This is a genomic window from Pseudomonas fluorescens (assembly GCF_001902145.1).
GTDB lineage: Bacteria > Pseudomonadota > Gammaproteobacteria > Pseudomonadales > Pseudomonadaceae > Aquipseudomonas > Aquipseudomonas fluorescens_BV.
This window is the reverse complement of sequence record NZ_MRST01000014.1, coordinates 1-57,671: the sequence shown is the minus strand read 5'-3', so window position 1 is coordinate 57,671 and position 57,671 is coordinate 1. Positions and strand designations below refer to the sequence as shown.

The window sequence follows — 57,671 nt, the reverse complement described above, 5'->3', positions numbered from 1 at the left end:
CTTCGGGCACTTCGAAAAAGCCCCGGGCAACCGTTTGAGCCAGGGCTACTTCCGTGCCCTGAATCGCCAGGCGGCTGCGTTTGCCCTGCTGGCCGACCTGAGCATGATGTTGCTGGGTGGCGAGCTCAAGCGCCGCGAACGCCTGTCCGCCCGCCTGGGTGATGTGCTCAGCCACATGTACCTGGCGTCGGCGGCGCTCAAGCGTTATCACGACCTGGACTCGCCGGACCATCTGGAGCCGCTGTTTGCCTGGGCCATGGAAGAAAGCCTGGGCGAATCGGAACGCGCATTGGATGAGCTACTGGGCAACTTCCCGAACAAGGTGCTGGGCTGCCTGCTGCGGGTAATCGTGTTCCCATTCGGGCGTCGTCATACCGGGCCGTCCGACGCTCTGGATGCCGAAGTGGCAGCCGTGATCGGCCGCGCCAAAGGCGACCCGACCCTGGAAGAATTGCTGGCCGGCTGTTATCGCCCACAATCAGCAGAAGATCCCGTGGGCGCCCTGCAACATGCCTACGACCTGCTCGGTGCCAGCCACCCCTTGCAGAAAAAACTCCACAGCGCGCTCAAGAGCGGCCAGGTCAAGCCGGCTGCCGGCGAGCATGCCATCGACGCGGCCCTGCAGGCCGGCGTGCTGCAACCGGCCGAGGCACAAACCTTGCACGATGCCGAGGCTGCGCGACGCAAGGTGATCGACGTGGATGATTTCAGCAAGGAAGAGCTGATGCAGGCAGAAGGTAAAGTCCGCTGAGTCGAGCGGTCATATAAAAACGGGCGCGAGAGGCTTATACTCTCGCGCCCGTTTTTGCTTTAGAGGCCTTATCTCGTGTCCAACGTCGTTGCCGATCATCTCGTCTTGCTCGACCACTTGCGCAGCATCCTGGTTGCCGTCGGCGAAGCCGAACAGGTACCCGAGGAAAGCCACTCGCTGTTCCTGGAGCGTTTCGACGAACTGCGCGCCCTGTTGCCAATCGACCCGATCGAAAGCCAGTACCTGGGCCAGGACCTGATGAGCCAGGTCATCCTGCGCTACCCGCAAATCGCCCACCTGGTGCCCCGCGACCTGCTGTGGTTCTTTGGCGGCGACTGCCTGCACTTCATGCCCGACGAAGAACTGGACCTGTACCAGGCCCTGGAAGAACGTCGCCATGAAGCCGAACAGAACGACGAACCGTTCGACTGGAACCAGGAAAAACAGCTGCTGGCGATGCCTCAGGACCAGAGCAAGCACTGACAGTTCTGAGCGGCACAGGACTCATGTGGGAGCGGGCTTGCTCGCGAATGCAATCTTTCAGTTATAGATAAGTAGACTGATCCACCGCATTCGCGAGCAAGCCCGCTCCCACAGTTTTTACCGTCGGCGCAGCGTGGGCTCCTTGACCATGCATTCCACCAGATAATCGATAAACACCCGCAACTTCGGCGGCAGGTAACGTGTGGGCGAATGCAGCAACCACGCCTCGCCATGGTACGACGCAATAAAATCCCACCCCGGCAACACCTGCACCAACTGCCCCGCCTCCAAGGCGTGCCGTGCGGTGAAATACGGCAAGCTGGCAATCCCGACATGCTGCAACGCCGCTTCCAGTCGCACCCCGGTGTGGTTCGCCGCATACCGGCCGCGTACGCCGACCGTTACCGCCTTGCCAGCCTGGCGAAACTTCCAGCGTGAATCTCCCGGTGTCTCACCCAGATAAATGCAACTGTGCCCGAGCAGATCATGGGGATGGCTCGGTGTACCGTGCTCGGCCAGATACTGCGGCGTCGCGCACAACAAATGTTCGATGGGCAACAGCTGGCGCCCGACCAAGCCTGGCGGTGGGCTGTCGGTGATGCGGATGCTCAAGTCGACGTTGTCGTCGATCAAATCCACATGCCTATCTTCCAGGATCAAGTGCACATCCACCTTGGGATAGCGCCGCAAAAATTCCGGCATATGCGGGTGCACCACAAATCGCCCCACCGCCTTGGGCACACTGACCCGCACCAGCCCCTCGGCTTCATGGGTAAATTGCCCACTGATTTCCATCACCGAGCGCGCCGCATTGACCATCTCCTGGCAACGCTTGAACACCTCCTCGCCGCCCTCGCTCAGGCGCAGCTTGCGGGTGGTGCGTTGCAGCAGGCGCGTGGCCAGGGCCTGCTCCAGGCGCGAGATACTGCGGCTCACCGCCGAAGGTGAAACGCTGAGTTGCCGCGCTGCTTCGGAAAAGCTGCCGGTTTCCACGACCTTGACGAAAATCGCCATTTCACCCAATAACGGCAAAGGAAGATTGATGCTCATGACGCACAGGTCCATTGATAATTGAGCGGATTATCACCCATCTGCGCACTATTTATACTGCCCACAGAACCCTGATGCGGATGTAGATGATGACCGAGCGCCTGTTTTTTACCCACGACCACCTGACGGCCGAGCTGGAAGTGCTCAGTTGCACCCCGTACGAAGAGCAATTCGCCGTGATTGTGCAGTCGACAATTTTCCATCCCCAAGGCGGAGGCCAGCCGTCCGACACCGGCTGGCTCGGCGACAGCCAGGTGCTGCGGGTCATGCAAGAAGCCGAACAGGTGGTGCACTACGTCGACCGACCTCTGGAACCTGGCCTCGTCGTTGCACGAGTCGACGCACAGCGCCGCGCCTTGCATACGCGTCTGCATTCGGCGGGGCACTTGATTGGCAATGCCGGCGAACGCCTGGGCTGGATGCCGATCAAGGCCCACCATTGGCCCGGCGAAGGCAAGATCACCTTTATCCGTGGCCAGACCGCGCAAGACATGGACGCGCAGGCGCTCCAGCAGTGGGTCAACACATGGATCGCCGCCGACTATCCCCGCCATATGACGCTGGAAGACGGCACCCGTGAAGTCGGCTTCGGGGAATTACCGGCGTACGCCTGTGGCGGCACTCATGTTCAAGCGTTGAGCGAACTGGGCCAGGTAACGATCTTGGCGTTGTCGGAGAAAAAAGGCGCGCTCTCGGTGCGCTACAGCCTCGCTGATACCCCGACACTGTAGGAGCGAGCTTGCTCGCGAAGAATGTTAACGATAACGCGGGATACCTGATTCCCATCGGCGCCCTTTCGTTTTTCGCGAGCAAGCTCGCTCCTACAGGGCCACGCTCGGGCGGCCCGACTCGTTGACGAACGACTTCAACGTCGACACCGTCGCCGCCGGGTCACGCGGGTCGCTGATTGCCCGAAAATTTGTCAGCATCCTGTGCGCCGCCAACTCCACCGACACATACCCACGCTGGCGACTGTCGAAAAACTTCACATGGGGGTTGAGCGGCATGATCTTCATGAACGCGTCATAGGGCGGGCCATCTGAGGTGACCGACGAGCCGACAAACTCGGTGGCGACCACCGCCGAGTCTGGCCTGTCGGCGTCGGCATGCAGGTCGGTGGCCCAGAACGAATGAATATCCCCGCCCCAGAACACCGGGTTCTTCACGCGATTGCGCACGATCGACGCCAGCATTCGTGAGCGGTTAGCCATGTAGCCATCCCATCCATCGGTCCAGCGGCCAAGCTTATGGTTGGTTAAGTCACGCTGCATCAGTGGCGCCACCAGCAAATCCTGGGCGATCACATTCCACTGCGCCCTGGACTGGGCAAACCCCTGGTCCAGCCAAGACTCTTGCTGCCAGCCGAGCAACGTGCGGCCAGGGTCACGCAGGTCGCTGCAAGGGGTAGTGACAATATGCCCTTGGTGGCTGCCATTGGCCGCGATGCACGGTTGCTCGGAACGGTACTGGCGACCGTCGAGCACATGAAAACGCGCGAGCCGCCCATAGTCCAGGCGCCGGTAGATGCGCATATCCGGCCCCTTCGGCACGCTGCTGGCACGCAGGGGCATGTGTTCATAAAACGCCTGGTACGCCGCGGCCCGTTGCTTGAGAAACTGCGCCACCGCCACCTTCGGGTCCTGGGACCAGCGGTTGGCGTAGTCATTCTGTACTTCGTGATCGTCCCAGGTTACGACGCTGGGAGCCGCGGCGTGCAGGGCCTGCAGGTCTGGATCAGTCTTGTACAGTGCGTAGCGGTTGCGGTAATCACTCAGGCTTTGCGCATTGCCGCTGCCGTGAGAACGAAACACCTTGCCCGAATCCGCAGCATAGGAACTGTCGTAAATATAATCACCGAGGAAAAACACCAGGTCCGGCTGCTCGGCGGCAAGGTGTCGGTAGGCGCTGAAATAGCCACGTTCCCAGTGCGAGCAGGACACAAACCCCAGCCGGGCCGCGGCCATGGCCTGCAGCGGCGGCATCGTGCGCGACTGGCCCACCGGGCTCTGCGCACCGAGCCCTTCAAACTGGTACCAATACGGCCGATCCGCCGCCAGCCCCGCCACCTCGACATGCACTGCGTGAGCGAAACGCGGCGTCGCCAGTACTTCGCCCTGCTTCACTATGCGCGTCATCGCCGCATCGCTGGCGACCCGCCAACGCACCGGCACCGAGCGACTCAGGCCGCCACGGCCATCCGCGGCGTTGAACAACGGCGCCAGGCGCGTCCAGATCACAAAGCCATCTGGCAACGGGTCGCCGGAAGCCACACCGAGGGTGAACGGATAATCCACCCCGGCACTGCGCGCAAAAGGGCTGAGAATCGAAAACGCGGTAGCGACCGCCAACCCGCCGAGGACCCGGCGTCGGCCGTGATCCACCCCACCGCTCACAGACAGCGCTCCCAGTCGTCGCGCACGGTGGCAAACCCGAGCAAGTCCTCATACACGCCGTTCTTTAGAAACGCCTGGCGCATGCAGCCCTCATAACGCAGGCCGATCTTTTCCATGACCCGCGCCGATTCCTTGTTGCGCGCGAAACACTGGCTGCCCACGCGCTGCAACCCTAGCGCCTCGAACCCGAAGTCCATCACCGCGCTCGCCGCTTCAGCCGCATATCCCTGGTTACGGCAGTGCGCCGCCACCCAGCCACCCAAGTGCCCATAGTGATGGCGAGCGTTGATGCGCAGGCTGACCATGCCGACCAGTTCGTCAGTGCCGAGCACATGCATCCCCAGGTTCAGCAGTTCACCAGTGCGGTACTTGTCGGCGGCCGCGGCAATAAAATCCTGGGCGGTTTCCAGGGTGTAGGGCGATGGAATGTTCGCCGTGTTGTCGGCAATTTTCGGCCCGTTGGCAAGCCTGAAAAGCACCTGCGCCTGGTGCATTTGCAGTGCACGCAACAACAGTCGCGGGGTCGTCAATTGAGGCAGTGCAGTGGGCATGGAGGCCGGCTCTCAAGATAAATTTCTCAAGCATGGATGCCCCGAGTGTCAGTTTCATTACGCCTGAAAACTGACCGGTAAGTTTTCTGAGAGACGCGTCCTAGAGCCTCTAAACGGTCAAGTAAAGTTAACCAATCGGTCATTTTTGGCTGTTAGCGTTTTGCCCCTAATTCAATGACGGGGTAACGGAATGAGAACCTGGGACGAACCCAAGAAACGCAAGGCGCACATCGAGCTGATCCCGATGATCGACGTGATGATGTTCCTCCTGGTGTTTTTCGTACTGGTGAGCCTGAACGTGATTCCCGCGCTCGGCATGAAGACCCAATTGCCCAGCGCCAGCAGTTCGCAGCAGCTCAAGCCGCAAAACAAATTCATCCTCACCCTGGGCCTGGAAGGCCAGTTGCAACTGGACGGCAAGGACCTGACGGTGGAGGCCCTGGTGCCGGCGCTGAAGGCTGCCGAAAAGCCCGATACCAAGTCGACGATCATCGTCAACAGCGACAAAGGCGTGGAGGTTTCGCGCCTGGTGGAAGTGATGGACACCCTGCGCCTGGGTGGCTTCACCTCCGTGTCCATCGCCACGCGTAAGTCCTGATCATGTACGTTCTGTTTCGTGCGCGTCAGCTGCTGGGCAGTGTCCCGGCCCTGATCGCCCTGGTGCTGATTGCACTGGGTATCCAGTCCCAGACATTGAAGGTCGAGCCGGTGTATGACGAGTCGGCGGTCGAATTGGCCTTGGTCGAGCCGGAACCGCAAGTCATACCGGAACCGGTGGTGGAGCAAGAACCGCCACCGCCGGTGATCGAAGAGGAAGAGGCCGAGCCGGCGCCCCCGCCGCCACCGCCCAAGCCGCTGCCAAAACCCGAACCCAAGCCAAAGCCAAAACCTGTGCCCAAGCCTGCGCCCGTAGTCGCCAAGCCTGCGCCGACGCCGCCACCGGTGGCCGCCAAGCCAGCCCCGGCCGCCGTCACTCAAGCGGCACCGACGCCTGCCCCACCGGCGCCACCGAAAGTCGATGGCCAGGCCCTGGAAAGCGGTTACCTCAAAGGCTTGCGCAACGAACTGGACACCTACAAGCAGTACCCCACCGGGCGCCAGGCGTCCCTCGAACGCCCGAGCGGCGAGGTGGTGGTGTGGCTGCTGGTAGACCGTCAGGGCCGCGTCCTCGACTCAGGTTTACAAACCCAGGCCTCGAGCATGTTGCTCAACCGGGCAGCCACCAACAGCTTGCGTCGCATCAAGCAAGTCAAACCGTTCCCCGAGCAAGCCTTCGGGGGGCGCAATGAGCAACGCTTCACCGCCACCTTCAACTACAGCGTGCAATAAGCACCGACACCAGGACGACAGTGATGAAATTCACCCGTATTCATCTGGCACTTGTGGCCGCGACCAGCATGACCCAGGGGATGGTCATGGCAGAGACCAGCGACAGTGACGTCGGCACCATTGGGGTACAGGGCAAGGCGACCGCCGGGGGCGGTTACATGGTGCCGGAGGAGAGCATCAAGGGCCGCTCCACGGTGACCAAGGAAGCACTGGATAAACAGGCGGCCACCGGCAATGCCATCGACAAGCTCAAGTACACCCCGGGCTTGAACATCTCCAGTGAAGACAACACTGGCCTGTCGGGCTTTCGCTTCACCATGCGCGGCATGAACTCCGACCAGGTGGGCATGTCGGTGGACGGCATGCCGATCAATGATTCGGGCAACTACGCGTTGTACTCCAACCTGCTGGGCGACCCGGAAAACATCGACCAGATCTTCGTCACCCAAGGCGCTTCGGAATCCGACGGCCCGCACATTGGTTCCAGCGGCGGCAACATTGGCATCGTGACGATTCGCCCGACCAAGGAAACCGGCGCCTTCGTCAAACAGGTCGTCGGCAGCAATGCCACGCGCAAGACTTTTGCCCGCCTCAATACCGGCGAAATCAACGGCCTGAGCAACTGGCTGTCGGTGTCCCATACCGAAGGTGAGATGTGGCGCGGCTCGGGCGCGGTACGCGCGGACAAGGTGGAATGGAACAGCTTCTTCGACGCCGGCAATGGCAACACCGCCAACCTGATCCTCAAGTACCACGAGCAGGACAACAACAGTTACAGCCAGTTGACCAAGGCGCAGTTCCAGCAATATGGCCGCAAGTACGACCCTTACCCGGCAACACCCAGCGTGGGCAGCAACGGCAAGTACAACAGCTATTACGCCCTGGCGCAGAACCCGTTCCAGACTTTCACCGCCGTGCTCAACACCCAGTTCAAACTGGCCGATAACCTCGCGCTGTCGGTGATCCCGTATTACTACTGGGGCAATGGCAGCGGCGTCGGTTCATCCAGCTATGCCCTCAACCGTGGCTCCAACCAGGGCGGTGTGTTCGACCTCGGCAACCTGCCCACCGCCGCCCAATACAACGCCGACGGCACACCCAACAGCGGCGTGTACTACCGCCCTTCGCGCACGCAGACCTGGCGTCCGGGCATCACCACCAAGCTGACCTGGGATTTGGGCGACCATAGCCTGCAATTCGGCTACTGGTACGAGCGCGCACGCCAGAGCCAGACCCAGCCGTTCATTCCGCTCAAGAGCAACGGCAAGCCAGTGGACACCTGGCCAGATTCCAACAGCGCCATCGTCGATGCCAACGGCAACACCGTGCAGGGGCGCGACCGTTTCACCGTGACGCCAGCGCAAAAGGTCTGGGCCCAGGACACCTGGTACATCAACCCGGACTGGACCTTTATTGCAGGCCTGGCCTACATGAACGTCGAGCGTGAAGGCACCAACCACGGCAGCCTCAACGAACGCCCGGAAAAACGTAACCAGACCTACAACAAACTGCTGCCCAACGCCGGCCTGAAATACCAGCTGGATGAGCGTGACCAGTTGTTCTACAGCGTGTCGCGCAACATGCGGGTGCCGCAGAACTACGTGCTGTACGACAAAGGCGCCGGCTCGATCGACGCCGAACCGGAAACCAGCTGGAACCACGAACTGGGCTGGCGCTACAGCGGCGACGATATGACCCTGGCCGCCACCCTGTTCTACATGGACTTCAAGAACCGCCAGGTTTCGTCCCGGGACATCAACGGTGACTTTGCCGACATCAACGCCGGCTCCGTGGTCAACAAAGGCCTGGAGCTGGAGTGGAGCGGCCAGTTGCCCCACCACTTCAATTACTACACCTCCTACACCTACACCAAGGCCGAGCAACAGGATGACCTGACCGTCTACAACGCCGGCAAACCCATCGTGCTGCCCACCAGCGGCAAGCAGTTCGCCAACGTGCCCAAGAACATGCTGGCGGCAAACATCGGGTATGACGACGGACGCTTCTACGGCACCTTCGGCGGCAAGTACACCAGCAAGCTCTATGGCGACCTGACCAACGACGAGGCGATCTCCGGTCGCACCGTGTTCAACCTCGGCGCCGGTATTTACCTGCCGGTGGACAAGAAAGTGGTCAAGGACGCGACCCTGCGCCTGAACGTCGACAACCTGTTCGACAAGAAGTACCTGGACGGCGTGTACACCACCAAGACCAACGCGGCCAGCTACAGCGGTTTCCTCGATGGCGACCCTGCGTACATCGTCGGCCTGGACCGTACCGTCACGGTATCGCTGGAAGCGAATTTCTAAGACTCCCCCCAAGAGGAACACCATCATGGATATGAACCTGCTCCACGACGTCACCTTCTATGTGATGTACGCGGCGATGGCCATTGCGATCTTCATCGCCATCGAACGCGGTATCTACTTCGCCTACGTGCGCCGCCAGGCTCGCGCGTTGATCGACGCCCTGGGCGCCAACGTGCACAGCGAGCGTGACCTGCCGGAAAACCTGACCCGTCGCGACAGCCTGCCGCTGAACATGATCTTGCCGGTGCTGGCCCAGAAGGCGACCCACGGTTCGCGCAAGGACCTGGACGACGAAATCGACACCCAGTACCTGAAGACCCGCGCCCCGCTGGCCCGCAGCCTGTGGATCATCGAGACCATCACCACCGCCGCCCCACTGCTGGGCCTGCTGGGCACCATTCTCGGTATCATCGACACCTTCAAGGCGCTGGCCACCGCGGGCGTGTCGGACCCAGGGCAGATTTCCGGGGGTATCGGTACGGCCTTGTTCGCCACGGGATTAGGTATCGCCATCGCGCTGTTTTGCGTGGTGTTTCACAACTTTTTTCAGGACAGCCTGGAGCGCATCAACGACCAGTTGAAGATCCTGTTGATCCGCGCCGCCACCGGCGCCCGCGCGCAGGACGAAGTGACCCATCGCGTGCCCACCCCGCTGCACAGCCGCATGGCCTGACCTGCAGGCGGGCGCCTGAGGCGCTCGCCTTTTCCCTCGGTGCGATGAGACGCTTATGTCCCTTTCGATGAAGTTGCGTATCGCCGGCCTGACCGGCTTGCTCCTCAGTCCGCTGGCCCAGGCGGACTTTTCCATTCCAGGTTTTGAATTGGTGCATACCGTGCCTGTGGACACCGCCCTGGGCACCGACGATTTGCGCCAGCCCGGCCCGGTATGGATCGAGCTGTTCGACGGCGCCAAAAGCCACATTGATATCGGCCAGTTCTACGCCGCGGACCACCCTGGCTCGGTGATGAACACGGTGCTTGAACACCTGGAAGCCGCCGGCAAACGCGGCGTGAAGATTCGTTTCCTGCTCGAAGAAAAAGGTATCAAGCTGTCGGACGCCGCCACCCTGGAACGCTTGCGCGCCATTCCCAACCTGACCTTGCGCGTGCTGCCCTACGGGCAACTGAGCGGCGGCATCATCCACGCCAAGTACCTGCTGGTGGATGGCAAGCAGGCGTTTGTCGGCAGTCAGAATTTCGACTGGCGCGCCTTGGAACATATCCACGAAACCGGGCTGCGGATCACTGACAAAACGGTGGTGGGCCAGGTGCAGGCGATCTTCGAGCAAGACTGGCAAGCCCAGGCCGCGCTGGCGGGTAAACAACCGGTGCCGCTACCCGCCAGCGGCCCGACACCCGCACGTACCGGCAACTACCTGGTGGCCAGCCCGCAACGCTACAACCCGCCCGGCGTGGGCGACTCACAACTGGAACTGCCGCGCCTGCTGGGCGAAGCCCAAAAAGAAGTGCGCGTGCAATTGCTCGACTACGCGCCGCTGTCCTACGGACCGGATCGAACCCGACCCTACTACGCAGTGATCGACAACGCCGTGCGCGCCGCCGCTGCCCGTGGCGTGTCGATCAAACTGATGGTGTCCAACTGGAACACCGACCCACTGGAGCTGCCGTATCTCAAGAGCCTGGCGGTGCTGCCCAATGTCGAGATCAAGATCGTCACCCTGCCCGAAGCCAAGCAAGGCTTTATCCCTTATGCGCGGGTGATACACAGCAAAACCATGGAGATCGACGGGCAAGTGGCGTGGGTCGGCACCAGCAATTGGTTGGGCGGTTACCTGGATAATTCGCGCAATCTGGAGGTGGTGATGCGCAGTGAGGCGATGGCCAGTCGTGTAGGCCAGTTGCATGAACAACTGTGGGATGGGCCTTACGCTAGAGCCCTGAGCGTGACGCAAGAGTATCCCGCTCCCCACCCTGGCCAGCATTGACCTTGGGCACCTGAGTAATGGTAGTGTGTGGAAATGTTTCTGACTCTTCCGTCAGAAACCTACCACTCACTACCTGCAAAGGAATGCCTTCAACCATGCACTTTCCACTTAAGCAATTGGCGGTTGCCACCCTGTTCGCCGCCAGCCTTTCGGCCGTCGCCACGCCCGCTTTCGCCAACATCAGCGCAGACCAAAGCACGGCAATCCTGAAGCAGTTCAACGAGACCTCGGTTACCGATTTTCGCGGTTTCCTCGGCACTCTGGCCCAGGCCGAACTGGGCAAAGCGGCTGACACCGGCCCGGCTATCAGCGCGTTTCTGGGCAACAAACCCCTGAGCGCCGAGCAGCAGAACGAGATCAATCGCCTGCTGGGCATTTACACCCGCGTTAAATATGGCAAAGCCGCGCTCGAAACCCTGCGTGAACTGGTGGAAATCCCGACGTTCAACGTAGACGGCCTACCGCAGTACAAAAACCCGGAATTCCTCAAGATCGCCGCCAAGATCGAGGCCCTGGCCAAGTCCTTCAACCTGAACTTCCGTAACGTCGATAACCGCGTGTACGAAATTTCCCTGGAGGGCAGCGGTGATGAAGTCGTGGGTGTGCATGCCCACGCCGATGTGGTGCCCGTGACCCCGGAAAACTGGGTGCTGCAAGACGGTACCAAACTCGACCCGTTCAAGGTCACGCTGATTGGCGACCGCATGTATGGCCGCGGTACCGAGGATGACAAGAACGGCATCGTCGTGGCGATGTACGCCATGAAAGTAATCAAGGAAGAAAAACTGCCACTGGCGCGCACGTTCAAACTGCTGGTGGACACCACTGAAGAAACCGCCGGTGATGCCATTCCTTACTACTTCGAACGCAATCCCGTGCCGCAATACAACCTGGCGCTGGACGGCGGTTACCCGGTGGTGATCGCCGAGAAAGGCTCGGGCACGGTCATGGCCACCTTCCCGGTGCGTAAAGGCGAAGGCAAAGGCGCAGAAATCATCGCGATGACCGGCGGCAAGGCGAACAACCAGATTCCGTCGGCCTCGGTTGCCACGCTGGTCAGTGATACCCCCGCCGAACTGGCCGCCAGCCTGCAACAGGCCGGTGCCGACTATGCCAAGCGCAACGGTGGCAATTTCCAGGTGACGGCCAAGGTCGATGGCAAGGACGTCAAACTCACGGTTAGCGGCGTATCCGCTCACTCTTCCGAGCCCGAAACCGGGGTCAACCCGGTGGCGCGCATGCTGGACCTGATCCACAGCCTCGACGGCAAGGTCGCCCTCCAGCACAACCACATCACCGACGCCGCACGGTATGCCGCCGACAACTGGGGCCTGGATTACCTGGGCGGCAAATTGGGCGTGGGCTACGCGGATGATTTCATGGGGCCGCTGACCACCTCGCTGACCTTTGTCGGGCAGGATGACAAGGCCTTCAAACTGGCCGTGAACCTGCGCGCGCCGAAAGGTAAAACCCCGGAGGCGCTCAAGGCGCAAATCGAGCAGAAGCTGAACGCCTGGGACAAGAACGCCAAGGTCAACGTGAGCTTCACTTACTCGCTGGACACGCCGATGTACCGCAACCCTGAAGGCGAATGGGTAAAAGCCTTGCTGGCAGTGGCCACTGAAAACCTGGGCATGGCGCACAAATTCGGCACCTCGGCCGGCGCAACCTCGGTCCACGACCTGCCCAACGGCGTGCAATTCGGCCTGGCCCGCCCGGAAGAGAAGTACACCGGGCACACCGACAGCGAATTCAAGACCGTCGACCAGTTCCTGCTGGACCTGCAGATCGTCACTGAAATGATGGGCCGCATCGGACAGTTGCCAAAGCTCTGACCGAGCCGCAGCCCAAGCGAGGCTGAGAAGGCGGCGATACAGCCAATATATTTATTGCCTGACCCACCGCTTTCGCAGCCTCGCTAAAGCTCGACAGCTCCCATAGGGGATCGGCTGTGTGTGTGGAATCACGCTTTGCAGGGCCATCGCGACAGGCACAATACTCGACAACAACACAGCCCTCAGCGCATACCCAACGAGAACTCGCTGGAAACCCAGTTGGCCTTCAATTTCCGTGAGCAGAAGATAACGGAGCTATATCGACTTGAATCGGTAATACTCAACCATGAACGCGACAAATGCCCGGACCTTGGCGGGCAAGTTTCGGGCATGGGGATACAGCGCATAGTAATGACGCACGCCCAGCGTGTATTCAGGAAGAATCCGTACCAACCGCCCTGCCAGCAGATCATCCTGCACGGTGGTCAGGGTAAACGCGGCAACGCCTGCGCCCGCCAGGGCACAGGCGTACAACGCAGTGATGGTGTCGGTATGAAAGGTGCCAATAGCGGGCACGGTTATCGGCTCGTTCTTGTCACTCAGCAGCGACCATTGATCAGTCGAGGCAAATGTCAGCAGCCGATGCTCATTGAGCTCAGCGGCACTGCGGGGCAGACCATGTCGGAATACGTAGGCTGACGATGCAACCATGACCATCGGCGACACCGTGAGCAACCGCGCGACCAGACTGCTGTCGGCTAACGGACCACAAATGCGGATAGCCACATCGAAGCCATCGGCCACCAGATCGACGAAAGAGTCCGAACAGGACAGATCGACTTGTACGTCCGGATAACGTTGCTGGAACGCCGGCAACCAATGGGCCAGCTCCAAAGTACCGACGACCAGCGGAGCGCTGATGCGCAACAGCCCGGAAGGTCGATCCTGCTCCAGGGTGACGGCATGTGAGGCGGCATCGACGCGATCCAGGATGTCCACGCATGCCGTGTAATAACGTTCGCCAGCGGCAGTCAGGCTCATGCGCCGGGTATTGCGATTGATCAGACGCACGCCGAGCGTGGACTCCAATTGCTGCAAGTGCCGCGACACCGAGGAGTGAGTGGTATCCAGCCGCTCAGCGGCGGCTGAAAACCCCTGGGCCTCAACGATGCAACGAAAGACACGCATCGCGAGCATCTGATTCATAGGGTCTTATCGCACCGGTAATTCAAGAACTTGGGCAGTGGTCATCACGTCGCCAAAGGTGTCTTCGATTTCAGCCAGGGCGCTCTTGTGCAGCGCGTCCTTATCAACCGTGTCTCCATTGACCCGGGTAATGGCGCGAGTTGCCGATGCATCGGAGGCCACCAGTACGTTATATCCCAGCGGGGCCGCGTCACGGGCGGCACCGGCAACGCAAGCGTGAGTCATCAGGCCCGTGATGATCAGGTTTGTAATACCGGCTTTCTTCAAGCGGCTGTCCAGATCGGTACTGGCGAATACGCTGACGGTCGTCTTCTGTACAACCGTGTCATTGTCGCGAGGCTGCATCTGAGGATGAAACTTCACGGTTTCGCCATCGGTGGCAAATACCGCCGAACCGGCCGGCGCAATGTGTTGGACGTGATAGACCGGCATGTGATGGCGGTCGGCGAATTCGATCAGTTTGCGGGTGTTAGCCAGCGCCTTTGCGCCGTCGGAAATCGGCATGCGGCCAGTAAAATATTCATTCTGGAAATCAATCACCAGCAATGCGGATTTGCCGGCCGGCAACTCGCTGACCGGTTTTGCGCCGGACATGCTCCGAATGGTGGGATGATCATCAGCCATGGCTCCGGCACTGGCGATAACGCCAGAAATTGCACAAGCGGCGAGAAAACGGCGGGTAAAACGCTGCATAGGTATTTCCTTCATCGTTTGATTGCGTGAAAGAATCCTAGGGCTTTACCCCATCATCGAACACACCGCGCACCGAACATAACCTGTGCGAGTTTTGCACAAATAAGCCATCCAAGACCATGAACGACCTGGACATGCGATGACACACTCACCCAGCAGCACCCAGGAACGGCAACGCCAGGTACAACTTGATCACCACCGCGTTAGCGATATCGATGAAGAACGCGCCCACCATCGGCACCACCAGAAACGCGATCTGCGAGGGCCCGAAGCGCTGCGTCACCGCCTGCATATTGGCAATCGCCGTAGGCGTGGCGCCGAGCCCGAAGCCGCAATGGCCTGCCGCCAGCACCGCCGCATCGTAGTTGCGGCCCATCACCCGGAACGTCACGAAAATCGCGAACAGCGCCATCAGCAATGCCTGTGCGGCCAGCAGAATGACAATCGGCAAAGCCAGTGCCGCCAAGTCCCAGAGCTTGAGTGACATCAGCGCCATCGCCAGGAACAATGACAAACTGACATTGCCCAGCACCGAGACTTCGCGCTCGAACACCTGATGCCAGCCGAGCATCGACAGCCCATTGCGCAGCACCACACCGACGAACAATACGCACACGAACGTCGGCAATTCGAAAGCGGTGCCGTGGATGGCGGCATTCAACAAGTTGCCGCCCTGCAGGCTGATCGCCACCAGCGCCAGGGTCTCGATAAACGAAAACGCGGTGATCAGGCGCTCTTCGTTCGGTTGCTCGAACCCCTTGGCCAGGCTCGATTGCGGTTGCCCAATACCTGGAACCTCGACCCGCTTGATCAGAAAACGCGCCACGGGCCCGCCGATCAGGCCACCGAGCACCAGGCCAAAGGTCGCCGAGGCAATCGCCAATTCAGACGCAGACGCCACGCCATACTGCTCACTGAATACCGCGCCCCAGGCCGCACCGGTGCCATGCCCACCGGACAAGGTCACCGAACCCGCGAGCAGGCCCATCAATGGGTCAAGCCCGAGCGCCGAGGCCAGCGCGATACCCATGGCGTTTTGCACCACCAGCAAGCCCGTAACCACCAGCAGAAACACCGCCAGGATCCGCCCGCCTTTCTTCAGGCTGGCAAAATCGGCGTTCAAACCGATAGTGGCAAAGAACGCCAGCATCAACGGGGTTTGCAATGAAGGATCGAAGCGTACTTCGATATCGGCAAACGCGCGCAACGCCAGGAGCAGCATGGCGACCAACAGGCCACCGGCTACCGGTTCCGGAATATTGTAAGTACGCAGAAAGCCGATACGGGCTACAAGCCCGCGCCCCAGCAATAGCACCAGTGAAGCGGCAACGAGGGTTGAATAGAAATCAAGCTGAAGCATCCGGTCAGTTCTCTGAAGTGGACAAGGAGAATGGGTGGCCAGAGTAGAGAGCACAGGGCGAAGAGGCATCTACCCTACAAAAATCACAGACTTTCCCTACAAGCCTCACAATAATAACCTACAACCGCCTGCACCTCTCCCACCCAGAGATACGCACAGTAGACTTATCGACGACGCCTTCGCAGCAGAGGCCAGTTGGAGGCGATCTCCCCCGGCTCAGCGTCACGCCCTGCGATTCGCACCAGGTCTGGAAACTCAAGCAACAGGGCACGATTGCCCCGGCCAATGTGCTCCATCACGGCCAGGGTAATGTTTTCACGCACCATGCCCGTCGAAACGTAATACATGGCCCAGGCTTGCTCTGGCGTACAGAGGCCGATCTGTTCTTCAATCTCTTTGTAGGCCTTGTAGTCGTCCGACTCTAAATAACGCTGATCACCACCCTGGCGCATGCTGTCTCCCTCCCCGACCCCGTCACGTACCGCTTTTGACCTTGGTCCAGACCCGTGTGCGAATGCGCTCCGCCTTCAGCGGCAAGGGCTCAAGCGGAACCAGTGTGGCCATGGTCTTTTTATCGGGATAGATCCAAGGGTTATCCCGCAACTTTTGCTCGACGAACTCAGTGGCATCCTTGTTGGCGTTGGGATAGAGCATGTAGTTGGACGTCTTGGCTATCACCTGCGGCTGCAGCATGTAGTTGATGAACGCCAGAGCGGCCTTTGGGTGGCGAGCATCCTTGAGCAACACCCAGTTTTCAGACCAGACCAAGGCGCCTTCGCGCGGCAGGCTGTAGGCAATCTTGCGGCCGCTGTTGGACTTTTCATTAATCGCCTGAGCGGCCAGCGCACCATTGGCCCAGCCGACGACTGCACAGATATTGCCGTCCGCCAGGTCGGCGTCGATTCTGGACGAGTCGAAATAGAGCACATAGGGACGGATTTTCAACAGCAGCGCCTGGGCCTTCTGGTAATCCTCTGGATCGGTACTGTTACTGGGCAACCCCAAGTAGTGCAAGGCGATCGAAATGATTTCGCTGGGGGAGTCGAGCATGGCTACGCCACAAGACTTGAGCTTGCTGATGTTTTCTTCTTTGAAGATCAGGTCCCAACTGTCCACCGGGGCGTCATCGCCCAGCGCCGCCTTGACTTTATCCACGTCGTAGCCAATGCCAGTGGTACCCCAGACATAGGGCACGGCGTAGCGATTACCAGGGTCATTGACCGCCAGCAGGGAAAGGATGTCAGGGTCGATGTGCGAAAGGTTACTCAACTGCGCGCGATCCAGCGGCTGCAGCACCCCCGCCTTGATCAAGCCGGGTAATACATTGGAGGTGGCCACGACCAAGTCATAGCCGGTGCGCCCAGCCATGACCTTGCTCTGCATGATTTCGGCGCTGTCGAAAGCATCCATATGCAGCTTGATGCCGGTCTCCTGCTGGAATTGCTTAGGCGTCTGCGGTTCAAGAAACCCGAACCAGTTATACAGATACACCGAAGATTCAGCGGTGGCTGCGGGCGTGCTGGTTGCAGCGCCCAGGAGCGAAGCTAAAAAAATAGCTCGCAAGTGTGCTCGACTCATATGACTATCCCTGTCCACACGACACGCCTTCATGGCTATCGTAAGCTCGGGGTGAATATACCGAGCATCAACGAATAGTAAATACCTACAAGTACTTAGCTCTGGCCTGCAAAGCCCTAACCCTAAAGGGGTAGAACATGTCGCTTGACCTTCATAGCCTGGCTTGGCACCGATCGGTTGGAAAACTGATCATGCAGCTCAATCGCCCGGAGTTCTGGAGTTCGTTGATTCGCGTATTGAATGAATATGTGCAGATAGACAATTGGGTGGTGCTGGTGTTTGGCGACCACGCGGTGCGCGTGATCAGCCTGCCCGAAGTAGCAGACAGCGAAGAAATCGACGCCTTTATTCACCGCTATGTGAAAGGCCTGTATCTGCTGGACCCGTTCTATATCGCTGATCGAGAAAACCCACAGAACGGGTTCTTCCATCTGCTCGATATTGCGCCGGAACACTTCCGGGAAACCGAGTACTACCAACAATATTTCGCGCAATACATCTCGGTCGATGAAGCGCAATACAACGTACGGCTCGATGCCGGCACAACGCTGTGCATGTCGTTTGGCAGTAACCTGCGCTTCACCCAGGCGCAGATAACGGTATTGGACATGATCAAGCCGTGGGTGACTGCAATGATGCATCAGCGCATGTGCTTTGAAACTGACCCGGCAAAAAACATCGCCGAACCAGCCCCATGGGCCGAGGCACTTACTCAGTTGGAAACGCAAGTAACGGCACGTGAAAAGGACGTGCTCAAGTTACTGCTCAGTGGGTTCTCCAACAAAGAGATCGCCGGCAAGCTGTCACTGTCGACGGAAACCATCAAGGTTCACCGTCGCAATATCTATAGCAAGCTGAATATCAAATCTCAGTCCGAACTGTTTGCTCGGTTTTTCATGCCACGGCAAGAGATCCCATCGACACGTTGAACCGGCAAGGCAAACTCAGCACACACAAAAACTAAGCGAGTGGATGATCTAGTGGTGAGGCCTGACCTGCAGCGCAGCAGCCTGGGGACCCAGCTATTGAACGCCGTTCGAGAGGAGGCTGTGCGCGGCTGGGTTGCGCTTATTTCGTGCTGGACACCGGGCTGCATAAGCCGTTGGCCCAACGTTTCTATTTTCGTCAGGGGTTGCTGGCCCGTGGCATGCACTTTACGCAAAGCCTTCAAGCAGAGAGTCAGCCGTGAAAAATGTGCTGTTGATCAACGCCAGCCCGAATGGCCAGGTTTCCCATACGAACTAGGTGATGCTTGAGTGGATGCCTCCCTGCGGCACCAGTCCCCCTGGAAGCCATTTGTAGCTATCTTAGCCAGGTGACACTCTTAGTGTCTCAACCGGAACCACAGGTACCCATCAACACCGAGAACCGTTTAGGGCTACTAGCCCTCAGCCGCCAGGTACAACGGCCCTAATCGCGGGTTCACCGCCAAAGAAAATATTGGGGGGCGGTTACCTGCTCACCTGCAACCAACCCGACAGCGCCCCAGCCCCGGCGTACTGCCGCAAGATCGCTTGATAACCGTCAAAACGGTTAGTGATTTCACTCACCCGGTTGCCGTAGTGTTCGCTTTCGGCGGACAGTACATCAAGCAAAGTACGTTTCCCCAGGTGGTACCACTGCTCATAAAACGCGACGCGGATACCGTCGGACTCCACGGTAAGGTCACGATACAGTTCGGCACGCTCCAGAGATGTCTTGGCCTCGTGATTGGCCGTTCGGATCCGGTATTCCAGGTCCAACCGCTGCTGCTCCACTTCCTGCCGACTTGCCTCAGCACGCTGTAGTGCAGCGCGTTCCGAAGCCCGCATCGAGCCACCGCGGAAGGCGCCCCACGTGACGGCGAGATGGGTTTCCCAGGGCTGCTCGCGCCCCAGAGAATCTTCAGCAGTGGACTTGCTGACCACCCAGTTCAACTGGGGCAGAGAAGATGAACGCACTACTTTTGCCTGCGACTCAGCAGATTCGGTCTGTGCCTTGGCCTGGTTGATCACCGGGTGATCCTCGGTCTTCGACAACAGGTAATCAAGGTTTGCCAGGCGGATGTTCCACTCCGTCGTACGTGGAATCATGACCGGCCGGTCTCCCACCAATTTGCGCAGGTTGATTTCCGCGTCCTTGGCGCGGGTATCAGCCGAATCACGAGCAGCCTGAGCCTGCAGAAGACGCGCTTTGGCTTGCGTCAATTCACTGGAGCGGCCTTTATCCACAGCAACGATCCCTGCCAACATTTTCACCAGTTCGTTCATGCGGTCCACATATTGCTGGCTAAGGTCGACAATGATGCGCTGCTTGCCCAGTTCCACCAACGTATTGGTGACTTCAAAGGCGGAATTTTCCAGCTCCGCTTCGATGGCCGCCGTGGCCGCCGTGGAAAGATGACTACGGCTTTCGATAGTGTTGCGGATACGCCCCCAGTCGTATACCGGGGTGACAATATTGAGGGTGATGCCGCTACTGCCGCCCTCATTGTCTTCTGCACCTTTACCGAATGTTTTGGAACCTGCCGTGGTGCCCAGGTCGACCTGGGGATATCGCTGGCCCTTGGCTTCGTCGATATCGGAATCGGCTGCCGCCAACTCAGCGTGAGCACGTTGCACCTTGGGGCTGCGCTCGGCGGCAGCCTGGACGGCGCGTTGGAATATTTGCTTCAGCTCCAACTCCGAAGGTCCAGCTGCGGCGCCTTGGCGGCTTGCCAGTCGCGCCGAGACACCGCTGACAGCCAATGCCGAGACACCTTGAACCGATGTTGGGCGGGCCACGGAAGTTGACGTCGTGATAAGCCTCGGCTTAGCCACTGGGTCACTTGGAATCGAACGGGTGCTCACAGGGGTTTCCCTTGGACGTGCAGGCGCAAAAACCACTGCGGCCGGGTCAGCCACTTTCGTAAACTCCAACGTATTACTTCCCGAGCGCGGCGCCCTGGCAGTTATGGTCACCGGTTGCGACGGTGTGTTGGCCGGTGTCGCAGGTATGAATGCCACCGTTGCAGCAGGGCTGGTCACGGGGGTGCGTAGGGGTTTCTGCGGCGCAGTTTTCGCAAACGCAACGAAGTCCAGTAACTCGTCAGCATTCACACTCGACGAAGCACACACCGACAGGCACAGAAACAGCGCAGCTAAAAGCGGCAAGCGGTTACGCGGGGCAAACAGTTCCTGAGCCCGCAACTCACATTGCAGGTAGTTTGTAGTCGTCATGATTAACGCTCCCGAAACGCTTCGCGCGCCTTCAGCACGGGCTTGAGCAAGTAATCCAGAATGGTCTTTTCACCAGTGCGGATTTCAACGGAAGCGACCATTCCCGGAATGATCGGCAACGACTTTCCGCCTGCCGTCAGCTCACTGCTATCGGTCAACACCAGTACGCGGTAGTAGGTGTCATCGGGGCGTCCAGCCGCCGCTTTCTGGTCATCTTTCAAGGTGTCGGGGCTGATGTGTTCAACCTTGCCTTTCAGGCCGCCATAAATGGCATAGTCATAGGCGGTGATTTTCACGGTCGCTGGCAGGCCAGGCCGCAGGAAGGCTACATCGGAGGGGCGAATCTTGCCCTCAACCAGCAGTTGCTCCTCCAGAGGCACAATCTCCAGAATGTGCTCGCCTGGTTGAATCACGCCGCCGATGGTGCTGACCCGTACGTTTTTAACCGTACCGCGCACCGGGGCGGTGATGGTGGTGCGGTCACGAATGTCAGCGCGGCCGACCAGGTTCTCGCTGACCTGTGAAAGTTCCAGCTCCAGCTTTGCCAATTCAGAACTGGCGTCCGCCTTGAACTTGTTGATGCGCTCAACGATCTGCGACTTGATGTCATTGGCCGAACGCTTGATGCGCAGCAGTTCCACTTCCGACATCAGCCCCTTGGCCGCCAACGGCTCAGCCAGGCGAATCTCGCGAGAAGACAGCGCATAACTGCGCTCCAGGGCGCTGACGCTATCATTCAACGAACGCTTGCGTGACTCATAGGCGCGGACTTCCTGGGCCATGACCACCGGGTCCTGCTTGACCATCTCTTCGAACTCCAGCGGTTGCTGGTAAGCCTCGGAGCGCAAACGGGTAATGGCGGCCTTCAGGCCGATCACTTTTGACAGTGCCTCGCGATAGCTTGATTCGGCACGAGTGGCGTCAATCTTCAACAGCACTTCGCCCTTCTCCACAATCGCGCCTTCGCGCACGTTCATCTCGGAAAGAATCCCGCCTTCCAGGCTTTGAATCACCTGTTCACGGCTCAGTGAAATGATCTTGGCCTCGCCCAACGTAATCTCTTCGACCCGAGCAAAACTGGCCCATACCACACCGATGATCAGCACCACAGCGATCAGGTAAATCACCAGCTTGGAACCTGGGGTGGTTTGTGAAAGCAGGGATTCCTGTACATCATTCATGAACGCGGCATCGCCGGGTTCAAGAGTGCCCTGGGGGTTTTTACCCCAAAATTTACCAATCACAATGCTACCTCCTGCACGGCTGCTGGTGCAGGCGTTGCTAAATGCTGGTCTGAGACCTTGATGCTTTTACCCACCTCGAAGGTCGGAGCCCGTTTCGATTTTGTGGCTGGTTGCGCGGCTGACGTTTCAGGCTTGCCGGACAACTTCGCGAGGATTTCCGCCTTGGGGCCATCGGCGACAACTTTGCCGTCGTCCACCACCACGATACGGTCCACCAGGGCCAGCAACGATGGCCGGTGAGTGACCACCACCAGCGCCTGGCCTTCAGTGGCGCGCTTGAGATGTTCGAGAAACAGCGCTTCGGTTTGTGTGTCCATGGCGCTGGTGGGCTCATCGAGCAGCAGCAGTTTTGGCCGTGCCAAAAGACTGCGCGCGAGGGACACCAACTGGCGTTGCCCACCCGATAAACCTTCGCCGGACTCACCGATCGGCAGGTTGATGCCCTTGGGATGCTTGGCGGCTACGTGATCCAGGCCGGTCAGGCGCAACACGCGCAGAAACTCGTCAGCGGTGGAGTCCGGGCGACCGATCATCACGTTCTCGCGCAGCGAGCCGTAAAACAGACGAGCGTCCTGCCCTACATACCCGACCGCTTTACGCCAATCCGCCGGGTCGATCTGATTGACGTCCAGGCCGTCGGTGAACATTTGCCCCTGGGTCGGCGAATACAGCCGCGCCATCACCCGCAATAAGGTCGACTTGCCACTGCCGATGCGACCCAGAATCGCCACACGCTCTCCAGCGGCCACTGTCAGGCTCACGCCTTGCAGCACGACGGGGTTGGGCTGCATGGGCGGGGCCGGGTACGAAAAACCGAGGTTTTTAAGGGTAATCTGCCCCGACAATGGCGGCTTGGACAGGTACTCGCGGGTTGGGTCCCGGTCCACCGGCATTGCCATCAAACCGTTCAAGGAATTCAGCGCAGCCTTGGCCTGTTGAAAACGCACAGCCAACCCAATCACTTGCCCCAATGGCGCGGTAGCACGCCCTGCCAGCATCACCGTGGCGATCAGTGCGCCCATGGTCAGGTCGCCGGCGTCAATCAGGTACACGCCGATAATGATCAATGCCACGGTTTGCAATTGCTGTAAAAACGCCACCACCCCGGTCGCGATGCTGGACAGCGAACGTGACTTCATCGAAGTCGCTGCCGACAAGGCACTGAAGTTTTCCCAACGACGCTGCATGTAAGACTCGCCGCCGACAGCCTTGAGGGTTTCAAGACCTTCCACCGACTCCACCAACACGCCTTGCTTGAGGGAGGCTTCACGCATGTTTTCTTGCATGGTGCGCGCCAGCGGCCACTGGATGATGATGCTGATGATCAGAATCAGAGGGATCAACAGCATCGGTACCCAGCCCAGCGGGCCGCCAATCACGAAGATCACCCCGACAAACATCAACACGAACGGCAAGTCGGAAATGGTTGCGAGGGTGGCCGAGGTCGCGAAGTCGCGCACCGACTCGAACTCGCGCAATTGATTGGCAAATGAACCAGATGAGGCCGGCTTGTGTTCCATCTGGATCGACAGCGCCTGACGAAACAACATAGTGCCCAATACCAAATCAGCTTTTTTGCCCGCCATATCCAAAAGATGCGCCCGCACATAACGCGACACAGCTTCGAATACCATGGCCAGTGCAACACCTATACCCAGCGACCAAAGCGTGACAAACGCCTGGTTCGGCACCACGCGGTCATACACATTCATGGTGAAAAAAATACTCGCCAGCCCCAGCACGTTGATCAACACCGCAGCAATGGCGGCGCTCCGATAGAAACTACGATAACGCCACAACGTGCTGAGCAACCAATGCCCGGCAGGCTGCGGGGTTTCGTCACCGGCACGCAGGTCGACCTTGGCGCGGGGCTTGACCAGAATTGCATGGCCGGCATACATCGCGTCCAGGGTGGCCTGGTCAAGCTCGACCGGCTCGACGCCCATTTCCGGCAGGATCACCTGATAGCGGAAAGCTTTCTTGCCTTCCTCATCCTTGACCAACAAACGAGAGAGCAAAATGCAGCCGCCCTGCTCCTTGCGCAGCAGCACCATCGGCACCAACTGCTTGGGCAAGGCCTGCACGCCGCGCTTGACCAGGCCGGCCGACAAGTTGGCGGCGGCAAATGCCTCCAACGCCAGCGAAGGCGCAAGCAAGCCGCCCTTGGGCAAGCCGGCAGTCAAGGCTTCGGCGGATTTGCCGACACCGTAGTGATCGCACATCCAGGACACGCTTTGCAGCAGGGTGTCCTGCACAGTCGTTTCGGGCGCGGGCAAAGCCTTGGCCGCAACGCTTGAGCCAGCAGGCACGTCAGTCGTCATCACAAGAATCCTGAATTCGGAGCGCCAAGCGGCGATCACGATGGAATGGGCGGTTCGTGGCAGGCGCTGCCGAGGCGGTGCATGCAGGGGAAACCAGTAGGACAATTCTGACTAACCGACGGACCGTACTGAATGAGATCTGTCCCAAAAGCCACAACGGCTGATGACACGCGAAGGCACGCAATCGCGGCGTTGAAATGTGTGGCGTGAGCCTGAGCCATCTGTCGTGGCTAACCAGGCAATCTCAAGTCGTTACATGCTTATAGCTCCACCGGCTTACCCAGCTCGACCGTCACCACCACTCGCCGATTCGGCGCGTAACAGGCTATTTGCTGCACGCGTTTGCCATAGCAACTGAACACCACTGGCTCACGGTTGCCCGCGCTGGCAGCGTTGATGATTGAATCTGGAATGCCACCTTCGATTAGCAGATTGCGCAGGGTATTGGCGCGGGCTTGCCCCAGTTGCTGGTTCTCCGCTTCGTCACCGATAGGGTCGGTATGGCCGACCACTTGTACCTGGCGAATCTGCGCATCGTCCTGCCGTAGCGCATCGATCAAGGCGCGAACCGCTGCGCGCCCAGCCGCCGGAATGTCTTGCTGGCCAGACTTGCCAAAAGCAAACAGCACATCGCTGGAAAGCTCATAGCGCTTGAACCGCGACTCATCCACCAGGTAGTCGTAATACCGGCACGGCTCCACCGCCGAAGCGCGGGACAGCGTATGGGCCTGGGCGCGGGAGGCTACCAATTGATGCTCGGCCTCTTCGCGCTTGACCGGTTGCGGGAAAGTGTTGCCGTCTTCACGCACCCGCAGGTAATAGGTTTTGCCACCTTGCAAGGTCGCCTGGTACAGGTCACTGCGTTTGCCTTTGTATTCAGGCATGTCGTCCAGGTACGCGCCGAGCGTATGCACACCTGGCGCCAGGCAAAGGCTGGCATGGCCACCGGGCAACAAGGCGGTATGGAACTCTCGGTCCACATACAGGTGCGCAGAACCCTGGCGTTGAACCCCTTCCTTGGCGCGGTAATACACCACTTGCGCCTGGTCTTCGCCAATGGGCGGGACGCTGGTGTACGTGTCATCAAATACTTTGCCGGCTACGGTACCAGCCGGTGCGGCCAGTACGGGAGCGGTGAACAGTACCGCGCTCAAGCACACGGCAGCTTGTAGTCTGTCAGGTAAAAACATGGGCGTGGCTCCGCCATGGGCACCGCAACATCGATGCCAATTATGTCATTCAAAAAAAACCGCAACTGCTCGGCAGCTGCGGCAAAAAGGGAAGCCTCAAAGCGGCTTCCCGGAGAGGACGTTGAACCGAAGGCTTACTGCCCGCTGACGTCCACGCGTACGACTACGCGGCGGTTCGGCGCGTTGCACGCCACCTGCTCGGCCTTGCTGCCGTAGCATTCGTCGGTCACCGGCTCGCTGCTGCCGGCACTACGGGCGCTGACCACGGTGGATGGCAAACCACCATCTACGAGCAAACGACGCACTGTTTGTGCACGTTTAAGGCCCAGGGCCTGGTTGGCCGAATCCGAACCGATCGGGTCGGTGTGGCCGACCACTTCGATACGCTCAAGCTTGGCGTGTTCGCGGTGCAACTGGGCGACCAGTTGGCTCACGGCGGCACGCCCCTTGTGGCTGATGTCCTGGTAACCGGACTTGCCGAACGCGAACAGCACGTCACCGGACAAGGCGTAGTCCTTGAACTGAGCAGCTTGTACCGGTGCCATCGGCAGGTTGTTGCACTGCTGCACTTTCGAAGCACGGGACAGGGCCTGCACCTGGGCACGGCTACCCATCAGCTCGCGTTCGGCTTCTTCGCGGGTCACGGCTTGCGGTGCGCCGTTGCCGTTTTCCTGCACGCGCAGGAAGTAGGTTTTGCCGCCTTCCAGGTTGGCAGAGTAAATATCGACGGTTTTGCCTTTGTAACCCGGCGCATCATTGAGGTAAGCCCCCAGGGTGCGGCTGCCCGGTACTACGCAGAACGTACTGAAGCCTCCCGGCAAAAGCCCGGTATGGAACTCGCTATCCACGTAAACGTGAGCCGCGCCTTTCTGTTGGCCCATGCCGCTGGTGCGGTAGTAGACCACCTGAGCCTGGCCATCGGACACCGGCGCCACAGGGCTGTAGGCAGTACCGAAGACTTGGCCGGCGACCGTGCCGGGCTGCATTTCTTCGGCGGTGGCGAACTGAGCACAGGCCAGGGCCACACTCAGGACGGCAACGTTAAAGACCGTAAGTTGTTTGAACATGATGATGACTCCACTGCGACCACTGACGTGCCCGCAGCTATTGAATGAGATTAAGGCTGGAGCGAACCAACCGATTGGCAGCGGCAGCCGTGAGCAGGCAGAGCCTGCACACGGCGTTCGCGTTTACACCAGGTTGGTGGTGACTCCGTCCTGAATCAGCAACTGGGCGTCGAGGGTCGAGTGCTGGAACACGTTGTAGGTGACGCCGGCTACGGTGGCGGTACCGGCAGTTGCCCAATCACCTGGATCGGTGCCGCCTGGGAGCAGATCGTCGAGGTTGACTACATCGCCGGCGTTGCCCTTGATCATCATCTGGGTGGTGTCGTCGGCGGTGAAGAGTGAGGTTTCGCCTTGCTCCAGTACATCGCCGAGGGACAGGTTTAGGGTGTTGTTACCGGTGCCGGTGAGGTCAATAACCTCCACAGAACTAACCTTTTCACCCAGCTTTGTGAGATCAAGAACCTGGCCTTGGTCAGTGAGCTTCAGCGTGTCAATACCACTTCCGCCTTGGATACTACTGGCAGCATCGTCAAGCAAATCAACGGTGGCAATGGAGAAAACGTTATCGGCATCGCCACCGTAAAAAGCAGCAGACTGAGTGATGTCCTGAAGGGCTTCAGCGTCATGCAGCGTGCCGCCTTGCTCATAACCAGTCGTACCCAGTTTAATATCGTCAATCCAGAAACCATTCACGGCGTCACCGCCTGACTCCAACGTAACACTAGAAAAGCTCAAGCCGTAAGGCAACTCCTGTGTAAGGTCAAAGCGCAGACCTGTTTCTCCCGGAGTAAGTTCAGCTCTATACACTTCGATGTCGTTTTGATCATAGAAAACAGCTTCGATGCTTTCAACGTTGTTGAAATCGCCAACAGTAAGCGAAATGCTATCAAACAGCTGCCCCGGAGCCACTTCCAGTTTGATTTGTGATCCGCCGATCATAACCAAAGCCTGGGATGATGGCCTATCCACCCAACTGTTAGCAAAAGACCCAAAGCCAGTAGCGCCGCTCCAACCTCCGCTAATCTTCTCCGCTGTCAATACGAAGTGACCGAAGTCGACAGTTTCACCCAATGTGAAAGAGCGGGTTACTTCATTGTTGAAACCTTCGGTAATCGGCGTGGTAATACCTTTCACATATTCTATATATTGAGAAACATTACCCGTACCGTCCACAATTGCCGCATCAATACTGTCCGCATTCCCTTGCAAATTAGAGTCCCAAGGCATTGTTACCTTACCGGCATCGATGTCGGTTTGCGTAAGCACGTGCTCGACAGTTATACCGTCAATAATGAGGTGGACGCTGTCTCCCAACGCGACGCCTGCGGGGTCGAAACCTACCTCAATGCTACTACCGTCCCAGGAAATGGATGTTGGCGCATCGATTGCTGTATCCAGTGAGATCTCTTGTGAGGTTTGGTTGGTGTTGCCTGCATCATCCAGCACACGAGTTTGAATTTTCCAGTCGGCGTTGTGGCTTGACTGATCTATAAAACTCCATTTGTCGCCATTTACAATTGCATCGACCCAGGTAGCACCGCCATCGGTCGAAACCTGTACTTTCTCGCCAACGCCCAAAGCAGCTGTCAAAGACCCCTGAATCAAACGCCCAGCACTGCCATCGTTGGTCACGAAATCGCCGCTGTCAGCACCACTGTCCTTGCTCATGCTGTCGACTACCGCCGAAGCAATAGGCGTTGCCGTGTCGACCACAACCGTCCAAGAGTCGGAAGGAACGCTGGCATTACCCGCCGGATCAACAGCCACGACGGTGAATTCGTGGCTGCCATCGTTAAGTGGCGTCGTCGGTGTGTAGGCCCAGGTACCATCAGCTTTTACAATGGCGGTGCCCAGCAGATCGGTGCCGTCATAGACTTCAACAGTGTCACCCGCTTGCAACCCATCACCGCTAAGCGTCGGGGTCGTGTCATCCGTAATACCACCATCAGCAATCGGGTCTTGGTTAATGCCCACATCGTCAGCCACATTACCAATCACCGGAATACCTGGCGCGGTGGTGTCGATGATGGTTTCGAACACCGCCGTTGGCGCGCTTTCGCCACCTGCCGCCGTGGAAACCGTAGCCGTCAGATCATGGCTGCCGGTGCTCAATACCGGCGTGGTAAAGCTCCACTGGCCTGTAGTCGCATCAGCGATCACGGTGCCGAGCAAGTTGGCGCCGTCATAAATACTGACGATGCCGCCTGGCGTGGCTTGCCCATTCAGGGTAGGGGTGGTGTCGTCGGTGGTCTGGCCGCTGGTCAGGTTACCGGTGATGCTGCCTTCGTTATCTGCTACCGAGGTGATAGAAATAACCACGGCCGAGGTATCGACAGTGAATGGAATGGATGGGCCCATCGGGCCGACGTTACCGGCGCTGTCTACAACCTGGGCCGAGAACGAGTGCGGGCCATCAATCAACGCCGTGGCTGGCGTAAAGCTCCAGGCCCCGGTGGTGGGATCGGTAGTAACGCTGCCGATTGGGTTGACACCGTCGTAAATCACCACCACCGAGCCAGGCTCAGCCGTACCGGTAAAGGTCGGGTTGGCGTCGTCGGTGATGTCACCAGCGTTGATCGCGCCGGTCATAGCGCCCACATCATCCGTCAAGCTTTGTGATACGGGTGCGCCAGGCGCTACGGTATCTACGTTGATCGGGTAGTCACCGGTGGTCGGGCTCGAGTTACCGGCCGCATCAGTGGCCTGGGCGGTCAGGTTATTCAGGCCTTCAGCCAGCGGTGTGGTCGGTGTGAAGCTCCATTGGCCGTTGGCATCCACAATGGCAGTGCCCAGCGGCAGGCCGTTGGCGAATACGGTAATCACGTTGCCACTGGCGCCGGTACCGTTGATGGTTGGCTGAGCGTCATCAGTGGATTGGTTCTGCCCTACAGGCCCTTGCGAAGCACCTTGGTCATCCACAACCGTGATGATGGCCGGTGCGGTAGGTGCGCCACCGGCAATAACGTCCAAATCGAAACCAGGTGTCGGCACGCTTTCGTTACCAGCGGTATCCGTCGCAGTAACGGTCAGGGAGTGTGGCCCGTTACTCAAAGGCAAGGTGGGGGTAAATGTCCAGGTACCATCGGTGGCAATTACGCTGCCGATCGGCACGCCGTTATCATAGATGGTAACCAGGCTGCCCGGCTCCGCAGTACCGGACAGGTCCGGACGGGCGTCGTCGGTGATCTGACCCGAGACAAGATTGCCAGTCACAGCGCCCTGGTCATCAACCACGAAATCTAGGGTCGGTGCAATTGGCGCGGTGGTGTCCACGATGATGGTGTGCGGGTCCGACGGCTCGCTTTCGTTACCAGCCGGGTCACGAATCACTACCACAATGTCGTGGCTGCCTTCGGTCAGCTCAGGGTCAGGCGTGAACTCCCATTTACCATCTTCGCCGACCACTGCGGTGCCAATTTCAACACCATTGTCGATGACGGTCACGATATCGCCAGGCTCACCGCCGCTGCCGATCAGGGTCGGGGTGGTGTCGTCGGTGGTATCGCCATCATCGATGCTGCCCTGGTTCGGGCCGACATTGTCTTGTACGTCGTCAATACCACCGGTGCCAGGGCCAGGTTTGCCCGGTGCAGTGATATCCACGATGATGGTGTGCGGATCCGATGGCTCGCTTTCGTTGCCGGCCGGGTCGGTAATCACCACCACGAGCTCGTGAGAGCCTTCGGTCAATTCAGGGTCAGGAGTGAACTCCCATTTACCATCTTCGCCGACCACTGCGGTGCCAATTTCAACACCATTGTCGATGACGGTCACGATATCGCCAGGCTCACCGCCGCTGCCGATCAGGGTCGGGGTGGTGTCGTCGGTGGTATCGCCATCATCGATGCTGCCCTGGTTCGGGCCGACATTGTCTTGTACGTCGTCAATACCACCGGTGCCAGGGCCAGGTTTGCCCGGTGCAGTGATGTCCACGATGATGGTGTGCGGGTCCGATGGCTCGCTTTCGTTGCCGGCCGGGTCGGTAATCACCACCACGAGTTCGTGAGAGCCTTCGGTCAATTCAGGGTCCGGGGTGAACTCCCATTTGCCATCTTCGCCGACCACTGCGGTACCAATTTCAACACCGTTGTCGATGACAGTCACGATATCGCCAGGCTCACCGCCACTGCCGATCAGGGTCGGGGTGGTGTCGTCGGTAGAGTCGCCATCTCCAATGCTGCCCTGGTCCGAGCCCACGTTGTCCAGTGCGTCATCAATACCACCGGTGCCTACACCTGGCTTGCCCGGAGCAGTGGTGTCCACAATAATGGGGAATGGCAACGAAGGCGTACTGATGTTACCCGCCGCGTCTTCAGCGGTGACGGTGAATTCGTGCGGTCCTTCACTGAGTGCCGGATCCGGCGTGAAGCTCCACTTGCCTTCAGCATCGGCCAACGCAGTGCCAATTTCCACGCCATTGTCGTAGATATGGATAATCGAATCGGGTTCGCCGGTACCGCTCAGGGTAGGCGTGGTGTCATTGGTGTGGCCACCGCTGCCAACCTGGCCTTCCTGCGGCGCGACGTCATCGTAGACGCCGTCAATCAACGGCATGGAAGGTGCCACGGTATCGACAATGATTTCATATCCAGGTGATGGCTCGCCTTTGTTGCCGTCCTTGTCGACCGGCACGATAACGATTTCGTGATTACCGTCGTCCAGGCCCGGCACAGGCGGGGTGTACTCCCACTTGCCATCTTCGCCAACAATGGCGGTACCAATGGTCTTGCCGTTGTCGATGATTTCAACGCTGGTTCCCGGACGGCCTTCACCAGTGAAGGTCGGGGTACGGTCGTCTGTGGAGCCGCCATTTTCGATCAGGCCTTGCTTGTCGCCGACGTTGTCGTCAACGCCGCCGATGGAGCCCTTATCGGTATTGCCACTGCTGCCCCCCGGTACATCGTCGTTGCCGCCATCATCACGATTTGCGGCATACACGCCACCCAGTACACCCAAAGCCGCCAGGCCCAACAAAGCAGGCCAAAACCAGCCAATACCGGCAGCCGCCGCCAGGCCGTCGCCGAAACCGGTCAGCGGTTGCGCGCCCAGCACTTGCGGAGCTTCGACGCCTTCAATCAGGAACGCTGCGGAGCGATCCTGTTCAGCATCGGAAGAAATGTATTCATGGTAGGAACCGTCTTCAGCGACGCCGACCAGTTGGCCGCCACTGCCTTCAAAGTCTTCGATAATCAGCTGGGGCTGGTCTGGATCGCTACCTTCCAGCGCGATGTGCAAGTCTTTGCCAACGCGCTTGATGGTGATGTTTTCCGGCGCGATGCCGTTGGCACCCTCAGCCAGAATGTATTTGCCACCCTGTACCGCTTTGATGCGCACAGGCTGGCCGTTTTTGACGGAGGAGAGCTCCACCGTTTGGGTAATGGTCTTGCCGTCTACTACGGCAACGTTGACTACGTTAGCGTTCAAGTTCTTCTGCCTTTAATTAGTCAGGGTGGTCTTTACACCGGCCGGGCCGGCTTGCAGGTTAATCAACCAGGCTGCTCATGTTTGAGGTGGCCTTGGGATGCCGCAATTCTGTAAGGACTGAACATGAGTAAATATAAGAACTGTCTCAAAGCGATTTTATTGCTGAGGGCCTATTTTTATTCACACAAAAAAAAGCCCGCTGAAGGCGGGCATAAATGGATGCTGAATATAGAAAGGAAATTTCTGGAGTCGCTACGCCATTTTACAAACAGCTATATTCAATATAAAAAAGGGAATACCGCTTTCAGCAAACGGCATTCCCGATCAATACATTCACAATAACACAGCAGGCGTCCCTTCCATGGGACAACGTCAATATGTGCTCTTGGCAGGACCATGTCTTTGAGATTTGTCTCAAAACTCAGAATCATAGAATTAAGTACCAGGCACTTCATTAATAATCGAGCTTTGAGACAGATCCCATGTTCGATTGCTTGTTCTCTGGACAACATAGCCTGCATGGGCTCAGCCCGTTTATCCCGACCTTGAATCCACACGATTCTATCGACGAACTCGAGCGCTTATCGATGATTATCCAAAATGCTTTAATGTGCTTGGCACTGAATATTTACCATGAAGGGCGTGGCGAGCCGCTCGACGGCCAGATCGCCATAGCGATGGTGACGATGAACCGTGCCAGCTGGGACACCGCAAGTATTTGCGAGGTGGTCTACGAGAAAAAACAATTCTCTTGGACCCATCGCCTCAAAGACTTCACACCGCAAGAGCCGGCCGCCTGGGCAATAGCTAAGCGCGTGGCCCACAGGGTCATTGAGGGAGAGCACGATGACATCACTGACGGCGCAACGCATTTTCATACGCACGCGGTACGGCCCGTCTGGCGCCACTCACTGAAGAAAGTTAAGACGATCGGGGGGCATGTGTTTTATGTGCAGCGATAGCCCTTAGCGAGCGCTATCGCCACAGGCCGAGCCAAGCAACCTTGAGGTGTTGAAACCGCCGTGAAATACAACCGAATCAAACCTCATACCGCGCCAGCCTCCGAAACAAATCCATATCCCCCCTCAGCCCCAACTTGCGGTAAGCCGACTGCTTCTGGGTACTGACCGTCTTCAAGCTTCGACCGAACAGCTCTGCAATACATGTGACGGTAAGCCCACTGATGCAGAGCCGCAGGACCTCTCGCTCCCGCAGGCTCAATGCGGGTAGAGAAAGCAGCACTGCTTCGACGTCGGCAGTACCGGTTAGAACGGGAGGTGAAACGGAAGGGGCAACGCTCATACCGGGGCAATCGTAATGCCGCCCTGAGGCCAGCAATCGAATGGCCTGCACACAGTCTTCAAGAGGCTGACACTTACAGACGATTCCGTGCACCCCGGCGTCCAGCAGCATAGTCACGGTCGCTGTACAGGGAACAGCCAAGAATACCAACACGCGAAGCTTGGAGTATTGGATATTTAAATACCGGATGAAATCCAAGCTGTCTTGGCACTTGGGCGCATAGTCCATTAACAAAAGATCAATGCCTCCCGCCTCTATGGCATGCAGTACGCCGCTGGACCGAAAGTAGCTTCCTGCTACTGCAATATCAGGCAGACCGGCAAAATAAGCACGCACACCATAATGAACAATTTCCTGTTCATCGAGCACGCCAACTCTGATTCGACTTGACATTAAGTATCCCTCCACTCCATAGAAAACAGCCTGCCTTTGACAAGCGACTCAAGTCGCCAAAACCTAAAAAAATCCAACATGGCTAAGACCACCCGAAGTTTCCGCAGGGTTTGAAGATCAATATAGGCTCTTCAACCAGCGTCTTACGAAACTAGAGAGTCATCGTCTCGAGTGTAAGCGGGACATGGTTAATAGGCTCTGAGATTTGTCTCAATTCTTAAAAATCAACTATCAACGTTATAATTTTTATTGAGACAAGTCTTACATTTTTCATTGGCACTTCGGGCGACCCTTATAAACAGTCACCTCTAATATCTCGGAGCCTAAAATGCCGGCCATTTCCCGCTATGGTTTATCCCACTCGCTGAAGCTCATGTGCTTGATCGGCATCAGTACCCAGCCATTTTCCGCCCAGGCGATCAACCTGACACGCGACAATGGCGCTGCGGTCGGCGATAACCAGAACTCACAAACTGCCGGCGTCGACGGCCCGGTATTACTCCAAGACGTACAGTTGGTCCAGAAGCTCCAGCGTTTCGACCGGGAGCGTATCCCCGAACGCGTGGTGCATGCTCGTGGGGCCGGAGCCCATGGCGTGTTTACCGCCACCAGCAATCTTGGAGATCTGACCAAGGCCAAGGTATTCACCGCTGGCGCCGTTACGCCCGTGTTCGTGCGTTTCTCATCGGTGATCCATGGCAATCAATCGCCGGAGACGCTGCGCGACCCTCGCGGCTTTGCGACCAAGTTCTACACCTCTGAGGGTAACTGGGACCTGGTGGGCAATAACTTCCCGACTTTTTTTATCCGCGATGCAATCAAGTTTCCCGACATGGTCCATGCGTTCAAACCAGACCCGCGCACCAATCTGGATAACGATGCCCGCCGTTTTGACTTCTTTTCTCATGCGCCCGAATCCACACGCACCCTGACTGAGCTGTATTCAAATGCCGGAGTCCCAGCCAGCTACAGGGAAATGAATGGCAACAGCGTGCACGCATACAAATTCATCAATGCTGAAAACCAGACCCATTACGTCAAGTTTCATTGGAAAAGCCTGCAAGGTATTCGAAACCTGCCACCGAAGGATGTCGCTAGGTGGCAAGGTGCCGATTACAACCACATGACCCGGGATTTGGTGACGCATATCGAAAAGGGTAGCTTTCCGAAATGGGATCTCTATGTACAGGTGCTCAAGCCCGAAGACCTGAAGAACTATGACTTCGACCCATTGGACGCTACCAAGGTTTGGCCCGACGTACCGTTTCGTAAAGCCGGGCAAATGGTACTGAACCGTAACCCGGCAAATGTATTCCAGGAAACCGAACAGGTCGCCATGGCGCCCTCCAATCTGGTTCCGGGCATCGAGCCTTCAGAAGATCGCCTATTGCAAGGGCGCCTGTTCTCGTACGCCGATACTCAGATGTATCGGCTGGGTGTCAACGCGTTGCAACTGCCAATCAATGCCCCCAAAAACGCCATCAACAATGCTAATCAAGATGGTGCGATGAACTCAGCCAGCACCACGACAGGTATCAACTACCAGCCGAGCCGGTTGTTTGTGCAGGAAGAGTCGTCCAGTGCTCGCTACAGCACGCTGACCTTATCAGGCAGCACCCAGCAGGCGAAAATCCAGCGCGAGCAAAACTTCAAACAAGCGGGAGACTTATATCGCTCGTTCAGTCGCAAAGAGCGCCAGGATCTGATCGAAAGCTTTGGTAGTTCACTGATTAGCTCTGACGATGTGAGTAAGCACCACATTCTGTCTTTCCTTTACAAAGCAGACCCTGAGTACGGAACAGGCGTCACTAAAGCCGCAAAAGGAGATCTGTCTCGCGTTCAATCGCTGGCCTCCCGCTTGGTTGATTGAGCCGGCTACTCGCTGCGCTAGATGACCACCGCCCCTCCCCCTACAAATGAGATACAGCATCATGCCTAACAAACAGCTCAGGATAATTATTGTCGACTCTGATCTGTCGAGACTGATTCAAGCTGAAAAATCCTTGAGCAGGCTTGGCTACTTCAGAATATTACCTATCCAGTACTTTGATGACTTACACGCACTGGATCACGAGCTAGTTGAGCCGTTTGATGTAATCATCGCAAATAAAGGGTTTGCCTGGAGCACCGAAGACAATTTAAAACTATTCTGGCGTACCACTAGAAAAATCAACTGCGTGTTGCTGTATGAAGATCAGAAAACAATGCTTGATGCTGAGAGTATCAGGAGCATGATGGCAAGGATCGACCCGGCGTCACCATGGGAGTGTTAAAAAAATTTGACATGGGCAAAGTTCAAACATGACGTCAGTCGCAGCTGCTCAAATGAAGTCCTAGATACTTGAGGAATTAAGACCAGAGTTCGCTACCCCGCCGCTTCCTCAATGAAATCGCTTGGCGGTAAAGTAGCTCTTATTCCAATAGGTATTGCTAAGGGAATCGATACGAACATGCTTGCCTGTTCTAGGAGAATGGATAAACTTATTATCACCAATATAAATACCTACATGCTTCATTCGCTGACGGCCATTATGCTTGAAAAACACCACATCACCAGACTTCAGATTTTTTCGATCAACTACTTTAGATGTTGAGCTGAGCATTGAAGAGGTTGTTCGTGGGATATGAATGCCAGCCTCGCTTCGGAACAGATAAACGAGCAGGCCACTACAGTCAAACCCCTTGCTGACCGAGGCGCCCCCCCAGCGGTAGGGTGTTCCAATGAGCTCGTGAGCACGGCTGACCATCTTGCCGGCATGTCTTCTCGCCTTGACGGCTCCGGAATCAAGATTCGTATATGCCGTATTTAGCGAATCAACCTGCTTTGGAGCGGCTAGCAGGGAGCCCGAGAGCAAACAGCACAAAGCAAAAGTAAACTTTATTTTAGACACGGCATCCATCCAATCATGTAAATTTGATGGGATGCATACTATTTAGCGTGTGGCATTCGTCGAATAGGATTTGTCTTAGTTTGTGCCATGGCTATAGCCAGGCCCGACGAATGGACATTCGCCTTATGCGATCCAAGATTTCAGATACCTAATTACGACATCCTTCAAGATTTGTCTCAAAAACAACGACAAGAGTTGCTAAGTTGTGGAGATGCGTCAAAATCTCTTCATTCAATTCTCCCAGCGGTTCAGCCACATGAACAATAGAATCTTAATCGTCGATGACCACCCGGCTGTACGCATGACTGTTCGGCGCCTGTTGGAAAATGAGGGGTGCACTATTGTTGGGGAGGCGGACAATGGCTCAGATGCCCTGCGCCTGACTCACGAACTGCACCCAGACACTCTGGTATTGGACATCGGCTTGCCGGATATTGATGGCCTGTCCATCATCGATCAACTGACCACTCTACGCTTACCCGTTAAAATCGTTGTGCTAACTGCAAAGGAATCTAATCACTTTGCAATTCGCTGCATACAGGCGGGGGCTCATGGATATGTTAATAAACACCAAGACCTATGTGAGCTGATCAATGCCGTTCGTGCCGTCAACGATGGCCTTGGTTACATTGCTCAAAGGGCGCTGCCCTGGACGTGTATCGATCTGCTGCAGCATGGGCAAGAGGCTCTTTTTAAAACCCTCTCCGCTCGCGAACTCGATATATTGCAAAAACTTTCTCAAGGTCTATCCAACAAAGAGATCGCCGAGCGCATGTCATTGAGCAGCAAAACCATCAGTGCCTGTAAAGCCCGGTTATTGATTAAACTCAACGCCAGTATGCTGCCGGAGTAGTATTGGCTGGCTAGGCGTGAATTTATTTTTTCCGTGACTCAAAAACCAATTTGAATAATTCGGAGTCGTTCCGTACATTCAACTTGCGCAACGCTGCCTGTTTCTGGCCACTGATGGTTTTGCGGCTACGCAGGAACTTCTCGGCGATCTCCGACACAGACTGACCCGCCAGGCAACAGCGCAATACTTCACGCTCTTTGGGCGACAAGGCAGGGTTATTGAGCAACACTCCGGCCCCATCCACGCCCGCCTGTTCGTTAGGTGAGGCCGCCGATGTAACCGGTGTCGAATCCAGCTCTGCAGACATGGCCGGCGAAAGATATAAACGGTCCAGAGCCACCATGCGTATCGCTTTCATCAGCTCTTCCGTTTTCTGGGACTTGCCGAAAAAACCGTTGGCTCCCGCGCGAATCGCCATGTTGACCGTGGCCGGTTGCTCTACGGAGGAAAAAATCAGGATACGCAAGTCCGGATAATGGCTGCGCAACAGTTGAATTAACCGCAGTCCGTCCAACTCCCCGTCTGTCAATTGATAGTCGAGTACAAGCAAGTCAGCCTCTTCACTGCGCAAGCCTGCGAGCAACGCCGCGCTGCCGGAGTAAACGCCAACCACGCGAAAATCCGCCTCGTTGTTCAGCCGAACTTTGAGGGCTTCACGAATCAACGCATGATCATCGAGTAACAATATCCGAAGAGGTGATACGACCGACCACTGCATTTTTCAAAACCTCATTACTCTTACGATAGGATCGAACTATTCCTACAGATCTGCGACGCTTCCGCACGATAGCTCAATCGTTGTGGGAAATAAACATAAGGCATCGCGACCTCCGCACACCATTACCGAAAGCGATGGGACAAGCCCTGCCGAACCGGCCTTTGAGACAAATCTCGTTCATTCCCGCTCAGTGCTTTTGTCAGAATCATCCTAGTCGAGCAGTGTAGGACGTGAGGGTATAGGCTTGTTGGAATCGTTTACGGATACCCATTACGACTCCCTCCAGGAACCGCCTGGCCATTAGTGCTCTCAATGGAAATGAACGCCTTGAAAACCCTTCGTTTATTGCTCCTCCGGTCGTTGGGCTTGCTCACGTGTCTCCTGGCAACCACGCTGTATGCTCAGGAACCGGAGCCGACTGAGCTGCAGATTCATGCTCCGGTTACCACGCCCAAGGTCATCTTTGCTCCGCAAACGCGTGCCTGGCTCATTAACCGACCTGAAGTTACTGCAGCGATCTGGAGTGGCGCATGGCCTCCATTGCATATGGGCTTTGAGCAGAATCAGTTCGAAGGCGTGGCAGCGGATTATTTGGGCGTCATACAAGCGGCTACCGGAATCCGCCTGAAGGTCCTACGTTTCGCCACCCGTGCCGAAGCCAGAGAGGCATTACTGCAAGGCCGTGTCGACATGCTGGCGCTGCATGATGTGAGCGAAGGCCAGGAAGGTGCGATCACCCAATCCAGACCCTACTTGCTTAATAACAAGGTTATTGCTCGTCATATTGGTGAAACCCGACAACCATCTCCCGACCTCGCCGGGCAGCGTCTTGCCTTTGTGGGTGACGACACTGTTGGTGCGCTGCTTAAACAGCAATACCCAGAAGCCACATTGGTCCAATACTCCAACCACTTGAACGGCCTGACTTCGTTGATCTATGAACAAGCTGATGCATTCTGGACCGATGCCGTCGTTGCGGAGTATCTGATCCGAGTCTTGTACAACAACGATATTTATATTGCTGGCGACGCGACGACTACCTCAGCCGATATCAATTTTGCCGTGAGTGATAGAAAACCGCAGCTACTAGCAGCGATCAACGACACACTCAATGCGCTTCCTCAAAACGATATGAAGCGAATTACCAGTCGATGGGGTCTGGGTGACCATTTCGTTGCGGATAGATCAGCACTGGAACTGACATCCGAGGAGTTGACGTGGATTGAGAACCACAAAAAAATAAAAGTCGTCCTCGCCGCCTCTTACGCCCCCCTATCGTTTTATGACCAAAACAACAGGCTGCAAGGGTTGACCGCAGACTTGCTTGCCATCCTGGCACAACGCACGGGGCTGGAAATAGACGTCGTACGCAGTGACAGCGTGTCGGACATGTTAAAGCGGCTTGAGGACAATCAAGTCGACTTGATCGCCGCATTGAGTATTGGGGACCTGCGCCTGAACCCATCGCAGTACACCCGACCCTATACCGTCAGCCCTTTCGTCGTCATAACCAAACGCCAGTCCCCCATTCGTGACCTGAACGAACTTAACGGCAAACGCCTGGCCATTCCGGTTGGAAACCCACTTTCGAAATGGCTCCAACAGCAGCATCCGGGAGTCATTCAAGTGCCCGTTGAAACGGCAGCGCGTGGCGTCGAACTCGTGTCCAACGGGGATGCCACCGCCAGCATCCATACCCAGCTGGGCGCCAACTATTTTATCAAGCACCATTTTCGCAACGATCTGATGATTTCCGCCATGGTGGGCCCCAACCCTGCGCGTATCGGCATGGTTGTTTCCATCGAAGACATGCCACTGAAAAGCATCATCAATAAAGTGCTGTTGGAGATCCCCCCCGAAGAGTTCAAAACCCTGAGCGATCGCTGGCGCAACCATGCTGCCCCAGCCGTAGCCAGCTCCTGGAGTACCTACAAGAGCAGCGTCTATAAAGTCATCGGCGTGGCGTTGTTGTTCTCGTTGGCGTTTCTGATTTGGAACTACTACCTGCAAGCTCAAATTAAGAAGCGTAAGAAAGCCGAAACCGCGCTCAGCGACCAGTTATCCTTCAGCAAGACGCTGATCGACGGATCGCCCATTGCTTTGTACGTGCGCGATAAAGTGGGCAAGCTGGTTCATTGCAACCGCGCCTATCTCGAGTTTCTGCAGACAACTCAAGAGGATGTACTAGGCAAGACATTGCCAGACGCTGAGATTCTCCCCTCATCCTTGAGCGGGCAGTATGATCAGATCTATCAGAACAGTGAGCACAATGCCGAGCCCGTCTTCGCCGACCTTGAAATCAACGTGAAAGATCAGCGACACCGTATTTATCACTGGACGCTTCCTTTCCAAAGTAGCGCTGGTGAGTTCTCCGGGATCATTGGCGGCTGGTTGGACATCAGCGAGCGCGAGCAGTTGGTGGAGCAACTGCGTGTGGCCAAACACGCCGCTGACGAGGCCAACGAATCCAAGTCGATTTTCCTGGCGAGCATGAGCCATGAGATTCGCACGCCTATCAGCGCCCTGATCGGTTTGATCGAAATGCTCCGGGTCCGAGGAGGCACCCCGCAGCAAATCAATGACAACCTGGCAGTCGCCCATGAGTCAGCGCAGTCGTTGCTATCTCTGATCGGAGACATTCTCGACCTGTCAAAAATCGAAGCAGGAGCAATGATCTTGTCGCCGCGCCCTACCCGGCTCAGCGAATTACTCCACTCGGTACACAAGCTGTTCGAAATCAACGCAAGTAATAAAAATTTAACGTTCGACCTAGTCATCGACGCCCAGGACCAACACGTAATCATTGATGCGCTGATGCTTAATCAGATCATCGCGAACTTGGTCAGTAACGCAATCAAATTCACTGCGCAGGGCTTCGTCCAGCTGTCTCTCAAGCAATTGCCCAATGACTCCGAATCGAACCTGGCTCGCTACGTTATCGAGGTCCGCGACTCCGGTATGGGCTTGGATGAACAGCAGAAAAAAGCCATTTTTGAGCCCTTCGTCCAGGTGGCTTCTGCTCAAGCAAGCACACGCGGTACAGGTTTGGGGCTGAGCATCTGTATGCGCCTGGCGACGCTGCTAAAAGCCCAAGTGAGCGTGGATAGCCAGCCAGGTAAAGGTTCGTGCTTCCAATTGTGGTTTGAGGCTGAACGCACCGTCATGGAAGACGAGCAGGGATCAGCCCAACCCCTAGCCGCTCCGGGTATGAGCCTCAACATTTTGGTAGCCGAAGACCATGCCGCCAACCGTTTGCTGTTGTGTCAACAGCTCGAGTACTTGGGACATCATGCGATCTCTTGCGATGATGGCGAAACCGCGCTGGCGCAATGGGAAGCGGCAGACCCGCCTTTCGACTTGACCATCACCGACTGCAACATGCCACGCATGGATGGTTATGAGCTGACCCGCCGAATCCGTACCCTTGAGCAATCGCGCGGTTTGGGCATGCATCCGATCTTTGGCCTCACCGCCAATGCTCAGTCGCACATTATTCAGGACTGCCTTGATGCAGGTATGACCCAGTGCCTGTTCAAACCCATAGGCATCGAAATTCTTACTGAGCAGATTCATGCAGTCACCGCCCAGATTGAACGTCAGGTCAAAGCCGCTCGTAGCACCGGCGGTGAACTGGAAAAACTCCGAATTTTGTGCCCGGATGCCTACGGTCCGCTGGTTGAAGAGCTGATCAATACGAACCGTCAGGACGCTGCCCGCCTAGAGCAACTGATGATCAATAACGAATTAAAAAAAATCAGCGGACTGGCCCACAAGATCAAGGGCGGGGCACAGCTGGCCGACGCGCGAAATCTGATTGAGGCCTGCGCGCAGTTGGAGTCGCTAGTCCACTTGGAGGACGCCGATGCTTGTGAAAGACAGATCAAAACGGTGGTCCACATCATGCTGACGCTGGAACAACAACTGCTGACCACCATTTAACTATTTATGCCCAATGGCCTGCGGACAGGCCTGCCATTCTCAGGTGAATCATGAGCAAACGAAAATTCGGTGGGCTACGAACCCGCCCCATCAAGAATCAGCCTTCTCAGGCCGCTCAGTTCGAACAACTGGCGCAGACCTTTCGAACGGCGATGGCTCATCGAGACTACGGCGCCGCTTGTATTGCCGCGCAAGGTGCATTGAAAATTGTGCCGCAGCATATGGGCGTGATGTCCGACTATGCGTTGTGCCTGATGCGTCAGCAGCAGTACAGCAAGGCCCATAAGGTGTACTTACGCATTTACGATGCCCCGCCGCACCTCCAGGCTCAAGCTGGCCAGACCTGGCTCGATGGTCTTGCCGAAGTCTGTGGGTGGCTGGGCCTGCGCGAGGACGCATTACGTTACGGCAAGTTATCCCTGGAGCGCTCAAGCGCTCGCCACAGCCAGGGGCCCCTTCACTCACTGCCGGTCTCCCCGCCCGCCTTCCAGCGTAGCCAACCGCAACGCAACATCATCGCGTTCACCTTGTTCGGTGACAGTCCGCGTTATTGTGAATCAGCGATTGCCAACGTGCTTGTCGCTCAGGAGCTATTCCCCGATTGGCGCTGCCGGATCTACCTCGACGATACGGTGCCCAGCTCTGTCCATCAGCGGCTGCAGGACGCTGGCGCACAGATCATAGACATGAGCGGCGCAGCGCGGGACGGTGTACACCCACTGATGTGGCGCTTTCTGGTGGTGGACGATCCGGAGGTCGATCGTTATCTGATTCGGGATGCGGACTCACTGTTGTCAGAGCGCGAGAAAGCCGCAGTCGAACAATGGGTGGCCAGCGATTACTGGTTCCATCACATACGAGATTATTTCACCCACACCGAGCTCATCCTGGCAGGTTTATGGGGAGGCTGCAGGGGTGGGCTGATGGAGCTGAAACCGCTTATGCAAAACTGGCTGACGCAGCAGGCAGACGTCACTCGTTTTGCTGACCAGATTTTTCTGCGGGAGAGCGTTTGGCCAACATTGCGTCAGAGTGTTCTAAGCCATGATGACTGGTTCGATTTTCACGGTGCAGTACCATTTCCATCGCATCCACCGATCCGTTGGCGTACTGAAAGTTTTCATGTGGGCAGCAATGCCAGCTTTCAGGCCATTCGGGGTAGCAGTGACAAGGCCGATGGCGAGCGCCAGGGCTGGCGAGTGGTGGATGCGGAGGGCGTGGAAAAATGTTCATACAGTGCGAGCGTGCAAGATGGGCAATGGAGCGCTGACTTACCTTTCTTCATTGTCGAGCCGATATCAAGCGCACGGTGGCGGGTTGAGCTAACCAACTGAGGGGGCGCCTGAAACGGTTCTCCTGCTATCTGCCCCCTCGAGCATAGTGTATGCTCAAAATCAGCGCCGGAATGTCGTTGCCCATCATCGCAAGAAGCCCCTATCGCATGAGCGTGAGTATCGCTTTGTACAGGTAAGGACACCCGAGACGGCGAGTGCTAGCGTAGGGTGTACGGCCCTGATTACACGTACCGCCCGGGTTTACAAGAGTTAGAAACCACCTCACCTTCTGATGAGTCGATCTACGTCGACTAAACCAGTTAGCTATTCTCTTTACCTAACCAGCGATACGTTACGCCACCGATCACTGCCCCCAGCAATGGTGCCATCCAGAACAGCCACAACTGCTGAATCGCCCAGCCACCGACTATCAACGCAGGGCCGGTGCTGCGGGCGGGATTGACCGAAGTATTCGTGATTGGAATCGAGATTAAGTGGATCAATGTCAGCGTCAGGCCAATAGCAATAGGGGCCAGACTGGCCGGAGCGCGTTTATCTGTAGCCCCCAGAATGATCAGGATGAACATTGCGGTCATCACCAGTTCAGTGACAAATCCCGCCAGCATTGAGTAGCCGCCTGGCGAGTGTTCGCCATAGCCGTTAGACGCGAGACCGCTCGCCAGTTCGAAGCCAGGTTTGCCAGTGGCAATAAAATACAACAGTGCCGCTGCAACCACCCCGCCCATCACTTGGGCGAAGATGTAGGCTGGCAATTCCTTGCTAGGGAAACGTCCACCCACCACTAATCCAACCGAAACCGCCGGGTTGAGATGGCAACCGGAAATGTGGCCGATGGCAAAAGCCATGGTCAGTACTGTCAGGCCAAACGCGAGAGAAACCCCAAGAAAACCGATGCCTAACTCTGGGAAGGACGCAGCCAGAACCGCGCTACCGCAGCCACCGAACACCAACCAGAAGGTACCTATCAACTCAGTAATTGAACGTTTGAATAACGACATGCGTAAAGTGTCCGATTGAAATAAAGGGGGCGCAGGTTAACGAAAGACATTCTTTTTAAATGCAAGATTTGTCTCGAATTTCGTTCTCCAAAGAAGTCCTCAGCTCATAGCGAAGCGTAGATCATATTTGCGGCTGGGTATGACGTTCATCCGATTCAAGGGGCAAGGTCACTATCCCACAGGCGCTATTACTACTTTTGTTTTTCAGGCGCGTAATCAGCGTGCAAGTTGCGTAATGGCGTCACGACGCGGGCGATTGCTTATTTGGTGCCAGAACGCATTTTCATCGGCTCGGTGGCGTCGAGCCGATGCGGATCACTGTGCTAGCCAGCGCGCAAGCTGGCACAGCCTTCTGGATCGCAAGCAGGCTATTTTACCGTGAGGGTTTGCTCGCCAAATGGAAGCTCGATGATCATTGACGCCTCTGCCTGCCTTTCCGGGCGACTTCACCGGAACACACGCCGGCAGCGTTGCGGGAGGTTGAGCTCAGTAAAGCGCCAGCCACTTACGGATCACGCTGGCATTGATGCCGTGACCTGTGACAACGCTGAAAATGGAGGCACGGGGCACACAAGCAAGGACGTCCTCCAGAACGAGGACAATCAGTTATAAATCACAATTAATTATTGTTTTACGATAATTAATTGTGTAATTTTGAGTCTCACCCTCTCAAAGGTTCAAAAAAATGCCGCTAAGACACCTTATTAAATTTAGCCAACGCATGGCCGTTCTGACGCTGACGCTCATGGCAGGGATGCTCATCCTAAATGCCGCCCTTTGGATTTTTCCTGTATTGGGTTCAAGCCAAGGGTTAGGAGCCGGCTTTTCGCTAAGCGGAGTGATGCTGAGCCAACTCGCGGTAAACATCGAAATGCTCACTTGGTGGCAAACGTTAGGCGCGATTTTGGTCTCAAGCATCCCTTTGATCGCCTTGGCCAGCGGCCTCAATCATTTGCGGCGCCTGTTTCAGGCATTTGCTCGTGAAGAGTACTTTTCCAGTAGCACTGCGGCCCACTTAGGCAAAGTTGGACGCAGTGTCGTACTTTGGGTAATCTCAAGTTTTATTTTCACGCCAATACTCAGCATCTTAGTCACCCTACACGCACCGCCCGGCCAGCGCCTTCTCACTATTAGCTTCACGTCAGCAGATTTTGTCGCTTTATTTCTTGCGGGATGTATCGCTTTGATAGCGCGGATTCTGGCCCGTGCGGGTGAACTCGATGCTGAAAATAAAGCTTTCGTGTGAGGCTATGACAATGCCTATTATTATTGAATTAGACGTGATGCTCGCGAAGCGTAAGGTCAAGTCGAAAGACCTTGCAGCGGCGATTGGTATTACCGAACAAAATCTGTCTCTGTTGAAACAAGGGAAAGTCAAGGGGGTACGTCTGGGTACATTGGAGGCAATTTGCAGTTATTTAAACTGTCAGCCTGGAGACCTGTTGGTATATCAACCGCAACCACACGTACCTACGTAAGTTTTTCATAGCGAGGGAACAGCTGAGTCTTAACTGTTCCCTCCTAAAAACGCCCACTCGGAAAAATATAAACGTAACATCCATTTGCCATTCCCTCTTACGCTCGATCACAGCTGCTGAGCAACGGATCAAACCACCGGATACGACACGCCGCCACTTATCGGCCGCTCCCAGTAGTAGCGGAACAACCACCGCTTATTGCCGACCGCGATCACCATCAGTGACAGACCATCAAAATCGCCAAACTGAATATCAAATCTCAGTCCGAACTGTTTGCTCGGTTTTTCATGCCATGGCAAGAGATCCCTTCAACGCTTTGAACCGGCAAGGCAAACTCAGCACAAACAAAAACGCCGATCATCACTGATCGGCGTTTTCGTTGAATATGGAGCGGGAAACGAGACTCGAACTCGCGACCCCGACCTTGGCAAGGTCGTGCTCTACCAACTGAGCTATTCCCGCAAATGGCGTCCCCTAGGGGACTCGAACCCCTGTTACCGCCGTGAAAGGGCGGTGTCCTAGGCCACTAGACGAAGGGGACACGCTACCGAAACACATGGTGTGTGTTCCAGTGCCCAGAGGCCTCGTCCGAAGACTTGGTCCTGGTTTCACTCAATGCCGCCCGAAGGCCACACTGCTTGTAAATTGGAGCGGGAAACGAGACTCGAACTCGCGACCCCGACCTTGGCAAGGTCGTGCTCTACCAACTGAGCTATTCCCGCATATGGCGTCCCCTAGGGGACTCGAACCCCTGTTACCGCCGTGAAAGGGCGGTGTCCTAGGCCACTAGACGAAGGGGACACACCTACAACATTCACTCCCTACCGCGTTTCGCTGTGTGCTTTACGCTGTAAGTGGCGCGCATTCTATGGATGGATTGAAAGGTCGTCAACCCCCAAGGATAAATTTATTTAAATCAATGACTTCGCCATGGTTTCACGGCCCTTGCGGGCATTGGCACCGTCCGAGCCTTGGCGCCTATATTCTGGCGTTCGACAAGACGCTATAGTTCACCCTGGCAAATGATGGCAATGTGCATCCATTCAGGAAGCGCCTACCTATATAGAAGAAATCACCTGGGCAACTGGTCGATCGGTCCTATCCGCCGGATGACCCAGTCACTACACTCCACAGCACACCCTATTAAAGAGGTCACACCGGTGACACCACTCATGATCACCCTGCTGGTAATAGCCGGGATCGTAATACTGATCGCCATTGGCTACATGAACCACGTGGTGGAAAACAACAAGCTGGAAAAGAAGCGTACCGAGATCGAGCTTAACGATCGGCTACGTCGCTGCGGTGAAATCACCGAGACCTTCCCCGGCCAACTGATGACCCCAGCGCTCAAGCTGTTGCTGGCTCGCCTGGAACTGAACGTCAACCAGCGCCTGTTGAATCTCAACAAGTCCAGCACACCACTCAAGGCCCGCATCACCGAACTCAATGCGCTGATCGCCCAGGGTGAATCCATTCCGGTGGCCAACCCACCGGCACCGATCCAGACCGAAGCCAAGGCCAAGGACGTGCGTTTTTTGCTCGAAGCCCTGCACGGCCAAGTCACCCGCGCCGCCCAGGACGGCTTCCTGCCAACCAACGAGGCCAAGCACTGGATCAAGGAAATCCGTCATATCCTGGTGCTGTTGCACATCGAGTTTTTCAACAACCTCGGCCAGCACGCCCTGCTGCAAGGCCAACCCGGCCAGGCACGCCTGGCGTTCGAACGCGGCGTGCAGTACCTGCGCAAACAACCGGAGCCGGTGCTCTACAGCGCCCAGCTGCAACTGCTGGAATCCCAACTGGCGCGCGCCAACTCCACGGTGCTGACCAACAGCAAGCCTGCCGAAGACGAAGTCAACGAACTGACCGAGGGTTTGAAAGTCGTCGACGCCGACGCCGAGTGGAAGAAAAAAGCTATCTACGATTGATGGCAACGCGAACGCAATGCTCAAAGCAACGAAGATCAAAAGTGGGAGCTGGCTTGCCTGCGAAGACGTCGGCCCAGCAAACATTGATGTTGACTGACCCACCGCTTTCGCGAGCAAGCCCGCTCCCACAGTTGGATTGTTGGGTGTCAGGTAGATAAGCATCGGCTGGCAGGGCGTCATCGCAGCGATGCGGCGACCCGACAAGCCAGCTCCCACACTGGATCGCGGGGCGCGCTGGCAGGCCGTCGCGGGAGAAAGCTCCCTCTCAGGCCCCAAATCGCCACATGCCATCAATGTGCACCTATCCCCCCGCCCCCGACTAGCGTAAAAAAGTGCCCCTCACTCCGTGAAATTAGAGGCCTGTTATGCCTGTCGCCGTGATTGATGGACAACCGCTGCACTATATCGACCAGGGCGCCGGCCCTGTCGTGCTACTGGGTTCGAGTTACCTGTGGGCCAGCGACATGTGGGCGCCGCAGATTGAAGCGCTGTCGCAGCAATACCGCGTGATCGTCCCCGAGTTGTGGGGCCACGGTGAGTCCGGCCCTTTGCCAGCACCCACCCATTCCCTCGATGACCTCGCCCGCCAGGCCCTGGCGCTGCTGGATCACCTGGACATCGAGCAAGCCAACCTGGTGGGGCTCTCTGTCGGCGGCATGTGGGGCGCACGCCTGGCATTGCAGGCTCCCGAGCGCATCAACAGCGTGGTGCTGATGGACACCTACCTCGGGGCCGAACCCGAAGCAACGCGCCAGTACTATTTCTCGCTGTTCAAGATGATTGAAGACGCCGGGGCGATCCCCGAACCGTTGCTGGATGTGATCGCACCGATCTTCTTCCGCCCGGGCATCGACCGCGAATCCGCGCTCTACCAGGACTTTCGCCAGTCACTGCAAGGCTTCCCCAAAGAACGCTTGCTGGACAGTATCGTGCCGCTGGGCCGCCTGATCTTCAGCCGCGAAGACATCCTGGAGCAATTATCTGGATTGGACTCCGACACCACCCTGGTGATGTGCGGCGAACAGGACAAACCCCGGCCACCTGCAGAATCCAAGGAAATGGCCGACCAGATTGGTTGCGACCTGATCCTGATCCCCGAGGCTGGGCATATCTCAAGCCGCGAGAACCCGGATTTCGTCAACGAGGCGCTGCTGACCTTCCTCGCCAACCACGCCTGACCGCCCTGCCCTCAGATCGCAGCGCCTACGCTGCGATCAAAGGCGGAAATGCCCCACCATCCCCTTGAGTTGCGCGCCCAACTGCGCCAACTGGATGCTCGAGGCGGCATTGCCCTGCATGCTCAACGCCGAATGATCGGCACTCGCCCGAATACTGGTGACGCTGCGGTTGATCTCTTCGGCCACCGAGCTTTGCTCCTCGGCGGCGGCGGCGATCTGTTGGTTCATCTGCTGGATCAATGAAACAGCCGCCGCAATGCTGCCCAAGGCCCCTTCGGTTTCCAGCGCATCACTGACCGCCAGTTTCACCAGCTCGCCACTCTGCTGGATTTGCTGCACCGAGGATTGCGCCGCACTGCGCAGCGTGCTGACCAGCCGTTCGATTTCCTCGGTCGATTGCTGGGTGCGCTTGGCCAGTGCCCGCACTTCATCGGCCACCACTGCAAAGCCACGCCCCTGCTCACCGGCACGCGCCGCCTCAATCGCAGCGTTCAAAGCCAGCAAGTTGGTCTGTTCGGCCACGCTCTGGATCACGCTCAAGACGGTACCTATATTCTGGATTTGCGCGCTGAGGCTTTCGATACTAGCGCTGGCACTGTTGCTGGATGTGGCCAACAACTCGATACGCTGCAGACTCATGCGCACCACCTGCTGGCCGCTATCGACCTTGGCATCCGCGGTCTGAGCGGCTTGGGCCGCCTGCTCGGCATTGCGTGCCACATCGTGCACCGTGGCGGTCATCTGGTTCATCGCCGTGGCGACTTGCTCGGTTTCGTCCTTCTGGTTGCTGACTTCAGCAGTGGTTTGCTCGGTGACGCTGGACAATGAATGCGCGGAGCTGGCGAGCTGTTCGATCCCCGCCTGCAACCCGCTGACCATCTGGCTCAAGCTGTTGCCCATCTGCTGCATCGCCTGCATCAACTGGCCGATTTCATCACGCCGGCTGATCTCCATGCGCCCACTCAGGTCACCCGAGGCGATCTGCTGGGCCACGGCGATCACTGCACGCAACGGCGCAACAATCAAGCGGGTGATCACCCATGCAGCGATCAAGCCCACCAGCAGCGCCAGGGCGGATGAACCGATGATCAGCAGCGTGCTGTGCTGCAACTGCGTTTGCATGGACTGATCTTCGGCGGCGTAAGCCTGGTTGACCCGGCTGACCACTTGCTCGGCGCGGTCATGCAATTGCGTGTAGACCACTTTTTCCTGAGCCAGCAGCCCGGTGTATTCACCGAGCTTTTCACTGAACGACGCGATATGCCCGGCGACTTCATTGAGCACGGTCTGGTAGCCGGGGTCCTTGACCGTGGTTTTGAGTTTCTCGACTTCAGCCAGGGCCTGGTCGGCTTGCTCGATCCTGCCCTGCCCGGCGTCGTCTGCGTCCGCCCTGCGGCTCTGATCCAGGCGCACCCGCGCTTCGTTCATGGCCTGCAACATCAGGCGCGACACCTGGCTGACCTGCCCTGCCTGCTCGATAAACTCCGCGCCCTCCTTGCCTTGGCTTTCCTTGAGGCCATAGGCGCCGTCGTCCGCCAGCCCGGCTTGCAGCACATCCAGGTTATTGGCCACGCTGGACACCGACCAACTGGCCATTTCCAACGCGAGGTCCTTGGTCTGGGTCAATTCGACGAACTCATCGAATGCCTGGCGATAGGCGACCAAAGCTTGCTCAACATCACCCATCACTCGCTCGTTGCTGGCGGACCGAGCCTTGAGGCGCGTGGCCTGGGCCAGCAGCGCATCGACACTGGCATGCAGGGCATCAACGGCCTTGGGATCGGCGTGCAACGCATAGTCCTGCTCGATCAAGCGCACCTTGAGCAAGTCGCTGTTGAGCGTCGACATCGACGTAAGGCCTTCGAAGCGCTGGCCGATGGTCTGCAGGGACCACACACCGATGGCCGCTACCAAGGCCGTCAGCAGCAGTACCAGGGTAAACCCCAAGCCGAGTTTTTTTGCCATACCGAGGTTGGCGAAACGTCGTTGCACGCCCGAATTCATTGCGCTTGATCCTCTTGCAATGGCAAATGCCATAAGCCAGGTTTACAAGCAGCGAGATTCGCAACCCCGAGGCACTGAGCACAAGCTGCTGGCGCCGGAATAATGGCAAAAAGCTACATGCGCGTCGTTTTCAGAATGGTCGAGGTCGATCTTGCCGCGCCCATGGCGCGGAACAACGTCAATGCGCGTTGATCAGCGGCGTAGGCCACATTGATGCGTAGCCATTCGCTGCGCTCACCCGTGGGGCTGAACAACGCCCCCGGCGACAGCAACACACCCAGCCGCTGGGCGCAGGCTTGCAATCGCAAGGGGTCGGCCAAGCCTGGTCGTGCCCACAGGAACATCCCGCCCGCGGGTGCGGCAAATACCTGCCACTCTTCATCCTCCAGCACCTGCAGCGTGGCAGCCATCTGCGCATTCAAGCGCTTGCGCAGGCGCTGCACCCACTTACGGTAAGTGCCGTTACTCAACAACGTCGCCACCATGGCTTCAGCAAACCGTGAAGTGCCGATGCCTGTCAGGGTCTTGAGCTGGGCCAATTGCGTAATGATCGCAGCACTGGCACACAGGTAACCCACGCGCAGGGCGCTGCTCAGGGTCTTGGAAAAGCTCGACACATAGATCACCCGATCATCATGGGCCAGCGCTGACAAGCGCGTGCAACTGGCATGCTGCAGGTCGCCGTACACATCCTCTTCGATAATCAGGAAGTCGAGTTCGCGGGCCAGCTCCAACAACCGCTCCGCCACCGGACGGCACAGGCTGGTGCCGGTGGGGTTGTGATACAGGCTGTTGATGAACAGACACTTGGGCCGATGGGTTTGCAGCAGCGCTTCCAATGCCTGTATATCCGGGCCGCCATGGGCGCGCGGCACTTGCAGCAGCGTGACCCCCTGAAAGGCCAGTTGGCGATAAAGATTGCCATACCCGGGTGTTTCGACCACCACCTCATCACCGGGCTTGAGCAGGGTGCGTATCAGCAGGTCCTGGGCATGGCTGGCGCCATGGGTGGTGAGGATACGGTCCAGGCTGGTGGGCACGTGAATCTGGGTCAGGCGCTTGAGCAATTGTTCGCGCAACGCCGGCAGCCCCAAGGGTGTGCTGTAGTTGAACAGGCCACCAGTGTCGGTACGGCTCAGCTCACGGATCGCGTAGCTGATGTCATCGCTTTCGCGCCAGGTGTCGGGTAACCAACCGCAGCCCAACTTCAGCTCGCCCAGCGGGCTATCGGTAAATGCACCCCAGCCTTGTTCCGCACCTTCATACCAGTGGTTTTCGTGGGCCGTGGTGGGATGCGCCACCACGAACCCCGAACCCTGCCTGGGGGCCAGCAGCCCCTGGGCCACCAACCGTTCGAATGCTTCGATCACGCTGGACTGGCTCAGCAGGTTATCGAGGGCCAATTGGCGAATGGAAGGCAAGCGTGTGCCAGGGCTCACCCCCTCCTTGCGAATCCATTCTGCCACCGCGCCGACGATCTGCTGAACAACCGGTACCAGGGCTTGTCGATCGATCCCTAAATCCATGAGCCACTCACTTAAACTGTCTGTTAACCCAAAACAGTTAAGCACAGAAGCCTGGTAAAACTGGTCGCCAACTTTTATTAAAGTATTGATTTTATTGGATTATTTACCTGCGGAAACATATTCAGCCACGGCACTCTGCCAGCTATGGAAACGCCCCACATCACCCCGCGCTCTTTTCAAACAGCGTGCCAAGCGCGGTCCTAGATCGCCGTCGCGCCACCGTCCACCGCCAGGGCCTGACCGGTGGTAAACGCTGCGCCATCACTGCACAGGTACAACACGGCGCTGGCGATTTCCTCAACCTTGCCAATGCGTCCCACCGGGTGCATGGCTGCGGCAAACTCAGCCTTACGCGGGTCGGCCTCATAGGCGCGACGAAACATGTCGGTATCAATCACGGCCGGGCAGACGGCATTCACGCGAATTTTCTTCTTCGCGTACTCGATGGCCGCCGATTTGGTCAGGCCAATCACCGCATGCTTGGACGCCGCATAGATGCTCATCTTCGGTGCCGCCCCCAGCCCCGCCACCGATGCGGTGTTAACGATGGCACCGCCGCCCTGAGCCAACAGCAAAGGCAATTGATACTTCATGCACAGCCACACGCCTTTGACGTTAACCCCCATGATGGCATCGAACTCATCGAGACTGCCGTCGGCCAGTTTGCCCTTTTCGATTTCGATGCCGGCGTTGTTGAAGGCGTAGTCCAGGCGTCCATAGGTGGCGACGGTCTGTGCCATCAATTGCTGCACGTCCGTGTCGAGCGTGACGTTGCAGCGCACAAATATCCCTTCGCCACCGGCCTGGTGGATCAGTGCCACAGTGCCCTCACCTCCTGCCACATCAAGGTCGGCGACCACCACCTTCAAGCCTTCGGCGGCGAATGCCAGCGCGGTGGCGCGGCCAATACCAGCGGCGGCGCCAGTCACCAAGGCGACCTCGCCGGAAAACGTCATGCTCATGGGAACTGTCCTGTGGGGTTAATTGCCGTGGAGCGAGTCTAACCAACGCCGGGAGCCGCGCGTCAGCACTATCAGAAGGCCGGTTGGCGCTACATGAATCGCAGTGATAAAGCCGCCCGGCTGACTATCAGCGAGGCCTATTGCCGGGCATTCGCCGGCCCCGCACACCCTTGCCCTTCTGCCACTGAGGGTCTATCTCTCATGTTCCCTTTCTAAAGAGTCCTTGCCATGACCGCCCAGACCAACCGCCAATTTCTGCTCGCCAAACGCCCGGTCGGTGCAGCCACGCGAGAGACCTTCACTTACCTGGAAGTGCCAGTGGGCGAACCCCAGGACGGCCAAGTGCTGGTGCGCAACGAATACCTGTCCCTCGACCCGGCCATGCGTGGTTGGATGAATGAAGGCAAGTCCTACATCCCACCAGTAGGCATCGGCGAAGTGATGCGCGCCCTGGGCGTAGGCAAGGTGATTGCCTCGAAGCATCCGAACTTCGCGGTGGGGGACTACGTGAACGGTGCACTGGGCGTGCAGGATTACTTCCTCGGCGAGCCCCGTGGTTTCTATAAAGTGGACCCCAAGCTAGCGCCTCTGCCGCGCCACCTGTCCGCCCTGGGCATGACCGGCATGACGGCGTACTTTGCCCTGCTGGAAACCGGCGCACCGAAAACCGGTGACACCGTGGTGATCTCCGGTGCTGCCGGTGCCGTGGGCAGCATCGCCGGGCAGATCGCCAAGCTCAAAGGCTGTCGCGTGGTGGGGATCGCCGGTGGCGCCGAGAAGTGCAAGTTCCTGATGGATGAGCTGGGCTTCGACGCCGCCATCGACTACAAAAGTGAAGACGTGCCCGCCGCCCTCAAGCGCGAGTGCCCCAAAGGCGTGGACGTGTATTTCGATAACGTCGGCGGCGATATTCTCGACGCGGTGCTCAGCCGCCTGGCGCTCAAAGCCCGCGTGGTGATTTGCGGTGCAATCAGCCAATACAACAACAAGGAGGCGGTCAAAGGCCCGGCCAACTACTTGTCATTGCTGGTCAATCGTGCGCGCATGGAAGGCTTTGTGGTGATGGACCATGCGGCGAACTTCGCGGCGGCGGGCCAGGAAATGGCCGGCTGGATGGCTCAGGGCAAGCTCAAGAGCAAGGAAGATATTGTCGAAGGGCTGGAGACGTTCCCGGAAACGCTGATGAAGCTGTTCAATGGCGAGAACTTCGGGAAGTTGGTTTTAAAGGTCGCCTGACACACTGCAGACCTAAATGTGGGAGCGGGCTTGCTCGCGAAAGCGGTGGTTCAGTCAACCCATTCGGTGCCTGACACAACGTCTTCGCGAGCAAGCCCGCTCCCACATTTTAGAATGGGGACATTCAGGCGATCTCGGCGACGACCGCTGCCAACGCCTTGGCAGGATCCGCCGCCTGGCTGATCGGACGGCCGATCACCAGGTAATCCGAGCCCGCATCCAGTGCCTGGCGCGGGGTCAGGATGCGGCGCTGGTCATCCTGGGCGCTGCCGGCGGGACGAATCCCCGGTGTCACCAGTTGCAACGAGGGGTGAGTGTTCTTCAGGGCCTGGGCTTCCAGGGCCGAACACACCAGGCCGTCTAGGCCGGCTTTCTGCGCCAGGGCTGCCAGGCGCAACACCTGAACCTGCGGCTCGATATCCAGGCCAATGCCTGCCAGGTCTTCGCGCTCCATGCTGGTGAGCACGGTTACACCGATCAACAACGGTTTGGGGCCGCTGCGCTGTTCCAGCACTTCGCGGCAGGCGCTCATCATGCGCAGGCCACCGGAGCAGTGCACATTGACCATCCACACGCCCATCTCGGCCGCGGCTTTGACGGCCATCGCCGTGGTGTTGGGGATGTCATGGAATTTCAGGTCCAGGAACACTTCGAAGCCTTTGTCCCGCAGGGTGCCGACGATTTCCGCCGCGCAACTGGTGAACAGTTCCTTGCCAACCTTGACCCGGCAAAGCTTGGGGTCCAACTGGTCAGCCAGCTTCAGTGCGGCGTCACGGGTGGGGTAATCCAGGGCGACGATGATAGGAGTCTGGCAGACGGACATTGGAATGGGCTCTCAGGCAAGTCGAAATCGGCGCGGATTGTAGCGCAAGCAGCGCCGTTGCGGGATCCGATGATCGGTAAATACCGATCAAGCGCCCAATATAGGCGATTCAGGGCGATTGTTTCAGCGCCGATACATTCACGACACGCCCTCAATACGCCGTCCGGCTAGCCTCGCGCACATGACCGCCCGCCCAGCACTTCCAGCCCTGGAACTGGGCGCCTATGCTGACAGCCACAATCAGGCAGATGACCTCGCTATGCATACCCCTTGCGACCCTGTAAACGACGCGCCAAAAGGCGCGGTGATCGCCGAAGACAAGCGCTGGAACACCCGCGCGCTGATTGTCGACGACGACGTGCCGATCCGCGAACTGCTGATCGACTACCTGGCACGCTTCAATATTCTCGCCTCAGGCGTCACCGACGGCACCGCCATGCGCCAAGCCATGCAAGCCGAGACCTTCGATGTGGTGGTGCTCGACCTGATGCTGCCGGGCGAAGACGGGCTGACATTGTGCCGCTGGCTGCGCGCCGAGTCGGACATTCCAATCCTGATGCTCACCGCCCGCTGCGAACCCACCGACCGCATCATCGGCCTGGAACTGGGCGCCGACGACTATATGTCCAAGCCGTTCGAACCGCGGGAACTGGTCGCGCGTATCCAGACCATCCTGCGCCGGGTGCGTGATGACCGCACCGAACAGCGGGCCAATATCCGTTTCGACAATTGGCGCCTGAACAGCGTGCTGCGCCAGTTAGTCGCCGATGATGGCCTGGTGGTGCCGTTGTCCAACGCTGAGTTTCGTCTGTTGTGGGTGTTTATAGAACGCCCGCGCCGTGTGCTGAGCCGCGAACAGCTACTGGACGCGGCCCGTGGGCGCTCCATCGAGGCCTTTGATCGCAGCATCGACTTGCTGGTGTCGCGCCTGCGCCAGAAACTGGGGGATGACCCCAAGGCTCCGCAATTGATCAAGACCGTACGCGGCGAAGGCTACCTGTTCGACGCCCGGGATATCGGTTGATGCGCGCCCCCTTCAATACGCTGTTCGGGCGACTGTTCGGCCTGTTGCTGGTGGCGATTGTGCTGGCCCATGTACTGGCGTTCTTCTGGTTCCACCACTACGGCCCGCCGCCACCGCCCCGCGCGGCCTTCGTCGAACAACCGGACGGCAGCCTCACGCCTTTGCGCAAGGCGCCACGCCCCTGGTTTGGCGGCCCGGTGGTACCGCTGACGTTTCAATTTATCTCGCTGATCATCGCCGCCTGGTACGGCGCCAAACTGCTGAGCCGGCCGATCCAGCGCCTGAGCGCGGCGGCCGAGCGCTTGAGCCTCGACCTCGACAGCCCGCCCCTGGTGGAATCCGGCCCTCGCGAAGCACGCCAGGCAGCCTCGACCTTCAACCTGATGCAAAAGCGCATCCGCGAACAAGTCAGCCAGCGCGCACGCATGCTCGGCGCGGTCTCCCACGACCTGCGTACCCCGCTCTCGCGTCTCAAGTTGCGCCTGGAACAGATCGAAGACCCCAAGCTGCAGGGCCAGATGCGCCAGGACCTGGACGACATGATCGGTATGCTCGATGCCACCTTGAGCTACCTGCACGAACAGCGCACCAGCGAGACACGGCATTGGCTCGACGTGCAGGCGTTGGTGGAGTCCCTGAGTGAAAACGCTCAGGACCAAGGCCGCGACGTGCAATTTTGCGGCACCTGTGCGCCGTTGCAAGTACAACCGATGGCCCTGCGTTCATGCCTGAACAACCTGATCGACAACGCCCTGCGCTATGCCGGCACCGCCCGGGTAGAGCTGGCCGACAGCCGTGGCGCCCTGGTGATCCGGGTAATAGACCACGGGCCGGGGATCGCCGCCGATAAGCGCGAAGCGGTGTTCGAGCCGTTCTTTCGCCTGGAGGGATCGCGCAACCGCAACTCGGGAGGGGTCGGTTTGGGGATGACCATTGCCAGGGAGGCCGTCGAGCGACTCGGCGGCCACCTGAGCCTGGAAGATACACCGGGCGGTGGGTTGACGGCGGTGATGTGGTTGCCGAGGGTTTAAGCACTCCCATTTACCTGACGCGCCGCGATCCAAATGTGGGAGCTTGCCTGCGATAGCGGTGGGCCAGGCAACACTTCATCGACTGACACTGCGCAATCGCAGCATAGGTATCTACACAACTTTAATGCGACGCAGGACCTGTGGCGAGGGAGCTTGCTCCCGCGAAGACGGCCTGGCAGCCGACGCTGATCTAACTGATGCCCCGCGATCCAATGTGGGAGC

Annotated in this window: 45 protein-coding genes, 4 tRNA genes and 3 pseudogenes (1 of these 52 running past the window's edge); 25 read left to right on the top strand and 27 right to left on the bottom strand. The window is 57.7% G+C overall.

All coding sequences use genetic code 11. From position 1 onward, the window contains the following. Both BUE92_RS02295 and BUE92_RS02290 read left to right on the top strand, forming a co-directional pair. Positions 1–751: the end of an acyl-CoA dehydrogenase gene (locus BUE92_RS02295; RefSeq protein WP_073521767.1), read on the top strand. 1,697 nt of this gene lie to the left of the window's left edge; 751 of the gene's 2,448 nt are visible here — the last part of the coding sequence; the start codon falls outside the window, past its left edge; it ends in the stop codon at positions 749–751. A gap of 75 nt (positions 752–826) precedes the next feature. After that, entirely contained in the window at positions 827–1,234 is a 408-nt protein-coding gene (locus BUE92_RS02290; protein ID WP_073521766.1) for a PA2817 family protein, read from the top strand. Between the two features lie 117 nt (positions 1,235–1,351). On the opposite strand, the gene BUE92_RS02285 is transcribed toward BUE92_RS02290, so the two are convergent. Then, entirely contained in the window at positions 1,352–2,284 is a 933-nt protein-coding gene (locus BUE92_RS02285; protein WP_073521765.1) for a LysR family transcriptional regulator, read from the bottom strand. Between the two features lie 89 nt (positions 2,285–2,373). On the opposite strand from BUE92_RS02285, the gene BUE92_RS02280 reads away from it, so the two are divergent. Next, on the top strand, positions 2,374–3,015 hold the full coding sequence (locus BUE92_RS02280) for a hypothetical protein (RefSeq protein ID WP_073521805.1): 642 nt from the start codon (positions 2,374–2,376) through the stop codon (positions 3,013–3,015). A 90-nt stretch (positions 3,016–3,105) separates the two neighbouring features. Here BUE92_RS02280 and BUE92_RS02275 read toward each other — a convergent pair whose 3' ends face one another. Both BUE92_RS02275 and BUE92_RS02270 read right to left on the bottom strand, forming a co-directional pair. After that, positions 3,106–4,677: an alkaline phosphatase D family protein gene (locus BUE92_RS02275; RefSeq protein ID WP_073521764.1), complete on the bottom strand. Its 1,572-nt coding sequence runs from the start codon at positions 4,675–4,677 to the stop codon at positions 3,106–3,108. Further along, positions 4,674–5,228 (bottom strand): GNAT family N-acetyltransferase, encoded by a 555-nt coding sequence (locus BUE92_RS02270; RefSeq protein ID WP_073521763.1) that lies wholly within the window; start codon positions 5,226–5,228, stop codon positions 4,674–4,676. Before BUE92_RS02270 ends, BUE92_RS02275 begins: the two co-directional genes overlap by 4 nt. Before the next feature lie 190 nt (positions 5,229–5,418). Between BUE92_RS02270 and BUE92_RS02265 the strand changes: the two genes are divergently transcribed. The 6 genes from BUE92_RS02265 (at position 5,419) to BUE92_RS02240 (ending at position 12,647) form a co-directional block, all read left to right on the top strand. Further along, positions 5,419–5,826 carry an ExbD/TolR family protein gene (locus BUE92_RS02265; protein WP_014717774.1) on the top strand — a complete coding sequence of 136 codons (408 nt, stop codon included), beginning with the start codon at positions 5,419–5,421 and terminating at the stop codon, positions 5,824–5,826. A 2-nt stretch (positions 5,827–5,828) separates the two neighbouring features. Beyond that, the gene (locus BUE92_RS02260; protein ID WP_073521762.1) at positions 5,829–6,557 is read left to right on the top strand and encodes an energy transducer TonB family protein; all 729 of its coding nucleotides are present in this window, start codon (positions 5,829–5,831) and stop codon (positions 6,555–6,557) included. A 23-nt stretch (positions 6,558–6,580) separates the two neighbouring features. Then, positions 6,581–8,866, top strand: a complete 2,286-nt coding sequence (locus tag BUE92_RS02255) for a TonB-dependent receptor (protein WP_073521761.1) — start codon at positions 6,581–6,583, stop codon at positions 8,864–8,866. A gap of 25 nt (positions 8,867–8,891) precedes the next feature. Then, on the top strand, positions 8,892–9,539 hold the full coding sequence (locus tag BUE92_RS02250) for a MotA/TolQ/ExbB proton channel family protein (protein ID WP_073521760.1): 648 nt from the start codon (positions 8,892–8,894) through the stop codon (positions 9,537–9,539). Positions 9,540–9,594: 55 nt separating this feature from the next. Next, positions 9,595–10,812: a phospholipase D-like domain-containing protein gene (locus tag BUE92_RS02245; RefSeq protein ID WP_073521759.1), complete on the top strand. Its 1,218-nt coding sequence runs from the start codon at positions 9,595–9,597 to the stop codon at positions 10,810–10,812. A 95-nt stretch (positions 10,813–10,907) separates the two neighbouring features. Beyond that, positions 10,908–12,647 carry a dipeptidase gene (locus BUE92_RS02240; RefSeq protein WP_073521758.1) on the top strand — a complete coding sequence of 580 codons (1,740 nt, stop codon included), beginning with the start codon at positions 10,908–10,910 and terminating at the stop codon, positions 12,645–12,647. A gap of 255 nt (positions 12,648–12,902) precedes the next feature. Here BUE92_RS02240 and BUE92_RS02235 read toward each other — a convergent pair whose 3' ends face one another. From BUE92_RS02235 to BUE92_RS02215, 5 genes are all read right to left on the bottom strand, one after another. Continuing rightward, positions 12,903–13,793: a LysR family transcriptional regulator gene (locus BUE92_RS02235; protein ID WP_073521757.1), complete on the bottom strand. Its 891-nt coding sequence runs from the start codon at positions 13,791–13,793 to the stop codon at positions 12,903–12,905. Positions 13,794–13,799: 6 nt separating this feature from the next. Further along, positions 13,800–14,486: a cysteine hydrolase family protein gene (locus tag BUE92_RS02230; protein WP_073521756.1), complete on the bottom strand. Its 687-nt coding sequence runs from the start codon at positions 14,484–14,486 to the stop codon at positions 13,800–13,802. 148 nt (positions 14,487–14,634) lie between these two features. Further along, positions 14,635–15,846, bottom strand: a complete 1,212-nt coding sequence (gene gltS / locus BUE92_RS02225) for a sodium/glutamate symporter (protein ID WP_073521755.1) — start codon at positions 15,844–15,846, stop codon at positions 14,635–14,637. A gap of 164 nt (positions 15,847–16,010) precedes the next feature. Then, the gene (locus BUE92_RS02220; RefSeq protein WP_073521754.1) at positions 16,011–16,298 is read right to left on the bottom strand and encodes a hypothetical protein; all 288 of its coding nucleotides are present in this window, start codon (positions 16,296–16,298) and stop codon (positions 16,011–16,013) included. A 22-nt stretch (positions 16,299–16,320) separates the two neighbouring features. After that, on the bottom strand, positions 16,321–17,424 hold the full coding sequence (locus BUE92_RS02215) for a polyamine ABC transporter substrate-binding protein (protein ID WP_073521753.1): 1,104 nt from the start codon (positions 17,422–17,424) through the stop codon (positions 16,321–16,323). A 137-nt stretch (positions 17,425–17,561) separates the two neighbouring features. Here BUE92_RS02215 and BUE92_RS02210 point away from each other — a divergent pair, with 137 nt between their 5' ends. Next, positions 17,562–18,353 (top strand): helix-turn-helix transcriptional regulator, encoded by a 792-nt coding sequence (locus BUE92_RS02210; protein ID WP_073521752.1) that lies wholly within the window; start codon positions 17,562–17,564, stop codon positions 18,351–18,353. A 39-nt stretch (positions 18,354–18,392) separates the two neighbouring features. Then, positions 18,393–18,613 (top strand): annotated as a pseudogene (locus BUE92_RS28660) (GNAT family N-acetyltransferase); the annotation flags it as partial. A gap of 262 nt (positions 18,614–18,875) precedes the next feature. Here BUE92_RS28660 and BUE92_RS02200 read toward each other — a convergent pair. The 6 genes from BUE92_RS02200 to BUE92_RS02175 form a co-directional block, all read right to left on the bottom strand. Then, positions 18,876–20,621 (bottom strand): TolC family protein, encoded by a 1,746-nt coding sequence (locus BUE92_RS02200; protein WP_081372162.1) that lies wholly within the window; start codon positions 20,619–20,621, stop codon positions 18,876–18,878. 2 nt (positions 20,622–20,623) lie between these two features. Then, positions 20,624–21,865: an HlyD family type I secretion periplasmic adaptor subunit gene (locus tag BUE92_RS02195; RefSeq protein ID WP_073521751.1), complete on the bottom strand. Its 1,242-nt coding sequence runs from the start codon at positions 21,863–21,865 to the stop codon at positions 20,624–20,626. Beyond that, positions 21,862–24,186 (bottom strand): type I secretion system permease/ATPase, encoded by a 2,325-nt coding sequence (locus BUE92_RS02190; protein WP_081372161.1) that lies wholly within the window; start codon positions 24,184–24,186, stop codon positions 21,862–21,864. Before BUE92_RS02190 ends, BUE92_RS02195 begins: the two co-directional genes overlap by 4 nt. A 260-nt stretch (positions 24,187–24,446) precedes the next feature. Continuing rightward, positions 24,447–25,376 (bottom strand): OmpA family protein, encoded by a 930-nt coding sequence (locus BUE92_RS02185; RefSeq protein WP_073521750.1) that lies wholly within the window; start codon positions 25,374–25,376, stop codon positions 24,447–24,449. Positions 25,377–25,510: 134 nt separating this feature from the next. Next, positions 25,511–26,443, bottom strand: a complete 933-nt coding sequence (locus BUE92_RS02180; protein WP_073521749.1) for an OmpA family protein — start codon at positions 26,441–26,443, stop codon at positions 25,511–25,513. A gap of 123 nt (positions 26,444–26,566) precedes the next feature. Continuing rightward, entirely contained in the window at positions 26,567–31,867 is a 5,301-nt protein-coding gene (locus BUE92_RS02175; protein ID WP_073521748.1) for an Ig-like domain-containing protein, read from the bottom strand. A 482-nt stretch (positions 31,868–32,349) separates the two neighbouring features. Here BUE92_RS02175 and BUE92_RS02170 point away from each other — a divergent pair, with 482 nt between their 5' ends. Further along, on the top strand, positions 32,350–32,829 hold the full coding sequence (locus tag BUE92_RS02170; RefSeq protein ID WP_256673925.1) for a cell wall hydrolase: 480 nt from the start codon (positions 32,350–32,352) through the stop codon (positions 32,827–32,829). Between the two features lie 76 nt (positions 32,830–32,905). On the opposite strand, the gene BUE92_RS02165 is transcribed toward BUE92_RS02170, so the two are convergent. Then, positions 32,906–33,562, bottom strand: a complete 657-nt coding sequence (locus tag BUE92_RS02165) for a response regulator transcription factor (RefSeq protein ID WP_073521747.1) — start codon at positions 33,560–33,562, stop codon at positions 32,906–32,908. A 373-nt stretch (positions 33,563–33,935) separates the two neighbouring features. Between BUE92_RS02165 and BUE92_RS02160 the strand changes: the two genes are divergently transcribed. Next, positions 33,936–35,432, top strand: coding sequence for a catalase (locus tag BUE92_RS02160; protein ID WP_073521802.1), 1,497 nt, complete (start codon positions 33,936–33,938; stop codon positions 35,430–35,432). Between the two features lie 61 nt (positions 35,433–35,493). Beyond that, the gene (locus tag BUE92_RS02155; RefSeq protein ID WP_073521746.1) at positions 35,494–35,835 is read left to right on the top strand and encodes a hypothetical protein; all 342 of its coding nucleotides are present in this window, start codon (positions 35,494–35,496) and stop codon (positions 35,833–35,835) included. Positions 35,836–35,943: 108 nt separating this feature from the next. Here the strand turns inward: BUE92_RS02155 and BUE92_RS02150 are convergent, their stop codons facing one another. Continuing rightward, on the bottom strand, positions 35,944–36,309 hold the full coding sequence (locus tag BUE92_RS02150; protein WP_073521801.1) for a C40 family peptidase: 366 nt from the start codon (positions 36,307–36,309) through the stop codon (positions 35,944–35,946). A gap of 400 nt (positions 36,310–36,709) precedes the next feature. Between BUE92_RS02150 and BUE92_RS02145 the strand changes: the two genes are divergently transcribed. Next, positions 36,710–37,306: a response regulator transcription factor gene (locus BUE92_RS02145; protein WP_073521800.1), complete on the top strand. Its 597-nt coding sequence runs from the start codon at positions 36,710–36,712 to the stop codon at positions 37,304–37,306. Positions 37,307–37,328: 22 nt separating this feature from the next. Here the strand turns inward: BUE92_RS02145 and BUE92_RS02140 are convergent, their stop codons facing one another. Continuing rightward, the gene (locus tag BUE92_RS02140; protein ID WP_073521745.1) at positions 37,329–38,024 is read right to left on the bottom strand and encodes a response regulator transcription factor; all 696 of its coding nucleotides are present in this window, start codon (positions 38,022–38,024) and stop codon (positions 37,329–37,331) included. Positions 38,025–38,336: 312 nt separating this feature from the next. Here BUE92_RS02140 and BUE92_RS02135 point away from each other — a divergent pair, with 312 nt between their 5' ends. Next, positions 38,337–41,963, top strand: a complete 3,627-nt coding sequence (locus tag BUE92_RS02135) for a transporter substrate-binding domain-containing protein (protein ID WP_081372159.1) — start codon at positions 38,337–38,339, stop codon at positions 41,961–41,963. Positions 41,964–42,013: 50 nt separating this feature from the next. Continuing rightward, on the top strand, positions 42,014–43,297 hold the full coding sequence (locus BUE92_RS02130; protein WP_073521743.1) for a hypothetical protein: 1,284 nt from the start codon (positions 42,014–42,016) through the stop codon (positions 43,295–43,297). Between the two features lie 260 nt (positions 43,298–43,557). Here the strand turns inward: BUE92_RS02130 and aqpZ are convergent, their stop codons facing one another. Further along, positions 43,558–44,256, bottom strand: a complete 699-nt coding sequence (gene aqpZ / locus BUE92_RS02125; RefSeq protein ID WP_073521742.1) for an aquaporin Z — start codon at positions 44,254–44,256, stop codon at positions 43,558–43,560. 721 nt (positions 44,257–44,977) lie between these two features. On the opposite strand from aqpZ, the gene BUE92_RS02115 reads away from it, so the two are divergent. From BUE92_RS02115 to BUE92_RS29220, 3 genes and pseudogenes are all read left to right on the top strand, one after another. Beyond that, positions 44,978–45,502, top strand: coding sequence for a DUF2975 domain-containing protein (locus BUE92_RS02115; RefSeq protein ID WP_256673924.1), 525 nt, complete (start codon positions 44,978–44,980; stop codon positions 45,500–45,502). A 10-nt stretch (positions 45,503–45,512) separates the two neighbouring features. After that, the gene (locus BUE92_RS02110; RefSeq protein WP_073521739.1) at positions 45,513–45,734 is read left to right on the top strand and encodes a helix-turn-helix domain-containing protein; all 222 of its coding nucleotides are present in this window, start codon (positions 45,513–45,515) and stop codon (positions 45,732–45,734) included. 236 nt (positions 45,735–45,970) lie between these two features. Then, positions 45,971–46,054, top strand: a pseudogene (locus tag BUE92_RS29220) (helix-turn-helix transcriptional regulator); the annotation flags it as partial. 66 nt (positions 46,055–46,120) lie between these two features. On the opposite strand, the gene BUE92_RS02105 reads toward BUE92_RS29220, so the two are convergent. The 4 genes from BUE92_RS02105 to BUE92_RS02090 all read right to left on the bottom strand — a co-directional run bounded on the left by BUE92_RS02105 (position 46,121) and on the right by BUE92_RS02090 (position 46,535). Further along, positions 46,121–46,196, bottom strand: a tRNA-Gly gene (locus BUE92_RS02105). 3 nt (positions 46,197–46,199) lie between these two features. Further along, positions 46,200–46,275, bottom strand: a tRNA-Glu gene (locus tag BUE92_RS02100). A 105-nt stretch (positions 46,276–46,380) separates the two neighbouring features. After that, positions 46,381–46,456, bottom strand: a tRNA-Gly gene (locus BUE92_RS02095). Positions 46,457–46,459: 3 nt separating this feature from the next. After that, positions 46,460–46,535: transfer RNA gene (locus BUE92_RS02090), tRNA-Glu, on the bottom strand. Positions 46,536–46,894: 359 nt separating this feature from the next. Here BUE92_RS02090 and BUE92_RS02085 point away from each other — a divergent pair. After that, positions 46,895–47,665: a hypothetical protein gene (locus tag BUE92_RS02085; RefSeq protein ID WP_073521738.1), complete on the top strand. Its 771-nt coding sequence runs from the start codon at positions 46,895–46,897 to the stop codon at positions 47,663–47,665. Between the two features lie 365 nt (positions 47,666–48,030). Next, positions 48,031–48,843 (top strand): alpha/beta fold hydrolase, encoded by an 813-nt coding sequence (locus BUE92_RS02080; RefSeq protein WP_073521737.1) that lies wholly within the window; start codon positions 48,031–48,033, stop codon positions 48,841–48,843. Between the two features lie 36 nt (positions 48,844–48,879). On the opposite strand, the gene BUE92_RS29215 is transcribed toward BUE92_RS02080, so the two are convergent. From BUE92_RS29215 to BUE92_RS02065, 4 genes and pseudogenes are all read right to left on the bottom strand, one after another. Further along, complete coding sequence (locus tag BUE92_RS29215; RefSeq protein WP_370706333.1) at positions 48,880–49,722, bottom strand: methyl-accepting chemotaxis protein; 843 nt, start codon at positions 49,720–49,722, stop codon at positions 48,880–48,882. Positions 49,723–49,737: 15 nt separating this feature from the next. Then, positions 49,738–49,965, bottom strand: a pseudogene (locus BUE92_RS29210) (HAMP domain-containing protein); the annotation flags it as partial. Between the two features lie 995 nt (positions 49,966–50,960). Further along, positions 50,961–52,373 (bottom strand): aminotransferase-like domain-containing protein, encoded by a 1,413-nt coding sequence (locus BUE92_RS02070; RefSeq protein WP_073521735.1) that lies wholly within the window; start codon positions 52,371–52,373, stop codon positions 50,961–50,963. A gap of 200 nt (positions 52,374–52,573) precedes the next feature. Then, positions 52,574–53,335 carry an SDR family oxidoreductase gene (locus BUE92_RS02065; RefSeq protein ID WP_073521734.1) on the bottom strand — a complete coding sequence of 254 codons (762 nt, stop codon included), beginning with the start codon at positions 53,333–53,335 and terminating at the stop codon, positions 52,574–52,576. A gap of 228 nt (positions 53,336–53,563) precedes the next feature. Between BUE92_RS02065 and BUE92_RS02060 the strand changes: the two genes are divergently transcribed. After that, positions 53,564–54,571, top strand: coding sequence for an NADP-dependent oxidoreductase (locus BUE92_RS02060; protein ID WP_073521733.1), 1,008 nt, complete (start codon positions 53,564–53,566; stop codon positions 54,569–54,571). 124 nt (positions 54,572–54,695) lie between these two features. On the opposite strand, the gene pyrF is transcribed toward BUE92_RS02060, so the two are convergent. After that, the gene (gene pyrF, locus BUE92_RS02055) at positions 54,696–55,394 is read right to left on the bottom strand and encodes an orotidine-5'-phosphate decarboxylase (RefSeq protein WP_073521732.1); all 699 of its coding nucleotides are present in this window, start codon (positions 55,392–55,394) and stop codon (positions 54,696–54,698) included. A 259-nt stretch (positions 55,395–55,653) separates the two neighbouring features. On the opposite strand from pyrF, the gene BUE92_RS02050 reads away from it, so the two are divergent. Next, entirely contained in the window at positions 55,654–56,418 is a 765-nt protein-coding gene (locus BUE92_RS02050) for a response regulator (RefSeq protein WP_073521799.1), read from the top strand. After that, the gene (locus BUE92_RS02045; RefSeq protein ID WP_073521731.1) at positions 56,418–57,449 is read left to right on the top strand and encodes a sensor histidine kinase; all 1,032 of its coding nucleotides are present in this window, start codon (positions 56,418–56,420) and stop codon (positions 57,447–57,449) included. Before BUE92_RS02050 ends, BUE92_RS02045 begins: the two co-directional genes overlap by 1 nt. Positions 57,450–57,671 lie beyond the last annotated feature (222 nt).

Excerpts from the sequence above, each read along its gene's own strand:
- BUE92_RS02060 (WP_073521733.1), top strand. The coding sequence starts at position 53,564 with ATGACCGCCCAGACCAACCGCCAATTTCTGCTCGCCAAACGCCCGGTC.
- gltS (WP_073521755.1), bottom strand. The coding sequence starts at position 15,846 with ATGCTTCAGCTTGATTTCTATTCAACCCTCGTTGCCGCTTCACTGGTG.
- BUE92_RS29215 (WP_370706333.1), bottom strand. The coding sequence starts at position 49,722 with ATGGTCAGCGGGTTGCAGGCGGGGATCGAACAGCTCGCCAGCTCCGCG.
- aqpZ (WP_073521742.1), bottom strand. The coding sequence starts at position 44,256 with ATGTCGTTATTCAAACGTTCAATTACTGAGTTGATAGGTACCTTCTGG.
- BUE92_RS02130 (WP_073521743.1), top strand. The coding sequence starts at position 42,014 with ATGAGCAAACGAAAATTCGGTGGGCTACGAACCCGCCCCATCAAGAAT.
- BUE92_RS02185 (WP_073521750.1), bottom strand. The coding sequence starts at position 25,376 with ATGTTTTTACCTGACAGACTACAAGCTGCCGTGTGCTTGAGCGCGGTA.
- BUE92_RS02165 (WP_073521747.1), bottom strand. The coding sequence starts at position 33,562 with ATGTCAAGTCGAATCAGAGTTGGCGTGCTCGATGAACAGGAAATTGTT.
- BUE92_RS02140 (WP_073521745.1), bottom strand. The coding sequence starts at position 38,024 with ATGCAGTGGTCGGTCGTATCACCTCTTCGGATATTGTTACTCGATGAT.
- BUE92_RS02255 (WP_073521761.1), top strand. The coding sequence starts at position 6,581 with ATGAAATTCACCCGTATTCATCTGGCACTTGTGGCCGCGACCAGCATG.
- BUE92_RS02280 (WP_073521805.1), top strand. The coding sequence starts at position 2,374 with ATGACCGAGCGCCTGTTTTTTACCCACGACCACCTGACGGCCGAGCTG.
- BUE92_RS02135 (WP_081372159.1), top strand. The coding sequence starts at position 38,337 with ATGGAAATGAACGCCTTGAAAACCCTTCGTTTATTGCTCCTCCGGTCG.
- BUE92_RS02170 (WP_256673925.1), top strand. The coding sequence starts at position 32,350 with ATGTTCGATTGCTTGTTCTCTGGACAACATAGCCTGCATGGGCTCAGC.
- BUE92_RS02155 (WP_073521746.1), top strand. The coding sequence starts at position 35,494 with ATGCCTAACAAACAGCTCAGGATAATTATTGTCGACTCTGATCTGTCG.
- BUE92_RS02250 (WP_073521760.1), top strand. The coding sequence starts at position 8,892 with ATGGATATGAACCTGCTCCACGACGTCACCTTCTATGTGATGTACGCG.
- BUE92_RS02180 (WP_073521749.1), bottom strand. The coding sequence starts at position 26,443 with ATGTTCAAACAACTTACGGTCTTTAACGTTGCCGTCCTGAGTGTGGCC.
- BUE92_RS02230 (WP_073521756.1), bottom strand. The coding sequence starts at position 14,486 with ATGCAGCGTTTTACCCGCCGTTTTCTCGCCGCTTGTGCAATTTCTGGC.
- BUE92_RS02145 (WP_073521800.1), top strand. The coding sequence starts at position 36,710 with ATGAACAATAGAATCTTAATCGTCGATGACCACCCGGCTGTACGCATG.
- BUE92_RS02045 (WP_073521731.1), top strand. The coding sequence starts at position 56,418 with ATGCGCGCCCCCTTCAATACGCTGTTCGGGCGACTGTTCGGCCTGTTG.
- BUE92_RS02240 (WP_073521758.1), top strand. The coding sequence starts at position 10,908 with ATGCACTTTCCACTTAAGCAATTGGCGGTTGCCACCCTGTTCGCCGCC.
- BUE92_RS02210 (WP_073521752.1), top strand. The coding sequence starts at position 17,562 with ATGTCGCTTGACCTTCATAGCCTGGCTTGGCACCGATCGGTTGGAAAA.
- BUE92_RS02065 (WP_073521734.1), bottom strand. The coding sequence starts at position 53,335 with ATGAGCATGACGTTTTCCGGCGAGGTCGCCTTGGTGACTGGCGCCGCC.
- BUE92_RS02260 (WP_073521762.1), top strand. The coding sequence starts at position 5,829 with ATGTACGTTCTGTTTCGTGCGCGTCAGCTGCTGGGCAGTGTCCCGGCC.
- BUE92_RS02110 (WP_073521739.1), top strand. The coding sequence starts at position 45,513 with ATGCCTATTATTATTGAATTAGACGTGATGCTCGCGAAGCGTAAGGTC.
- BUE92_RS02070 (WP_073521735.1), bottom strand. The coding sequence starts at position 52,373 with ATGGATTTAGGGATCGATCGACAAGCCCTGGTACCGGTTGTTCAGCAG.
- BUE92_RS02115 (WP_256673924.1), top strand. The coding sequence starts at position 44,978 with ATGGCCGTTCTGACGCTGACGCTCATGGCAGGGATGCTCATCCTAAAT.
- BUE92_RS02245 (WP_073521759.1), top strand. The coding sequence starts at position 9,595 with ATGTCCCTTTCGATGAAGTTGCGTATCGCCGGCCTGACCGGCTTGCTC.
- BUE92_RS02200 (WP_081372162.1), bottom strand. The coding sequence starts at position 20,621 with ATGACGACTACAAACTACCTGCAATGTGAGTTGCGGGCTCAGGAACTG.
- BUE92_RS02160 (WP_073521802.1), top strand. The coding sequence starts at position 33,936 with ATGTGCTTGATCGGCATCAGTACCCAGCCATTTTCCGCCCAGGCGATC.
- BUE92_RS02080 (WP_073521737.1), top strand. The coding sequence starts at position 48,031 with ATGCCTGTCGCCGTGATTGATGGACAACCGCTGCACTATATCGACCAG.
- BUE92_RS02270 (WP_073521763.1), bottom strand. The coding sequence starts at position 5,228 with ATGCCCACTGCACTGCCTCAATTGACGACCCCGCGACTGTTGTTGCGT.
- BUE92_RS02050 (WP_073521799.1), top strand. The coding sequence starts at position 55,654 with ATGCATACCCCTTGCGACCCTGTAAACGACGCGCCAAAAGGCGCGGTG.
- BUE92_RS02150 (WP_073521801.1), bottom strand. The coding sequence starts at position 36,309 with ATGGTCAGCCGTGCTCACGAGCTCATTGGAACACCCTACCGCTGGGGG.
- BUE92_RS02235 (WP_073521757.1), bottom strand. The coding sequence starts at position 13,793 with ATGAATCAGATGCTCGCGATGCGTGTCTTTCGTTGCATCGTTGAGGCC.
- BUE92_RS02215 (WP_073521753.1), bottom strand. The coding sequence starts at position 17,424 with ATGAGTCGAGCACACTTGCGAGCTATTTTTTTAGCTTCGCTCCTGGGC.
- BUE92_RS02190 (WP_081372161.1), bottom strand. The coding sequence starts at position 24,186 with ATGACGACTGACGTGCCTGCTGGCTCAAGCGTTGCGGCCAAGGCTTTG.
- BUE92_RS02220 (WP_073521754.1), bottom strand. The coding sequence starts at position 16,298 with ATGCGCCAGGGTGGTGATCAGCGTTATTTAGAGTCGGACGACTACAAG.
- BUE92_RS02265 (WP_014717774.1), top strand. The coding sequence starts at position 5,419 with ATGAGAACCTGGGACGAACCCAAGAAACGCAAGGCGCACATCGAGCTG.
- BUE92_RS02285 (WP_073521765.1), bottom strand. The coding sequence starts at position 2,284 with ATGAGCATCAATCTTCCTTTGCCGTTATTGGGTGAAATGGCGATTTTC.
- pyrF (WP_073521732.1), bottom strand. The coding sequence starts at position 55,394 with ATGTCCGTCTGCCAGACTCCTATCATCGTCGCCCTGGATTACCCCACC.